Source organism: Bradyrhizobium sp. 23AC (genome assembly GCF_054863025.1).
In genome coordinates this window covers 1-56681 of record NZ_JAVAYN010000005.1, presented here as the reverse complement: position 1 = coordinate 56681, position 56681 = coordinate 1, and the positions used below count along the sequence as shown (strand labels likewise).

51 protein-coding genes, 1 tRNA gene and 1 pseudogene are annotated in these 56681 nt (G+C 64.4%); 33 read left to right on the top strand and 20 right to left on the bottom strand.

Features of this window, described 5'->3' with window-relative positions; translation table 11 throughout:
• Nucleotides 1–26 precede the first annotated feature (26 nt).
• Nucleotides 27–926, bottom strand: a complete 900-nt coding sequence (locus tag RAD10_RS13885) for an AraC family transcriptional regulator (protein WP_246785848.1) — start codon at nt 924–926, stop codon at nt 27–29.
• A gap of 197 nt (nt 927–1123) precedes the next feature.
• Between RAD10_RS13885 and RAD10_RS13880 the strand changes: the two are divergent.
• From RAD10_RS13880 to RAD10_RS13870, 3 genes and pseudogenes are all read left to right on the top strand, one after another.
• A pseudogene (locus RAD10_RS13880) lies at nt 1124–3249 on the top strand (molybdopterin-containing oxidoreductase family protein).
• Between the two features lie 2 nt (nt 3250–3251).
• Nucleotides 3252–3557 carry a ferredoxin family protein gene (locus RAD10_RS13875; protein WP_026202677.1) on the top strand — a complete coding sequence of 102 codons (306 nt, stop codon included), beginning with the start codon at nt 3252–3254 and terminating at the stop codon, nt 3555–3557.
• Nucleotides 3554–4858 (top strand): FAD-dependent oxidoreductase, encoded by a 1305-nt coding sequence (locus RAD10_RS13870; protein ID WP_461617933.1) that lies wholly within the window; start codon nt 3554–3556, stop codon nt 4856–4858. The genes RAD10_RS13875 and RAD10_RS13870 overlap by 4 nt, the downstream gene beginning before the upstream one ends.
• Nucleotides 4859–4994: 136 nt before the next feature.
• Here the strand turns inward: RAD10_RS13870 and RAD10_RS13865 are convergent, their stop codons facing one another.
• Nucleotides 4995–5213: a DUF3126 family protein gene (locus RAD10_RS13865; protein ID WP_007602550.1), complete on the bottom strand. Its 219-nt coding sequence runs from the start codon at nt 5211–5213 to the stop codon at nt 4995–4997.
• Between the two features lie 145 nt (nt 5214–5358).
• Nucleotides 5359–6183: a serine O-acetyltransferase gene (gene cysE, locus RAD10_RS13860; protein ID WP_018322099.1), complete on the bottom strand. Its 825-nt coding sequence runs from the start codon at nt 6181–6183 to the stop codon at nt 5359–5361.
• A gap of 292 nt (nt 6184–6475) precedes the next feature.
• Between cysE and RAD10_RS13855 the strand changes: the two genes are divergently transcribed.
• The 3 genes from RAD10_RS13855 to RAD10_RS13845 all read left to right on the top strand — a co-directional run bounded on the left by RAD10_RS13855 (nt 6476) and on the right by RAD10_RS13845 (nt 8735).
• Nucleotides 6476–7834, top strand: coding sequence for a hypothetical protein (locus tag RAD10_RS13855; protein ID WP_461617932.1), 1359 nt, complete (start codon nt 6476–6478; stop codon nt 7832–7834).
• A gap of 133 nt (nt 7835–7967) precedes the next feature.
• Nucleotides 7968–8282: a YrhB domain-containing protein gene (locus RAD10_RS13850; protein WP_461617931.1), complete on the top strand. Its 315-nt coding sequence runs from the start codon at nt 7968–7970 to the stop codon at nt 8280–8282.
• 225 nt (nt 8283–8507) lie between these two features.
• Nucleotides 8508–8735 carry a hypothetical protein gene (locus RAD10_RS13845; protein WP_271593524.1) on the top strand — a complete coding sequence of 76 codons (228 nt, stop codon included), beginning with the start codon at nt 8508–8510 and terminating at the stop codon, nt 8733–8735.
• 301 nt (nt 8736–9036) lie between these two features.
• On the opposite strand, the gene RAD10_RS13840 is transcribed toward RAD10_RS13845, so the two are convergent.
• The 3 genes from RAD10_RS13840 to RAD10_RS13830 form a co-directional block, all read right to left on the bottom strand.
• Nucleotides 9037–9363 carry a nuclear transport factor 2 family protein gene (locus RAD10_RS13840; protein WP_461617930.1) on the bottom strand — a complete coding sequence of 109 codons (327 nt, stop codon included), beginning with the start codon at nt 9361–9363 and terminating at the stop codon, nt 9037–9039.
• A 547-nt stretch (nt 9364–9910) separates the two neighbouring features.
• On the bottom strand, nt 9911–10666 hold the full coding sequence (locus tag RAD10_RS13835) for an alpha/beta fold hydrolase (protein WP_091966279.1): 756 nt from the start codon (nt 10664–10666) through the stop codon (nt 9911–9913).
• Nucleotides 10667–10781: 115 nt separating this feature from the next.
• Complete coding sequence (locus tag RAD10_RS13830) at nt 10782–11918, bottom strand: hypothetical protein (protein WP_461617929.1); 1137 nt, start codon at nt 11916–11918, stop codon at nt 10782–10784.
• Between the two features lie 321 nt (nt 11919–12239).
• Between RAD10_RS13830 and RAD10_RS13825 the strand changes: the two genes are divergently transcribed.
• Nucleotides 12240–12485 (top strand): zinc-finger domain-containing protein, encoded by a 246-nt coding sequence (locus RAD10_RS13825; RefSeq protein ID WP_007602543.1) that lies wholly within the window; start codon nt 12240–12242, stop codon nt 12483–12485.
• 19 nt (nt 12486–12504) lie between these two features.
• The gene (locus tag RAD10_RS13820; protein ID WP_461617928.1) at nt 12505–13707 is read left to right on the top strand and encodes an FAD-dependent monooxygenase; all 1203 of its coding nucleotides are present in this window, start codon (nt 12505–12507) and stop codon (nt 13705–13707) included.
• Between the two features lie 25 nt (nt 13708–13732).
• Here RAD10_RS13820 and RAD10_RS13815 read toward each other — a convergent pair whose 3' ends face one another.
• Nucleotides 13733–14161 (bottom strand): twin-arginine translocation pathway signal, encoded by a 429-nt coding sequence (locus RAD10_RS13815; RefSeq protein ID WP_461617927.1) that lies wholly within the window; start codon nt 14159–14161, stop codon nt 13733–13735.
• 174 nt (nt 14162–14335) lie between these two features.
• Between RAD10_RS13815 and RAD10_RS13810 the strand changes: the two genes are divergently transcribed.
• The 5 genes from RAD10_RS13810 to RAD10_RS13790 all read left to right on the top strand — a co-directional run bounded on the left by RAD10_RS13810 (nt 14336) and on the right by RAD10_RS13790 (nt 19124).
• Nucleotides 14336–14424, top strand: a tRNA-Leu gene (locus RAD10_RS13810).
• A 342-nt stretch (nt 14425–14766) separates the two neighbouring features.
• Nucleotides 14767–15513 (top strand): class I SAM-dependent methyltransferase, encoded by a 747-nt coding sequence (locus RAD10_RS13805; RefSeq protein ID WP_461617926.1) that lies wholly within the window; start codon nt 14767–14769, stop codon nt 15511–15513.
• Nucleotides 15510–16376: a glycosyltransferase family 2 protein gene (locus RAD10_RS13800; protein WP_461617925.1), complete on the top strand. Its 867-nt coding sequence runs from the start codon at nt 15510–15512 to the stop codon at nt 16374–16376. The genes RAD10_RS13805 and RAD10_RS13800 overlap by 4 nt, the downstream gene beginning before the upstream one ends.
• Nucleotides 16377–16398: 22 nt before the next feature.
• Complete coding sequence (asnB, locus tag RAD10_RS13795) at nt 16399–18309, top strand: asparagine synthase (glutamine-hydrolyzing) (RefSeq protein ID WP_461617924.1); 1911 nt, start codon at nt 16399–16401, stop codon at nt 18307–18309.
• A gap of 11 nt (nt 18310–18320) precedes the next feature.
• Complete coding sequence (locus RAD10_RS13790; protein ID WP_461617923.1) at nt 18321–19124, top strand: class I SAM-dependent methyltransferase; 804 nt, start codon at nt 18321–18323, stop codon at nt 19122–19124.
• On the opposite strand, the gene RAD10_RS13785 is transcribed toward RAD10_RS13790, so the two are convergent.
• Complete coding sequence (locus tag RAD10_RS13785) at nt 19088–20365, bottom strand: hypothetical protein (protein ID WP_461617922.1); 1278 nt, start codon at nt 20363–20365, stop codon at nt 19088–19090. The two genes, RAD10_RS13790 and RAD10_RS13785, sit on opposite strands and share 37 nt — an antisense overlap.
• Before the next feature lie 361 nt (nt 20366–20726).
• On the opposite strand from RAD10_RS13785, the gene RAD10_RS13780 reads away from it, so the two are divergent.
• A complete protein-coding gene (locus RAD10_RS13780) occupies nt 20727–21977 on the top strand; it encodes a multidrug effflux MFS transporter (protein ID WP_461617921.1) in 1251 nt (416 codons plus the stop codon).
• 205 nt (nt 21978–22182) lie between these two features.
• On the opposite strand, the gene RAD10_RS13775 is transcribed toward RAD10_RS13780, so the two are convergent.
• Together RAD10_RS13775 and RAD10_RS13770 are read right to left on the bottom strand one after the other, a co-directional pair.
• A complete protein-coding gene (locus RAD10_RS13775; protein ID WP_461618234.1) occupies nt 22183–23778 on the bottom strand; it encodes a glycosyltransferase family 39 protein in 1596 nt (531 codons plus the stop codon).
• A 231-nt stretch (nt 23779–24009) separates the two neighbouring features.
• Nucleotides 24010–25620: an ABC transporter substrate-binding protein gene (locus RAD10_RS13770; RefSeq protein WP_038972421.1), complete on the bottom strand. Its 1611-nt coding sequence runs from the start codon at nt 25618–25620 to the stop codon at nt 24010–24012.
• Nucleotides 25621–25889: 269 nt separating this feature from the next.
• Between RAD10_RS13770 and RAD10_RS13765 the strand changes: the two genes are divergently transcribed.
• The 8 genes from RAD10_RS13765 (at nt 25890) to RAD10_RS13730 (ending at nt 36251) form a co-directional block, all read left to right on the top strand.
• Nucleotides 25890–27020 carry a M20/M25/M40 family metallo-hydrolase gene (locus RAD10_RS13765; protein WP_152102740.1) on the top strand — a complete coding sequence of 377 codons (1131 nt, stop codon included), beginning with the start codon at nt 25890–25892 and terminating at the stop codon, nt 27018–27020.
• A gap of 207 nt (nt 27021–27227) precedes the next feature.
• Nucleotides 27228–28169, top strand: coding sequence for an ABC transporter permease (locus RAD10_RS13760; RefSeq protein ID WP_461617920.1), 942 nt, complete (start codon nt 27228–27230; stop codon nt 28167–28169).
• 17 nt (nt 28170–28186) lie between these two features.
• Nucleotides 28187–29074, top strand: a complete 888-nt coding sequence (locus tag RAD10_RS13755; protein WP_028141177.1) for an ABC transporter permease — start codon at nt 28187–28189, stop codon at nt 29072–29074.
• Nucleotides 29075–29088: 14 nt separating this feature from the next.
• On the top strand, nt 29089–30738 hold the full coding sequence (locus RAD10_RS13750) for an ABC transporter ATP-binding protein (protein ID WP_461618233.1): 1650 nt from the start codon (nt 29089–29091) through the stop codon (nt 30736–30738).
• A 212-nt stretch (nt 30739–30950) separates the two neighbouring features.
• The gene (locus tag RAD10_RS13745) at nt 30951–32456 is read left to right on the top strand and encodes a M81 family metallopeptidase (RefSeq protein WP_461617919.1); all 1506 of its coding nucleotides are present in this window, start codon (nt 30951–30953) and stop codon (nt 32454–32456) included.
• A 13-nt stretch (nt 32457–32469) separates the two neighbouring features.
• Nucleotides 32470–33633 (top strand): M20 aminoacylase family protein, encoded by a 1164-nt coding sequence (locus tag RAD10_RS13740; protein WP_038949932.1) that lies wholly within the window; start codon nt 32470–32472, stop codon nt 33631–33633.
• A 2-nt stretch (nt 33634–33635) separates the two neighbouring features.
• On the top strand, nt 33636–35057 hold the full coding sequence (locus tag RAD10_RS13735; protein ID WP_461617918.1) for an amidase: 1422 nt from the start codon (nt 33636–33638) through the stop codon (nt 35055–35057).
• Nucleotides 35058–35360: 303 nt separating this feature from the next.
• Nucleotides 35361–36251 (top strand): crotonase/enoyl-CoA hydratase family protein, encoded by an 891-nt coding sequence (locus RAD10_RS13730; RefSeq protein WP_461617917.1) that lies wholly within the window; start codon nt 35361–35363, stop codon nt 36249–36251.
• Between the two features lie 145 nt (nt 36252–36396).
• Here RAD10_RS13730 and RAD10_RS13725 read toward each other — a convergent pair whose 3' ends face one another.
• The 3 genes from RAD10_RS13725 to RAD10_RS13715 all read right to left on the bottom strand — a co-directional run bounded on the left by RAD10_RS13725 (nt 36397) and on the right by RAD10_RS13715 (nt 38816).
• The gene (locus RAD10_RS13725) at nt 36397–37374 is read right to left on the bottom strand and encodes an NADPH:quinone oxidoreductase family protein (RefSeq protein WP_461617916.1); all 978 of its coding nucleotides are present in this window, start codon (nt 37372–37374) and stop codon (nt 36397–36399) included.
• Nucleotides 37374–37982 carry a DsbA family protein gene (locus RAD10_RS13720; protein ID WP_461617915.1) on the bottom strand — a complete coding sequence of 203 codons (609 nt, stop codon included), beginning with the start codon at nt 37980–37982 and terminating at the stop codon, nt 37374–37376. The genes RAD10_RS13725 and RAD10_RS13720 overlap by 1 nt, the downstream gene beginning before the upstream one ends.
• Nucleotides 37983–38114: 132 nt before the next feature.
• The gene (locus RAD10_RS13715) at nt 38115–38816 is read right to left on the bottom strand and encodes a glutathione S-transferase N-terminal domain-containing protein (RefSeq protein WP_461617914.1); all 702 of its coding nucleotides are present in this window, start codon (nt 38814–38816) and stop codon (nt 38115–38117) included.
• A gap of 131 nt (nt 38817–38947) precedes the next feature.
• On the opposite strand from RAD10_RS13715, the gene RAD10_RS13710 reads away from it, so the two are divergent.
• Nucleotides 38948–39970: a methionine synthase gene (locus tag RAD10_RS13710; RefSeq protein WP_461617913.1), complete on the top strand. Its 1023-nt coding sequence runs from the start codon at nt 38948–38950 to the stop codon at nt 39968–39970.
• Between the two features lie 25 nt (nt 39971–39995).
• Here the strand turns inward: RAD10_RS13710 and RAD10_RS13705 are convergent, their stop codons facing one another.
• Genes RAD10_RS13705 through RAD10_RS13695 form a run of 3 tightly spaced genes read right to left on the bottom strand, consistent with a single transcriptional unit; the run spans nt 39996 to nt 41970 of the window.
• Nucleotides 39996–40658: a hypothetical protein gene (locus RAD10_RS13705; protein ID WP_461617912.1), complete on the bottom strand. Its 663-nt coding sequence runs from the start codon at nt 40656–40658 to the stop codon at nt 39996–39998.
• A 10-nt stretch (nt 40659–40668) separates the two neighbouring features.
• Nucleotides 40669–41196 carry a xanthine phosphoribosyltransferase gene (gpt, locus tag RAD10_RS13700; RefSeq protein ID WP_028141188.1) on the bottom strand — a complete coding sequence of 176 codons (528 nt, stop codon included), beginning with the start codon at nt 41194–41196 and terminating at the stop codon, nt 40669–40671.
• Between the two features lie 36 nt (nt 41197–41232).
• Nucleotides 41233–41970 (bottom strand): competence/damage-inducible protein A, encoded by a 738-nt coding sequence (locus RAD10_RS13695; protein ID WP_461617911.1) that lies wholly within the window; start codon nt 41968–41970, stop codon nt 41233–41235.
• A gap of 276 nt (nt 41971–42246) precedes the next feature.
• Here RAD10_RS13695 and RAD10_RS13690 point away from each other — a divergent pair, with 276 nt between their 5' ends.
• The 6 genes from RAD10_RS13690 (at nt 42247) to RAD10_RS13665 (ending at nt 47706) form a co-directional block, all read left to right on the top strand.
• Nucleotides 42247–43665: a circularly permuted type 2 ATP-grasp protein gene (locus RAD10_RS13690; protein ID WP_038949939.1), complete on the top strand. Its 1419-nt coding sequence runs from the start codon at nt 42247–42249 to the stop codon at nt 43663–43665.
• Between the two features lie 4 nt (nt 43666–43669).
• Nucleotides 43670–44614, top strand: a complete 945-nt coding sequence (locus RAD10_RS13685; protein WP_018322069.1) for an alpha-E domain-containing protein — start codon at nt 43670–43672, stop codon at nt 44612–44614.
• Nucleotides 44615–44724: 110 nt separating this feature from the next.
• Complete coding sequence (locus tag RAD10_RS13680; RefSeq protein ID WP_461617910.1) at nt 44725–45573, top strand: transglutaminase family protein; 849 nt, start codon at nt 44725–44727, stop codon at nt 45571–45573.
• Between the two features lie 70 nt (nt 45574–45643).
• Nucleotides 45644–46051 carry a carboxymuconolactone decarboxylase family protein gene (locus tag RAD10_RS13675; RefSeq protein ID WP_028141193.1) on the top strand — a complete coding sequence of 136 codons (408 nt, stop codon included), beginning with the start codon at nt 45644–45646 and terminating at the stop codon, nt 46049–46051.
• A 113-nt stretch (nt 46052–46164) separates the two neighbouring features.
• Nucleotides 46165–46923, top strand: coding sequence for a peptidase (locus tag RAD10_RS13670; protein WP_461617909.1), 759 nt, complete (start codon nt 46165–46167; stop codon nt 46921–46923).
• A 24-nt stretch (nt 46924–46947) separates the two neighbouring features.
• Complete coding sequence (locus tag RAD10_RS13665) at nt 46948–47706, top strand: SDR family oxidoreductase (protein WP_028141195.1); 759 nt, start codon at nt 46948–46950, stop codon at nt 47704–47706.
• A gap of 155 nt (nt 47707–47861) precedes the next feature.
• Here the strand turns inward: RAD10_RS13665 and RAD10_RS13660 are convergent, their stop codons facing one another.
• Entirely contained in the window at nt 47862–49100 is a 1239-nt protein-coding gene (locus RAD10_RS13660; RefSeq protein ID WP_461617908.1) for an MFS transporter, read from the bottom strand.
• A 160-nt stretch (nt 49101–49260) separates the two neighbouring features.
• Here RAD10_RS13660 and RAD10_RS13655 point away from each other — a divergent pair, with 160 nt between their 5' ends.
• Nucleotides 49261–50511, top strand: coding sequence for a NupC/NupG family nucleoside CNT transporter (locus RAD10_RS13655; RefSeq protein WP_461617907.1), 1251 nt, complete (start codon nt 49261–49263; stop codon nt 50509–50511).
• A gap of 13 nt (nt 50512–50524) precedes the next feature.
• On the opposite strand, the gene RAD10_RS13650 is transcribed toward RAD10_RS13655, so the two are convergent.
• On the bottom strand, nt 50525–51742 hold the full coding sequence (locus RAD10_RS13650) for a rhomboid family intramembrane serine protease (RefSeq protein WP_461617906.1): 1218 nt from the start codon (nt 51740–51742) through the stop codon (nt 50525–50527).
• Between the two features lie 326 nt (nt 51743–52068).
• Entirely contained in the window at nt 52069–52596 is a 528-nt protein-coding gene (locus tag RAD10_RS13645; RefSeq protein WP_018322061.1) for a cupin domain-containing protein, read from the bottom strand.
• Between the two features lie 219 nt (nt 52597–52815).
• Between RAD10_RS13645 and RAD10_RS13640 the strand changes: the two genes are divergently transcribed.
• Entirely contained in the window at nt 52816–54945 is a 2130-nt protein-coding gene (locus RAD10_RS13640; protein ID WP_461617905.1) for an O-linked N-acetylglucosamine transferase, SPINDLY family protein, read from the top strand.
• A gap of 139 nt (nt 54946–55084) precedes the next feature.
• On the opposite strand, the gene RAD10_RS13635 is transcribed toward RAD10_RS13640, so the two are convergent.
• Entirely contained in the window at nt 55085–55372 is a 288-nt protein-coding gene (locus RAD10_RS13635) for an usg protein (protein WP_028141201.1), read from the bottom strand.
• A gap of 378 nt (nt 55373–55750) precedes the next feature.
• On the opposite strand from RAD10_RS13635, the gene RAD10_RS13630 reads away from it, so the two are divergent.
• Together RAD10_RS13630 and RAD10_RS13625 are read left to right on the top strand one after the other, a co-directional pair.
• Nucleotides 55751–56065: a co-chaperone GroES gene (locus RAD10_RS13630; protein ID WP_018322058.1), complete on the top strand. Its 315-nt coding sequence runs from the start codon at nt 55751–55753 to the stop codon at nt 56063–56065.
• A 47-nt stretch (nt 56066–56112) separates the two neighbouring features.
• Nucleotides 56113–56681 (top strand): TCP-1/cpn60 chaperonin family protein (locus RAD10_RS13625; protein WP_461617904.1); only part of this gene is annotated, 569 nt, incomplete at its 3' end.

The window sequence follows — 56681 nt, the reverse complement described above, 5'->3', positions numbered from 1 at the left end:
ATCATCCACACTTGATGCGGGCAGGCTCAATCCTGCCCCTTCCGCGCCCGATAAAGGCTCGGCGTCGTGCCGACCGCCTTGCGGAAGGCGCGGTTGAAATTGGCTTGCGAGGAAAATCCCGCGGCAAAGGCGATATCGACCAGCGGGCGATCGCTGGTCGATAGGAGCCGCTTGGCGAGATCGAGGCGCTGACGGCTGACATATTCGTGCGGTGCAGTTCCGGTCGCCGCCTTGAAGCTGCGGGAGAAATGCGCCGGGCTCATGCAGGCCACCGATGCGAGATCCTTCACGGTGAACTCGCGCTCGACGGATGCGTCGATGAATTCCGTGACACGCGACAGGCGCCTCGCATCGAGCGGTTTCTGCACGGCATAGGATTGCTTCAGCCGGACTGAACTGGCGGCGTAGCTGTGCACCAGATGGGCGGACAAGGCCCGCCCCAGGCTTTCGATCAAAAGGCGGCCTGTGGAGGTCTCCTGCGCGAGCTCCGCGAGAATGCGGTCCGCGACGTGCTCGATGAACATGTCCCGATCGATCGTCTCGTAACGGATGGACATGCCCGAGGGATCGATGTCGAGATCCCTGAGCATGGTGTCGTCGAACGGCTTGCCCGGAAGAAAGAGATGCAGGCATTCCTGCATCTGGTTCTCGACGCGGATGAAGTCTTCGCGGATGCCGGCCGGGCAGAGCCAGACGGTGCCTCTCCTGCCGAAGGTGCGCTGCCGCATGCCGGCGCCTTCGCGGTCGACGACCGAACTGCCGCGCAGCAATATCGCGATCTCGGTGTCGCGCGGCAATTGCGGAGGGAGATCGCCCGGCTCATGACTCCATCGCTCGGCCAGGAGATGCCCCCACCGCCGGTCGTTGGACGTCTGGAGCATTCTGCCGGTAACATATTTATCGACAGAGTTGCCAAGCATACCCATCGGAAATCTCCGCCAGATCACGCGATGTATGGGTAGAGAGGTATTGCCGGTTCCAGCAATTAGCATGCCAGACAACCGGCAGGGCGTCCACCGGCCGAGAGCAGTCCGGGACAACAACACCGCACGTTTTGAAAAGCCAAGGCGGGTCCGGCCGCCGCATCCTTCCGACCGTCTTGAATCAGGAAGCGGAGAGATCCATGGCGAGGTCCACGGTCATAGGCGCATGCCCCCACGACTGCCCCGACACCTGCTCCATCCTGACCACGGTCGAGGACGGCAAGGCGATTGCCGTCCGCGGCAATCCCGATCACCCGTTCACGCGCGGACGGCTCTGCGTCAAGGTCAACAATTACGAGGAGCGCGTCTACAGCGACAAGCGCATCCTCCATCCGCTGAAACGGGTCGGCCCGAAGGGCTCCCGGCAATTCCAGCGGATCTCCTGGGACGAAGCCATCGACACCATCGCATCGCGCTGGACCTCCGTGATCGCCGAGCACGGCGCGCAGGCGATCCTGCCCTACAGCTATCTGGGCACGCAGGGCATCATCAACGGGTTGAATGTCGGAGATCCCCTCTTCAACAAGCTGGGTGCGACAGTGCTGGAGCGCACGTTCTGCGACTCCGCCTCGTGCACAGCGTACATGATGACGATCGGGCACACGCCCGGCGTCGACCCCGAAAGCTTCGTGCACTCGAAATACATCATCCTGTGGGCCTGCAACACGCTGAGCACGAACTCGCATCACTGGCCGTTCATCGAGCAGGCAAAGAAGGCCGGCGCCAAGCTCGTCGTGATCGATCCCGTCCGCACCCGCACCGCGCGCCTCGCCGACTGGCACATTCCGATCCGGCCCGGCACTGACGCCGCGCTCGCGCTGGCGATGATCCACGTCATCATCAAGGAGAACCTTGTCGATCGCGACTACGTCAACAAATACACCGTTGGCTATGAGGAGCTGGCCGAGCGGGCCGCGACCTACACCCCCGAATTTGCCTCGCAGGAAACTGGCATTCCCGTCGACGACATCCTCAAGCTGGCCAGAGAATTTGCGACCACGCCGCCCGCCGTCGTACGCATCGGCGTCGCGGTCGAGCGGCATGCCGGCGGCGGCCAGACCGTGCGTGCGATCGCCTGCCTTCCGGGGCCGATCGGCGCCTGGAAGCATGTCGGTGGCGGCCTGCTCCAGCTGCCAATCTGGGCCTTCCCGGTCAGATGGGACGTGCTGATGCGGCCCGATCTGCAGCCAGAGACAATGCGCGTGCTCAATTCCTGGCGGCTTGGAGCTGCGCTGACCGGCGAGCTCGGCTTCGACCCACCGGTCAAGGCGCTGTTCGTCTACAACGCCAACCCGATGGCGATGGTGAGCGAACAGGCCAAGCTCGAAAAAGGGCTCGAACGCGAGGATCTCTTCACCGTCGTCAGCGAGCACTTCCTGACCGACACCGCCAGATATGCCGACATCGTTTTGCCCGCAACCACGCAGCTCGAGCAGAAGGACATCATGTTCTCCTGGGGGCACCTTTACCTCTCCTACAACAACCAGGCGATCGCGCCGCTCGGCGAAGCCGTCTCCAACACCGAGCTGTTCCGCCGCCTGGCGCGCGCAATGGGCATCACCGACCCCACCTTCTTCCGGACCGACGACGAAATCATCGAAGCTTCGCTCGACTGGAGCAGCCCGGTTCTCGAAGGCATCACGCTCGACGGCGTCAAGACCAAGGGCTATGCGCGCCTCAACATGCCGGCGCCCGCCGACTGGGCGCCGCATCGCGAGGGTAATTTCCCGACCGCCTCCGGCAAGTGCGAGTTCAAATCGACGATCGCGGGCGGCGGCAACTTCGTGGTGCCGCTGTTCCGCCAGGGCTACAACGGCGACCAGGATGCCACGCCCGTCGATCCCCTGCCCCACTACATCCCGCCGAACGAGAACCCGCGCACGGCGCCAGTGCTCGCGACGCGCTACCCGCTCAGCCTGATCTCGCCGAAGAGCCACGCCTTCCTGAACTCGAATTACGGCAATCTTCCCGCGCAAACCGCCCAGGCCGGCGAAGAACAGGCGGTGCTTCTCAATCCCGATGATGCCGCACAGCGCGGGATCGTCGCCGGCGCGCCCATTCGCGTGTTCAACGATCGGGGCTCATTCGAAGCCTTTGCGACCGTTTCGTCCGACATCATGCCTGGACTCGTGGTGGCGCCGTCCGGTTACTGGCAGCGGTCCAATCGCAAGGGCGCGACGGTCCACTTCTGACGCCGCCGGCGTTCGCCGACCTCGGCCGGGCCCCGACATTCTCCGACATCCTCGTCCAAGTCAGCGGGGCGTGACGATGACTTATGTGGTCACCGACAATTGCCGGGGGTGCCGATACACCGAATGCGTCACGGTGTGTCCCGTCGAGTGTTTTCACCTCGATGAGTCCATGACCTATATCGATCCGGAAAACTGCATCGACTGCGGCGGCTGCGCGCCGGCCTGCCCGGTCGGTGCGATCGAGCCCGACTATCGCCTCGCAGCCGACAAGAAATTCTGGATCGACGTCAACCGCAAGCGCGCCGCCGAAACTCCCGTCATCAGCGCGCGCCTGGTGCCTCTGCCGGGCGCCGACGAACGCCGCCTGGCGCTCGGCCGATGACGGGCGGGACGCGCGTCGCCGTCGTCGGCAGCGGACCGAGCGGCTTCTACACGGCCGAGGCCCTCTTGCGTTCCGGTACATCTGTGACGGTTGACATGTTCGAACGGCTCCCGGTGCCGTACGGGCTGGTGCGGTTCGGCGTGGCGCCCGACCACCCGAAGCTCAAGCAGGTGACGGCAGCGTTCGACCGCATCGCCGCCATGCCCGGCTTTCGCTTCATCGGCGGTGTCACGGTCGGAGACGATGTCACGGTCGACGAGCTGCGTGAGGCCTATGACGCCGTCGTGTTGGCAACGGGCGCCGAACTGAGCCGGCCGCTGGGCATTCCGGGCGAGGCTCTGCCCGGGAGCCACAGCGCCGGCGATTTCGTCGCGTGGTACAACGGACACCCCGATTTCGCCGATCTCAGCTTCAATCTCGACCATGAGGCGGCAATCATCATCGGTCACGGCAATGTCGCACTCGACGTCGCACGCATTCTCGCCAAGACCGCCGACGAGCTGCGACAGACCGATATCGCGCGCCACGCGCTCGAGGTGCTGGCGGCGAGCCGGATTCGCGAGATCTCCATCGTCGGCCGCGGCGGACCGGTGCAGGCCAAATTCAGCGCCAAGGAATTGCGCGATTTCCTCGAATTGAGGTCATGCGACACGCTCGTCAACGGCCGCGATGTCACGCCGAAGGACTTCGAACCGCAGCATCCCGCAGATCCGGAGCTGGTCGAGAAGCTGTCGCTGCTGCGCGGATTTTCGCAGCAGACCGCGACCAGGCCGCGCCGCTGTGTCTTTCGATTTGGCTTCTCGCCCTTCGCGATCCACGGACGAGACCGGGTGGAGACCCTCTCGGTGACGCACCGGTCCGGCGCCGTCGAGGACATCGCCGGCGGCCTCGTGTTCGGCAGCGTCGGCCGCAGGACGGCGCCCGTCACCGGCGTGCCCTACGACACACATCGCGGCGTTCATGCCAACGCCGATGGACGTGTCACGAACGGGCATTGCGTGATCGAGGGCCTCTATGCCTGCGGATGGAGCAAGCGCGGTCCGAACGGCACGATCGGCACCAATCGCGGCTGCGGCATCGCCACGGCAGAGGCCGTGCTGGCGGATCTTGCGCATCGGCGAGCGCGCCCGGACACGCCGGATGCGCTGCTGGCACGCGTCGTCGGCCGCGTCACCCGCGTCGTGAGCTATCCGGACTGGATGGTGATCGATACTGCCGAGAAATCCAGGGGAGCCCTGCTCGGCAAGCCGCGGGAAAAATTCGTCACAATCCCCGACATGCTCGCAGCGGTGGGCGCGTAACCCCGGAACCGATCGCGGCACCGGACCGCGCCAAAGCGCGATGCGATCAGGATGAATCGTCATCGCGCTTTAGGTTGTTGTTTAAGCATGATCTTTTCGGAAAACCGCTGCGCACTTTTCCGGACCACGCTCGCATCTATTCCTGATCGACGAGATCGTCCTCGAGGATCGCCATCTGGAACTGGAACGAGCGATCGTCGTCCTCGTCGTCGACGAAGAGCACGCCGATGAATTCCTCGCCGATATAGACTTCGGCGGAATCGTCCTTCTTCGGCCGCGGCACGACGCGGATCTTGGGATTGCCGAATACGCGCTTCAAATACGCATCTAACTTTCTGACTTCTTTGACGTCCACGGCAAGTCTCCGATCGAAAATGGTCGGCGGGTTTTAGGACGAGACGCGACGAACCGCCAGCATGAATTGCCAAAGAATTTGGGGATCGAAAGGGCCGAAAATCGGGCCCTTTTCGCCTTCAAAGCCAGGTCTTAAGCCCCAAGTCTCAAAGCCCCATCGCGTTGATCATCTGATCCATGGTGCGCGACGGTTCGGCGCACCCGGCCTCGCCGACGACCTTGGCAGGCACGCCCGCGACGGTGACGTTGTGCGGCACGGGCTTGACCACGACCGAGCCGGCGGCGATGCGCGCGCAATGGCCGATCTCGATGTTGCCGAGGATCTTTGCGCCGGCGCCGATCAGCACGCCATGGCGGATCTTCGGATGACGGTCCTCGTTCTCCTTGCCGGTGCCACCGAGCGTGACGCCGTGCAGGATCGAGACGTCGTCCTCGATCACCGCCGTCTCACCGCAGACGAAGCCGGTGGCGTGGTCGAGGAAGATGCCGCGGCCGATGCGCGCGGCGGGATTGATGTCGGTCTGGAACACCGCGGAGGCGCGGCTCTGCAGGTAATACGCAAAATCCTTGCGGCCCTTCAGCCAGAGCCAGTGCGCCAGGCGATGGGTCTGGATGGCGTGAAAGCCCTTGAAGTAGAGCAAGGGATCGATGAAGCGCGAGGTCGCGGGATCGCGATCGTAGACGGCCACGAGATCGGCGCGGAAGGCGTTGCCGAGATCAGGATCGTCGCGTAGCGCCTCGCCATAGGTCTGGCGCACGAGGTCGCCCGACAGTGCGGAGTGATCGAGCCGGTCGGCGACGCGGTGGATCACCGAATCTTCCAGGCGGCTGTGATGCAGCACCGTCGAATAGATGAAAGTCGCAAGCTCGGGCTCGCGACGGACGATGTCCTCCGCTTCGCCCCGGATCCGGTCCCAGATCGGATCGAGCGATGCGAGCTTTCCTCCCGGATTGACCTGATGCACTGCCATGGATTTGCTCTTTGGGATTTGCTCTTTCGAGTGGGCTCGTTTTGCCGGCTTTATAGCATAGTCTAAACGACGAAGTCCTGACCGGCTTGCCTGAGAGTGAACAGCGCCGTGCCCCGCGAAGGCACGCCAAGACGTTGAAACACAACAGTTTCTTCGAAGCCCCCAAGCGGCAAGGTCGGCTCAAAGTGGTCAGAGTTTTGCCAAATTCAAGTCGGGCGGCGTCAAACTATTGGTGAATTCTCTCCCGACCGTTATTTCGAGCATGGTTCGGGGGCGAGGACGGGGAACAAATTTGAGCATCACCACCGATCAATTGCGCGCGCGCGCCGCGGGCTCGCTTTGGCTGCGTCTGGCGGCGGTGGCCCTGCCCCTCCTGATGATCGCGCCGGCATTCTGGAACGGCTACCCGCTGTTGCAATGGGATACCGGCGGCTATCTGGCGCGCTGGTACGAGGGCTATCTCGTCCCTAGCCGCTCCACGGTGTTCGGCCTCTACCTGCACTATGGCGAAAGTTTTGGTTTCTGGATCAACCTCGCGGTCCAGTCGCTGGCGACGCTGTGGCTGCTGCAGCTCACCCTGCGCGTGCTCTCGATGATGCAGACCTTCCGCTTCGTCGCGATCAGCCTTGGCCTGATCCTGTCGACCGCGCTGCCCTGGCTTGCGAGCATGCTGCTCACCGACATCTTTGCAGGACTCGCGATCCTGTCGCTGTTCCTGCTGGTCGTCGGCGCAAGCCGAACCTCGGCGCTCGAGAAAATCTCGCTGTTCGTCTTCACCGCCTTTGCCGCCGCCACCCACAGCGCCACGCTCGGCGTGCTGCTCGGCCTTTGCGTCGCGGGCTGGATGGCACGGCCGTTTCTGAGGGAGCGCCTACCGCTTGCGGGATTGGCGCAGGCCAGCCTCACCATTGTTGCGGGCGGCCTGATGCTGATCTCGGCGAATTATGCGCTGTCCGGCAAGCTGGCCTGGACGCCCGGCGGTTACGGCGTCGCCTTCGGCCGCATGATGCAGGACGGCATCGTCGCGCGTTACCTCAACGACCATTGCCCCCGCGAGCGCTACAAGCTCTGTCCATATCGCAATGAACTGCCAGCGACCGCCGACGAGTTTCTTTGGGGCAAGAGCATGTTCAACACGCTCGGCCGCTTCGAAGGCATGAACGAGGAGATGGGTTACATCGTCGTGCAGTCGCTCAAAGATTATCCGGCCTGGCAGGCCGGCGCGGCGCTGCGGGCGATGGGCCAGCAATTGCTGCATGTCGCGACCGGCGAAGGCACCAATGGCTGGATCCCGCACACCCGTGGCATCATCGAACGCTACATCCCCGCGCAGGCCGCGCCGATGCGCGCCGCGCGACAGCAGAATTGGCAGCTCGACTTCACCGCCATCAACTGGCTGCACGTGCCGGTGGCGCTGGCCTCGATGCTGGCGCTGGTCGCGCTGCTCGGCAATGCGCTCGCGAGCCGCCGGCTCGACGACCTGACATTGCTGGCGGCGACCGTGACGCTAGCGCTGCTCGGCAACGCCTTCATCTGCGCCGTCATCTCAGGCCCGCACGACCGCTACGGCGCGCGGATGGTATGGGTCGCCACCTTCGTGGTTTTGACGGCGCTGGCGCGACGGTTTGGGGAGGACAGCAAAGCGCGATGAGATGGGATGAAGCATCCCCCGTTGCAAACGCAGGCGGCTTGCGGTCTCACGAATATTTGGCCAATCATGCTTGCCGCTTAGTCCAAGCCGTGAGCTTGGCGGCACTTCACAGAGCCCAGTGGAATAGTGACACATGGACTTCGAAAAGGCGGCAGCACTTGCAGGAGCCTGGGTGGACATTCTTTGCGAGGGACAGGCACGCATTACGCGTGAAGCCACCATTGCGAAACCCTACGGGTGGATATTTTTTTATCAGTCCAACCAGTACCTAGATGCCGACGACTGTTCAGCAGTGCTTGTTGGTAACGCGCCGCTCATCGTGGACAGAAATACGGGTGAGTTACGTGTAACAGGCACAGCAAGGCCGCTGGAGCACTATTTGGCGGAGTACGAGAAAACACTCCCTCCTTCATCGCTTCAACGCACACCACAGCCTCCCACTTGGTAGCCGGCGCCAACGGCTAGAGCATGGGGGCGGAATGCCGCCTGTTGGGCCCTTTGCTGACCCCGGCCCGGCTCGAGCTGAGGTCCGATAACCACCCTTAGCGGACTCCAGGATGCCGAAAGGTCAGCAGCCGGCGCCGGAATTCCCCCTGTTCGTAGGAACAAAATTTAATTTATTTAATTTATTTAATATGATTTAATCGCCTTTTACCCCTCCGGAGAAACTGCAATGCCAGACCAGGACGACGACCGACGGGAATTCTTGAAGACCTGCGGAAAGTTCGCCGCCGTGACGCCGCCGACCATCACCCTTTTGCTATCGACCTCCCTCACGTCCAACGCGATTGCACAGTCTGGCGGGAGGGCGGTCCACCACCATCAGCACCATGGCAACAATGGCTGGGGCAACGGCGGCCGCGATGGCAGCCCCAACGGGAAGGACGATGGAGGCCGCTGAGCCGACGCGCGACCTCCGGAAGGAGACACAATGCAGCCCAGGCGCCGCGACGTAGATTGGCACTTCGCCTCCACGATCGTCTCGTTGATATGGCTAGCGATCTTGGCTGCCGCGCTTATAGCGGTGCTCCTCCGAGCCCAATCCTGAGCGCACAGGCCGAAGGGCCCTGCGAGAGCGAGGATCGCGGGTGCCGGAACCATAAATGGGTTATTTTCCCGATTGCGCGGAAGGACCGAGAGCCTGGGGAGAGGCACCAGCTCGCATCCCATTGCCCGCGACCTGGTGCGTTTCCTATCGCACGTCAGTTTGCAGGTCCGCAGGTATGCACCGCTACCTGGCCGGCGGCGTTGAACTTCAAGACCGCGCTGACCAGGCCTTCACGCACGACGTAAGAGATCAGCGCTCCCTCCTCGGCCTGCTGTAAGTTGTCGAGCTTCGACGCAGGATATTGGATCATCCGATCGACCCAATACGCGCGATGACCTTCGGTCCCTGTAATGGTCTTCGTGCAGCCGCAGCCGCAGACGATGACCGCATCTTCAGCGTACATCCCCAAGATCGCGTCGACATCGCCGGCGCGGTAGGCGTCTAACCAATCGACCGCCGCGGCCATCGCGTCAAAGGACATACCAGCACCTCCATGCCAAAATCGAGATTTGGCCGGCGTACCAGCGGCGTACCAGCTAAGTCTCTCTTTCGTGAATTTTGGTGTTCTCGCCAGATTCGGACCATATGCCGAAAGTCATAGCCCCAACGGCAAGTGGAACGGTTGCGCGGATATCCTGTTTTCCCGCCGCCCATCCCCTAGGGCAACGCAGTCGGCCCGAGCCTCATCACGCCCCGAAGCTGGCGCCTCCCGTGGGTCCCCAAGAGCGGCTTTTGGACGGGAGGCGTTGATGAAGGAGTCTTGCGCGATCCTGTTGGCCCAACGGCTGAACGACCTCTGTTCCCGACTGTCAGAACTGGAAAATCTCCGCCTTCGAGTCGAAGAGGCGGAGCGACGCGCCGAGGCTGTGCATCGATTACAGTCGCCTCCGAAGACTTAGCCACCTCACGCGGGGCAACATCTCGCGGGGCAACATCTTACGTGCAGGCGTCCCTGGTTCGCGCTGACCTTGGGATGGAACATTTCAGGATAGTTGGGCAACAACCTCATCGCCTCAGACAACATGGCCTCAGCCGCGGCGTGACAGAAAATCGAGCACGCCGTTCTTGTAGACCTTGTCGCCGACCGCACGCATGTGGTCGCGGTTCGGAATGTCGAGCACTTCGGAGCCGGGGATGATGGCACCCAGCGCGCTGGCACTACCTGCGACGTCGTCGGTCGAGCCGACCGCGATCAGCACCGGCAAGTCGATGCGCGCGGCTTCGTCGCGGGTCATGAGGTCGCGCGTGCCGCGCAGGCAGGCGGCGAGCGCACGGTGATCGGAGCGAGTCTGGTCGGCGAACGCACGGAAGGTGCGGCCGACGGGATCAGTGACGTCATCCAGCGAGGGCGCCTCCAGTGCCTTGGCGACGTTCTCGCCGGGGCCGGTGCCTTCGATCAGCCCGCCGATGCCGATGCCGCCGAGGATCGCCGAGCGCAGGCGTTGCGGCTCGTTGAGGGAGAGCCAGGCCGCCATCCGTCCGCCCATCGAATAACCCATGATGTCGGCCTGCGGGATGGCGAGATGATCCATCAGCGCAAGCACGTCGCCGGCCATGGTCGGGATCGAATACTGCGCGGGCTCGTAGAGCTTTGCGCTTTCGCCATGGCCGCGATTGTCGAGCGCAATCACGCGGCGGCCGTTCTTGCGCAGCTCCGAGACCCAGGTCGGATAGACCCAGTTCACGTTCTTGCTCGAGGCAAAGCCGTGCACCAGGATGATCGGATCACCCTCGCCTTCATCGAGATAGGCAATTTCAACGGCGCCGTTGTGAAAGCTCGGCATCAGCAGTTCCGCGGGTCTGGAGGGGAATGGTTGATCTTAGAGCACGATCCGGAAAAGTGTGCAGCGGTTTTCCGGCAACATCATGCTCAAACAATAGCCTGAAGCGCTGCGCGCCTCAGGCCGTGACGGCCGCGTTGGCCAGAGCAGCTTCTGCGGCGATCTGGGCACGGCGAAGCCGCCGCGCCCGTTTGCGATCGCACCAGGCCTGGGTCAGGCGCTCGGTGGTCGCCTTGATGGAGGAGAGAAGGCCGAACAGCGTCAGCGCCGCACTGAGCAGCCAGAGCGCCAGATTGAACGCGCCGCCGATCAGCAGCAGCGCGCCCCGGCCGAGCAGCTTCATGATCGCGCGCGTCTTGCTGCCTTGCGCTTCGGCAAGCCGCGCCGCGCGCGCGACGTCCTTGGGACCTTCGGCGATGCGTAGCGTGTCCATCGCCCCGCGCGTGCCGGTCTTCTCGGCGACGCGGGTGACGTCCTTGCCGAGCCGGACCAGCGCACCGGCCTTCTCGGCCCGGAACGCGGCCTTGATCGCGCTGACGGTCTCGCCCGGCCGCAGCACCGAGCCTGATACCACCGCATTCCGCAGCGCCGGCGTGTCGACGACCTCGCGCGCGGAACGGCCGGCCCAGACCGCGAGCCCCTCGCCGAGCCGCCCGACTTTGCGCGCATCCTTCACCAGCGTCAGTCCGGCGCGCACCGGCGCCGCGCCACCGACGGACACGTAGGTCGCCGCCGTCACCGCAAGTCCGGCCGCCGCAAGCCCGAGCACGAGCCGGTCGGTGTCCTCGCCCATGGCAAGATGCTTGCCCTCGCGCACCACGTCCCTGATGTCGCCGATCACGAAGAGATCGCCCGCCACCGTCCCCGAGAGGCTCGCGACATCGTCGGCATTGCCGGTGACGAGGCCGGTGGCGAAACGTTTGACGAAATGCGAGGTGGAACCTTGGGCTTTGACCGCGTCACTGACGCGGCTCAGGAGGTCGTCAGGCAGCGCGATGTTGCGGTCACGCGCCAGCGCGACGAAACTGTCGGCGAGATCGGCATCATCAGCGGCGAGCGCGGCCTCGATATTGTCCTGAACCAGGCGATCGTTCTGCCGCAGCACTCGATCGAGCTTGAGCTCGGAGAGCGCGGCCGGATCATCCTGGGCGGCGAGGATCGCGCCGGCCTCACGGGCGTGCGGCGCTACCTGCGCGAGCATGAAGCCGCACGCGGCGATACCGATCAACGCTGTGGTGATTCGCAGCCACTTCATGTGGAAAGCCTGGGCGGTCCTTCGGGCGGTCCGTGGGATCGTCTACGCCGGTCGATTCGTCTTTCGGCGCAAATTTGCTCGTCCACAGACATAGTATGCCAAAATTGCGACACAACGTCCCCGACGAAAGAAGGGCTTCTCTCAGGCCTTAAGATTGTGTCGAATTTGCATTGAGCAAATGAGCATGGGGCAATTGCGAACCTTTCGGTTCCGCTGGACTAGCAATCATCCACACCCGCCAGTATGGTCCGCGGCGCCTTAAAGATGCCGCGTCAGTTCGTGATTGTGTCTGCCGCCATTGCCACTCCAGGATGAGTTACGATGTCCGACCATGTCGTCCCGCACTTCCATAACGATGCCGGCGTCCCCGTCATCGAGATCGGCTCGCAAGAGTTCATGTGCGTTGGCGCCAACCCTCCGTTCGACCATCCGCACGTCTTCCTCGACCTCGGCAACGACAACGAGATCATCTGCCCGTACTGCTCGACGCTGTACCGCTTCGCGGCCGACCTGAAGGCGGGCGAAGCCCGCCCGCCGGAATGCGTCCTGAAGGACAAGGTGGCCTGACCGCTTCCATCGGTCAGGGGTGGCGCTCTCCCGCACGATTGTCATCGCCGGTGCCGGCATCGGTGGACTGACGGCCGCGCTGGCGCTGGCAGCCCGCGGCTTCCGCATCGTCGTGCTGGAAAAGGCCGAGCGGCTCGAGGAAGTCGGCGCCGGCCTGCAACTCTCCCCCAATGCCAGCCGCGTGCTGGTCGAGCTCGGCCTCACGGAACGCCTCAAGCTGCGCGCCGTCACTCCGGAAGCGGTCTCGATCATGAGCGCGCGGGCCGGCGGCGAGCTGCTGCGCATGCCGCTCGGTGAAGCAGCGTCCGCGCGGGCCGGCGCCCCCTATTGGGTGGTGCACCGCGCCGACCTGCAATCGGCGCTGGCCGGCGCTGTCGCCGATCATCCCGACATCGACCTCAAGCTGGGCGCGACCTTCGAAGACGTCGCGCCTCATGCCAAGGGGCTGACGGTGGTCCATCGCAGCGGCACGATCCGCCGCAGCGATCTCGCCAGCGCGCTGATCGGCGCCGACGGCATCTGGTCGACGGTCCGCCAGCATCTGTTTCCCGAGGTGCAGCCGCGCTTCTCCGGGCTGATCGCCTGGCGCGGCACGCTGGATGCCACGCAACTGCCAAAGGACTACACCGCGCGCCGGGTGCAGCTGTGGATGGGGCCGAATGCCCATCTCGTCGCCTATCCGATCGCGGGCGGCCGCCAGATCAACGTGGTCGCTGTGTTGCCGGGCACCTGGAACAGGCCGGGCTGGAGCACGCCCGGCGATCCGCGGGAAGTGATGGACGCCTTCGCCGCGCCGCGCTGGCCGGCCTCGGCGCGGATGATGCTGGCCACGGTCGACAGCTGGCGGAAATGGGCGCTGTTCGGCGTGCCCGACGGCTGCCCCTGGAGCAAAGGTCCGGTGGCGCTGCTCGGCGATGCCGTGCATGCGATGCTGCCTTTTGCAGCCCAGGGCGCCGGCATGGCGATCGAGGATGCCGCGGTGCTCGCCCGGCATCTGAGCTTTGAAGCCGCCGAGAGCACGGCAGGCATCAGTGCTGCGCTGACGCAATACGGCCGTGCCCGCCAAGCGCGGGTGCGGCGGGTGCAGCGGACCGCGCGGCAGCAGGGCCGCATCTATCATCTCGGCGGGCCGCTTGCGGCCGCACGCGATCTTGCGATCCGCGCGCTCGGCCCGGACCGCATGCTGGCGCGGCAGGACTGGATCTACGGCTGGCGGCCCTGATGCGAAGCGCCGCCGGCGCGGCGCCTCAGCGCGACGTTTTCCCGGATTTCGAAGCGGGCTTGGCAATCGCCGCAGGCGACAATTGCGTGGCAGGCGGGGTCGCCTCCGGCGGGGTTTCCCGGCACTTGTTGCGGCGCCAGGCGTCATCGGCCATTTGCGCCGACCCGCGCACGGCAACATAGTCGTTGCGATAGGCGAGCTCGGACACCACGGCGCCACCGGTCCCGGTCTCCGCCTTCTCCATCAACCCCCGCAAATCGTCAGTGCGCTTGGCGAGCGACTTGCGCTCGGCCTCCAGCTGCTTGCAGTCGTACAATTCGTATTTGGCGGGATCGGCAAAGGCCGGCGCGACCGTCTCGCTCATGCCGGCGCAGCCGGACAGCGCGGCGCCGGCCGCAAGCAGCGCGAGGAGCGCGCCGAAGCCGCGCGGCGATGTGGAAAACGAAGCAGCCATGCCGGATGAATAGTCCCCGTGGATTGAGAATGCCTAAAGCAACAACAGATGTCCGGATTGAGGCTTTGCCTTGTGCGCCCGGCTCGCTTAAGGAAGAACCGTCCCTCCGGGTCCGCAACGCGCCAATTCCAGACGGCCAAGGATGGACTTAAGTGTTTGATCTCGTTGGATCAAGCGGGCATGGCGGAATTGGTAGACGCAAGGGACTTAAAATCCCTCGGTGCGCAAGCGCTGTGCCGGTTCGACCCCGGCTGCCCGCACCACGAGATTTGACGGCACCCGCGTGGGCCATTGATGAAGGCGGTCTGCCCTCCGCTTCAGCTGAGCGATCATCTGGTGAACTCTCGATCTGCCCAACAGCTCTGTTGCGCGGCTTCGGCATCTGAAGATCGCCCTCTTCCGAGTCCGAGCAGCAGCCGCTTCGCCGAAAGCGGGCGACGACATCCGATCGATGATCGAGGCGAAATCTCAGCGCATCGAGCGCGCGTCGGAGCACATCATGTTCCTGTCGCAAGAGCCGTCAACTTTAAGGCGATTGTGCTGCACATGTCCTTGAGAAATGCGGCGCTCGCTGCTAACCCGGGCGAGAACAAGGCACAGGCTCCATGGCTCAAACCTCCTTTCCCGCCCAGTCCACGACGGAAGGCCTGAAAGTCGGGGCCGATACGTATTCGAGCGCGATCGCCGACGCGCAGAATTACATGAACTGGGTTATCGACCAGTTCCGTCCCTACCTGAAGGGTGCGATCCTCGAGGTCGGGTTCGGCCATGGGCTCTACAGCAGAGTGCTCGGAGAGCTTGGCAATTATTGCGGCGTGGACCACGACCGCGAAAGCGTCGAACGCGCCGCCAAGGCGATGCCCGATCGCAAGTTCGCCGTCTGCGACATTCTGGTCCGCGATCAGCTGAGTTCCCTGTTTCCCCAAGGCGTCGATGCGGTCTTCACCATCAACGTCCTCGAGCACATCGAGGATGACGCCACGGCGGTTGCCAATTTGGTCCAGGTGCTCAAGCCCGGAGGACACCTGCTGATCAGCGTTCCCGCCCTGATGCTGCTCTACAACGATCTCGATCGTCTGGCGGGACACTGCCGCCGCTACACCACCGCGCGCCTTGCCAAGCTGCTCGCCGATCAGCCGGTCGAGCTGGTCCGGCTGAATTACTTCAATCCGATCGGCGGGCTGGGGTGGCTTGCCAATCGCCTGAAGCGGCATCAGTCGCTGAACGATGCCGCCGTCAACGGGCAGATCGCCCTGTTCGACAAATATGCCGTGCCGCTGTCGCGGGCGCTCGATCCGCTCTCGCGAAGCTTCTTTGGGCAATCCGTCACCTGCATTGCACGCCGCTTATGATTTCAGTCGTCATTCCTGCGCTCAACGAGCGCAACGGCATTGTTGAAACCATTGATCGAGCCAAGGCGGCTCTCGACGGCGCTCAGCTCACTCCCTACGAGATCATCATCGTCGACGATGGGTCGGCCGACGGCACCGGCGAGCTCGCCGAACAGGCCGGTGCAAAGGTGCTCAGGCATCCCCACAACATCGGCTATGGCCGCTCGCTGAAGGATGGAATTCGCGCTGCGTCCTACGACACGATCGTCATCAGCGACGCCGATGGCTCCTACCCGATGGAGGCGATCCCGGCCCTCGTCGCGCGCTTCAAGCAGGGTTTCGACATGGTGGTCGGCGCCAGGACCGGGCCCAACTACCGCGAGTCGAGGCTGAAGTCGCCGTTGCGCGCAATCCTCAAGGCGATCGTCGAATTCACCGCCAACCGCGATATCCCCGACATCAATTCCGGCCTGCGCGTGTTCGGCCGGCAGGTCGCGATCTCCTATTTCGAGCATGTCAGCGACCTCTTCAGCTTCACGACGTCGCTGACGCTCGCCTACATGATGAACGCGAAGTTCGTCGACTACATCGACATCGACTACAAGGAGCGCATCGGCCGCTCCAAGGTGAACCTGTTCCGCGACTCCATTCGGACGCTGCAATACGTCCTGGAGGCCTGCACCTACTACAATCCGCTGAAGATCTTCGTGCTGCTGGCGATGATGTGCATGGCGCTCGCGCTGGTCTCGCTGATCGGCGGGATCATCCTGCAGGTCGTCAGCGCCTTCGTGCTGGGCGTCGGCGCGATCCTGCTCAGCATTCTCGTCGTCGCCATGGGACTGCTCGCGGTGCTGCTGAAGCAGATCATGAATCAGCGACCATGACCTCCCGCGGCAAGGGAACGCGATGTGCGGCATAGCGGGCATCTTTCATCGTGACGGTCGGCCAGCCGACGGCCGTGCGGTTGCGGCGATGTCGGCAGCACTCGTCCATCGCGGGCCGGACGGCGAGAGCTCCTGGCTGGACGGCCCCGTCGGCCTCGCCCACCGCCGGCTCGCCATCCGCGATCTCTCCGATGCCGGACGCCAGCCGATGCTCGATGCCTCGGAGCGCATCGTCGTCACCTACAACGGAGAGATCTACAACGATCACGAGCTGCGCAGCGAGCTCGAGCAATCGTTCGGCGTCCGCTTTCGCAGCACCTGCGATACCGAGATCCTCCCTTACGCCTATCTCGCCTGGGGTGAGGCGATGTTCGAACGCCTGGAGGGCTTTTTCGCGATCGGCCTGTGGGATCGGCAGGAGCGCCGCCTGATCCTGGCGCGCGACGGCATCGGGATCAAGCCGCTGTATTATTCCGAAAACAGCAGCCGCGTCCTGTTCGCAAGCGAGATCAAGGGACTTACGGCGAGCGGAGATGTCGCCGCGCGGGTCGATCCCGTGGCCCTGCATACCTATCTCGCCGCAGGCCATCCGGGGACGCGACAGAGCCTGTACCAGGACATCAAGCAGCTCCCGCCCGGCACGATGATCGGATTCACCGAGCGCGAGCGAACCGAGCGACGGTTCTGGCGGCCGGTGCGCGCGGCTGCGATCCGCGACCTCGACGAAGCCGTTGTCCGGCTGCAATCGACGATCGAGACCGTGGTCAAGAGCCAGATGGTGAGCGACGTGCCGCTCGCCGTGCTGCAGAGCGGCGGCATCGACAGTTCGCTGATCAGCCTGACGCTCGGCCGGCTCGGCTTGAAGCCGCCGCTGTTCACGGCAGGCTTCACCGAGAAAAGCCATGATGAAACCGCGGTGGCGCAGCAGATCGCCACCGCCGCCGGCCTGTCGCTCAACGTCATCGACGGGGAAGCGGGCGAGGATGCCGAGGCGGCGCTGCGGGCGGTGGTCTATCATTTCGACGGCCAATGCGCCGACACGGGCGCGCTCGGCTTCTATCATCTGGCTGGCGCGGTCCGCCGGCATTCCACGGTGGTTCTGTCCGGCGACGGCGGCGACGAGTTCTTCGCCGGATATGAAACCTATGCCGCGACCATGATGGCGGAGCGCGCGCGCCACGTCGTTCCGCGCGGCCTTGCCAGCCTGACCGGACGCCTCGCCTATGCATCGGTGCGCGGCAACGAGAAGCGGCTTCCGGCGGCGGCGCAGCTCGCCCGCTTCGCACTCGGGTTGGGCGAAGCCGGCAACAGCCCGCATCTGCAATGGCGGCGGCTCGTTCCCCGCTTCCTAGCCGAGAGGATCTATGACCGCGGGATGGCCGATCTTGCATCGGCCGATCCGTTCGCGGAATACGCCGAATATTATTCGGAGCCGCATGACAACGTGCTGGATCGGGCGCTGATCGCCGACCAGCGCTTCCATCTGCAAAGCGTCCTCACCAAGGTCGATGCGATGAGCATGGCGCATGGTCTCGAAGTGCGCGTGCCGATCCTCGATCGACGGGTCATGGACCTCGCCGGCAGCCTCGATGTCTCGCTGCTCAATCCCTGGCCCAAGGGCGCGCCGAAATATGTGTTGCGCAAACTCGCCGAGCGCCTGGGCATGCCGGGAGAGGCCGCATGGTCGCGCAAGCGCGGCTTCAACGTGCCGATCGCACAGCTGATGCGGCGCGGTGGGCTGCGGCCGATCTGCGACCGGGTGCTCGACAGGGAGGCCGACGTTTTTGCGCCCTTCCTGAAACCGGAGGCGATCCGGCCGCTGTGGACTGCGCATCGCGAGGCCAGGAGCGACAATGCGTTCGCGCTGTGGCCGATCCTGACGCTGGGCATCTGGTTGACGGGCCTTGCGACCCCTTCGCCGCGCCGAGCGTAGGGAGCGGGCACATGCCGGACCTGAAGGACCAGACGATCAACGATTTCGGCGAGCAATGGACCGCGTTCCGCGAAAACCCCGCCTATTACGGCTCGGCGGACCTGCTTGCCGATCTGTTCGGTCCGTTGCTTTCCCTCGACGAGGTCAAGGGCAAGCGGATTGCCGATATCGGGAGCGGCACGGGACGCATCGTCAATATGCTGCTCGATGCCGGGGCGGATCGTGTCGTCGCGGTCGAACCCTCCGATGCCATGCTGGTCCTGAAGGACAACACGGCGGACCGCGCGGAGCGCATCGACTATTTGCAGGCGCCCGGCGACCGCTTGCCGCCCGATCTGGGGCTCGACTATGTGGTTTCGATGGGGGTGCTGCATCACATCCCCGAACCGGCGCCGGTGGTTCGCGCGGCCTACGATGCGTTGCGCCCCGGCGGACGCTGCATCGTCTGGCTCTACGGCTACGAAGGCAACGAGACCTATCTGTCGCTCGCGATCCCGTTGCGCAAGCTCACCGTGCTGCTGCCGCACCGGCTGCTGGTGGTGCTGTCGCATGGTCTGGAATGGGCGCTGACGGCCTATATCGGGCTGTGCCGGATATTGCCGTTACCGATGCGGTCCTACATGCGTTCGGTGCTGGCGAAGTTTCCGCGCAGCGTTCGCCGCTTGACCATCTACGACCAGCTCAATCCCGCCTACGCGAAATACTACACGCGCGCCGAGGCGGAGGCGCTGCTGTCGGATGGCGGTTTCGGGGATGTCAGGCTCTACCACCGCCACGGCTATAGCTGGACCGTGTCCGGCACACGGCCCGGATGACGGGCGTCGAGCAGCAGGACCCAGAAGAACATCAGCGCGCTGAAGAGCTGGATGAAGTTGCCCTCGAGGGAAATGCCCGTCACGAAGATCAATGAGGGCATCAGGAGACCGACGGTGAGCGCGGCGGCGAGTGCCGTGGCCGGAAGATCGACCAGAAGGATCGCGGCATAGAGCGCGGGCTCGAAGTAGGCATATTCCTTGAGGCGCGGCGAGCTGAGATAGAGCGCAAAGATGGCCAGCACCGTGATGCGCATCGCGGCACGGGGGTGATCCATCAGCCAGCGATCCAGTCGCACAAGAAGCGAATCTCCCTCGTGCGCCGGCCGGCTCCCGATCAAGCGCAGGACGGACAGGGCGAACGGCACGAGCACCAGTGCGGTCACGGCGAAGGCATAGGTTGCGAAGATCGCCGGTTTGCTATCGATCAGGCCCACATGGCCCATCAGATCCCGCGCCAGCAGCAGCAGGGACGGATTGCTCTCGAACAGCTCGACGAGGTGCTGGTCCGGAATCTTTCCGGCCACCGCAAGCTGCCAGCTCGCGAACAGATCGGGGTATGCCAGCCGCGATATCAGGATCGGCAAGGCGAAGCTGAACACAGCCATCGCGATCAGTATCAGCTTGCGGCCGCGCGGCAGCGGCAGGAAATAGAGCGCGGCCAGCAGCGGAAAGAACACCAGCTTGAACGACATCACGAGGCCGAGCAGCGCGGCACCGGCGAGGCGCGACGGAAAGCTGCGGTCCTCCGACGGCCCGGCTGCGGGCAGAGAAAGCAGGAGCCTCAACGCGATCGCGGTCAGCACGCCGCTCAGGATCGCGAAATTGCCCGACGCCTGCACCCATTCGAAACCGACGAATGCGCCGAGCGCGCAGAGCACCCTGAGCCCGACGTCGCGAGCGCTCGGGCGCGTTCGGGCGAGACCGGGCAGGAGAAGGCCGCAGAGCACGGCGAGAACGGGAAAAATAGCCTTGTGGTGAGCGACCAGAATGCCGCCCGCGCAGAAAGGACGGAAGGCTTCCAGCGTCACCGGCAGATAGGGGTAAGAGAGCTTGGTGCCTGTCAGGTTCTTGACGAAGTAGGGATCGAGACCGCCCGCATAGGCATCGACCGCCGCGCAATTGACGCGGGTGTCCCAGCCATATCTCAAACCGAGCGCGGCGTCGCTGGCGAGATTGCCGAACGCCAAAAGCGCGGTCAGCGCGATCAGGCAGGCAAGCCAGATGTTTCGCCTCGAAGCCATGTCGGCCGAGGGCTCCAACCATCGTGCTGTACCGGTGACATCAGACACAATCGGATACCTTGTCAGGCTAGGTTCTCTCGGCGCCAGCGCGGCGCCTCATCGATCGGCCGCCACAGTGGACAGGAGGCGTTTCCGTTTCATCCCGCCGGACCCGACCTGCCCCGCTCGGCGCCGATCTTTAGGGAGGGATGGTGAATCACTGGTTTCCGGCCATGGCAGGACCCCCGCGGTCGGCTCGCGCGGGGGTTCCCCTCACCAATTCTTGTCCGCCCCTCCTCCGCCTGCCAGCCATCCCGAAACATGGGTTGTGCAACGCAGCATGGGCGATGGATAAAGTCGCTCAATTTCAGAGGTGAGCTTCTTGTCTGACGTCAATGCCGACGATTGGGTGTCCGCGGGACACCGCCCGATGGGATTTCCAGAATTCGTCATCGTGATCGCCTCCATCATGGCGCTGAATCCGCTTGCGATGGACATGATGCTGCCAGCACTGCCCAATATCGGGACAGCCTTCAACATTCCCGTCGCCAACCATCTGCAACTGGTGCTGTCGACCTTCCTGATCGGTTTCGGCGCCGGCCAGTTCGTCATGGGCCCCCTGTCGGACCGCTTCGGCCGCCGGCCGGTGCTGCTCGGCGGCATGGCGGTCTATGCGGTGGCGAGCGTGCTGGCGGTCGCGGCGCCCTCGTTCGAGACGCTGCTGCTGGCGCGCGCGCTGCAGGGGCTCGGCACCTCGGCCACACGCGTGATCGCGACCTCGATCGTGCGCGACTGCTATGTCGGCCGCCGCATGGCGAGCGTGATGTCGCTTGCCATGATGGTGTTCATCGCGGTGCCCGTGATCGCTCCCTCGTTCGGACAGGCGGTGCTGCTGGTGACGGCGTGGCGCGGCATCTTCGTCGTACTGATGTTGTACGGCCTGCTCGCGCTCGCCTGGTGCGTGCTGCGGCTGCCAGAAACCCTGCCCGAGTCCGAGCGCAGGTCGCTGGCGCCCGCTGATGTGCTTTCAGCATTCCGGCAGACCGTGACCAATCGCCAGACCATCGGCTATGCCACGGCCGCCGGCAGCGTCATCGGCGCGCTCTTTGCCTTTGTCTTCTGCGCCCAGCAGGTCTTCACCGGCATCTATCACCTCGGCCATTACTTCCCAGTCGCCTTCGCCGCGATTGCGGCCGGCACGGCCGTCGCCGGCTTCCTCAATGCGAGGCTGGTCGGGCGGCTCGGCATGCGCGTGATCTCGCATGGCGCGCTGACGCTCTACACAATCGTCGCCGCCGTGATGCTGCTGACGGAAATTCTCGGCATCCTGCCGCTTGCCCTGTTCATGGTGCTCTCGGCTCTGATGATGTTCTCGTTCGGCATGATGGTTGCCAACTTCACTGCGCTCGCGATGGAGCCGCAGGGCCACATCGCCGGCACCGCCTCCTCGCTCTACGGCTCGATCACGACGCTGATCGGAATCGTGGTCGGCATGGCAATCGGACAGAGCTTCGACGGCACGCTATTGCCGTTCTCGGTCGGCTTCTTCCTGTCGACGCTCGCTGCGCTCGCGATCGTGCTGGTGGTGGAAAAGGGCCGGCTGTTCAAGCCGCATCATCGTCCCATCGCTTAAGGAACTTCCCGATCCGCTCGATGTTGTCCTGCAGCAATTCGAGAGGTCACATTCAATGGAATCGGAACACCGGGAAGATCGCCGCGACGTCGAACGGCGGAAGACGGAACGTTCGGAGCCGAGCGCAGAGCAGGCCACGTTGACGACGCCGTTGGCGAGCGAGGGTCTCGAGCAGGTCCGCGACAGTCATTGCTGAGCGCGGAGCCTATTCCGAACCGCGCCTGCTGGCGCTGAAATCATCCGCAGCGCTCTTGGGTATCATCCGCATTCCCCGGGGCCGCACTATCAGAGCGACCGCCTCCCGCGAAAGACCGGGCCGCCCCCACAGGGTGGCCCGCACGGTGAACTCGCGCCTGACGAAGTGCCCGGTCTGCGAGGACGCCCACGCCATCCACCGGGTGCAAGATTCCTGGTCGCGGAAACACAGCGCGGCCCAGCCGCGGTCAAGCGACATCTTGCGTGGCAAGCCCAACGTCTGTTCGTACTCGAAGGGCGCCGCATGACGTGGATGGTCCGGGCTGTAGAACGCGGTGGCGAAGGCCAGCGAACCATCACCACTCACCGCGCTCAGCGGCACGCCGGTCTGCTCGCGCCACTCGCGCGTCAGTTCACTGGCCGCCTGGGCGTAAAGATTCCGGCCCTCCTCATACCCGTGATCATTGCGATAGACGGCATGGATCGGCGCGGCGATCAGGACGGCCGCGAGCGCGACGCCGGCCACGATCACGGTGAGGTTGACCGTGTAGAAGCGCTCGATCGGGTAGCTCGTCCCGCAGACCACGAGAACGGTGAAGAGGAACAGTCCCTGCAGCGCCCATAGCGACGGCAGATCGGTGCCCATCACGAGCGACGTCACCACCGGCAGCACGATCGTGCCCATCGTGACGTAGAACAAAAGCCGCAGGCCCGGGCCCATTGCGGCGAAGTCCGCCGGAAACCGCTTCAAGCGCGTTCCTGCGACGAGCACCCAGAACACGGCCGACATGCTCATCGCCGCCGCTAGCCCCAGCAGAAAGTTTCTCGCCTCGCCGAGTGAGGTCGCAGCGTTGCCATTGGCGTGCGCCAGCGCGTAGGTGAAGGTCGACGCGCCCGTTGTCGCGAGCCAATAGATGTGAGGTGACAGCGCCGCGAGCCCGACGACGACCGAGATCCAGGGCGAAGCGGAGGTGAAATAAGCGCGCCGCGCCGGGTGCGCCAGCGCGGCAAACGCGAAGCTCATGACGAGAAAGATCGAATAATATTTGCCGACCATCGCCAGCGCCGTCGTACATCCCACCGCGACCGCCCACAGCGGGGCGCGCGTCTCGAATGCGCGCAGGAAGCACCAGGTCGCCAGCGGCCAGACCGCCAGCAGCACCGAATTGGCATTGAAGCGCTGGGCATGGAATTGATAGACCGGCGTCAGCATCAGGAGCAAAAGCACCAGGATGCGCTTGTGCCCGGTCACGAATTGCCGCGCGATCCGGTCGACGAAGATCAGCGCAAGCCCGGCATTGGCCATCGCCATCAATTGCAATGACCAGTCGCTGAGCGGGAAGACGGAGGTCCAGCTGGCTGCGATCCAGCCGGTCAAGGGCGGATGCTTGTGATAGCCCCAGGCGAAATGCTGCCCCAGCATCCAGGCCTCGAGCGTATCAGGATGCAGGCCGCCGCCGGCATAGGCGATCGCCAGATAGAGCGTCCAGATCGCGACGAAACAGCCGACGAGGAGTGGAACGGCCCAGCCGGCCTCGACGCCATCGAGCCAATGCAGGAAAGGCCGCCGCCAACGTGCCGGCGCGCGATCGGACCGTTCGGCCATCGCCTGGAATGCAAAATCGATCGGCACGGGAATCAGGTTGAGGAGGGAAAATGATGCGTAAGACGACGCATCTATTTCAGGATTGAAACAAATAGCAATGACCGGAAACTGGAAAGGTTAAAAGCCGCAACGCCTTTTCCGCCGGTGCAACCCAACAAAAGACAACGGCGCCGCTGATGACAGCGGCGCCGCGTGGTGAAGACGACGAAGGCTACGTGAATTCGCCTCCCCTTACTCCGACTTGTCGACGTTCCAGAACAGCGGCGTCGCCGGGCCGTCGAGCACGCCGGTCAGCGATTTACGCCAGCCGCTCGGCAGCAGGTACTGCCCCAGCGGGATGTAGATCACCTGCTCATAGGCTTCCTTCTGGATGTCGGCGGCGATCTTCTTCTGCTCGTCGATCGACGGCGCGCGGACGAACGCGTCCTTGAGCTGCTCGATCTTGGCGTCTTCCGCCCAGCCGAACCAGCCGCCCTTCTTGCCCTGGCCGCCGATCGAGAGATTGGCGATCGGGTTGGAGACGTCGGCCGCGACCCAGTTGGTGAAGAACATGTTCCAGCCACCCTCCTTCGGCGGCTTCTGACTGGCACGGCGGCTCACCACCGTCTGCCAATCGGTCGCTTGCAGGTCGACCTTGAAGCCGGCTTCGCGCAGCAGCTGGGCCGCGACGATGGGCTGGGCCTTGAGCGTGGTGACGTCGCCGGGCGCCATCACCACGACCGGGGTGCCGTCATAGCCTGACTCGGCGAGCGCCTTCTTGGCTTCCGCCATGCCATTGCCCTTCACCAGGGTCTCGGCGCCGACCTCGGTCGCGAACGGCGTATCGCAAACGAAGAACGCGCCGCAGATCTTCTGGTACTTGGCATTGCCGACCAGCGCGTCGAGAACGTCCTTCTGGTTCATCGCCAGAAGAGCGGCACGTCGCACCTTCACGTTGTCGAACGGCGGATAGAGGAAGTTCATCCGGCCGAGCGTCTGAAAGCCGAACTTGTTCGAGACCTCGATCGTGATCTCCTTGTTCGCCTCCAGCACCGGCAGCATGTCGTAGGGCAGGTTTTCCATGAAGTCGATGTCGCCCGACTGCAGCGCGTTCACGGCGGTCTGCGAGTCCGGCATGGTGATCCATTCGACGCGGTCGACCTTCGCCACCTTGCCGCCGGAGGTCCAGCTCGCCGGCTCCTTGCGCGGCACGTAGTCGGTGTTCTTGACGTAGACCGCCTTTACGCCGGGTTGGAATTCCGATGCCACGAACTTGAAGGGGCCCGAGCCGATCTGCTCGGGGATCTGCTTGTCCGGCGGCGTCTCGGCGAGGCGCTTCGGCATCATGAAGGCGACGCGCGAGGACGGCTTGCCGATGGAATCGAGCACCAGCCCGTAGGGCTCCTTCAGCTTCAGCGTGATGGTCTTGGCGTCGGTCGCCTCGATGCTCGCGGTGAAGTCCAGGAGCTTCTGGCCCATGCCGTCGACCGCGGCCCAGCGCTTCAGCGAGGCGACGCAATCTTCCGCCGTCACCGGCGCACCGTCATGCCACTTCAGGCCGTCGCGCAGCGTGAAGGTGTAGGTGAGCTTGTCGTCGGAGATCTTCCAGTCCGCCATCTGCGGCTGGATCTTGAAGCTCGAATCGGGAGCCACCAGCGTGTCGTAGACCATGTAGCCATGGTCACGCGTGATGTAGGCCGTGGTGAAGATCGGATCGATGATGCGCAGATCCGAATGCATCACCGCCGTAATGGTCTTGCCGGCTGCAAGCACTGGCGAGGCAAGCGCCGTCGAAAGCGCAACGACAGACAGCGCAAGTTTGGAGGCAAACGCGCGAGGCCCCCGGCGCATGAAGTGGAACATAAAAAGTTTCTCCTGACGTGAAACTGTTCAAAGGCAGGTTATTGGTTAAGCATGCGGCTCGTTCCTTGGGCGAACTAACCTCATGCAATGCCTTTATCTTTCGAGACTTGCAGACAGTGCCGAGCGCGTCAATCCGGTTTCGCTGCAAGCCCTGGCGGCGCGGGCACGGGCTCCACAAGGATCGGTTTGGCTCTACAACACTCTTCACTCGTCCTGCCCCGCACCAATGCAATGCGCATTCCATCTTTCGAAGCTTGAGAGACATTGAGATGAATCCAGCCAATCTTCCTTTCGATTCCGAGGCGATGCTCCAGGGTTTGCGCGGCTGGGTCGAATGCGAAAGCCCGACCTGGGACGCTGGTGCGGTGAATCGCATGCTCGATATCGCAGCGCGGGATATGGCGATCATGGGTGCGACGATCGAGCGCATCGCCGGCCGGCAAGGTTTCGGCGGCGTGATCCGCGCGCGGTTTCCGCATCCGAAACAGGGCGAACCGGGCATCCTGATCGCCGGCCATATGGATACCGTCCACCCCGTCGGTACCATCGAGAAGCTGAAATGGCGGCGCGAGGGCAACCGGTGCTACGGCCCCGGCATCTACGACATGAAGGGCGGCAACTACCTCTCGCTGGAAGCGATCCGGCAACTGGCGCGTGCATCGTTCACCACGCCGCTGCCGATCACCGTGCTGTTCACGCCGGACGAGGAAGTCGGCACGCCCTCGACGCGCGACATCATCGAGGCGGAAGCCGCGCGCAACAAATACGTGCTGGTGCCGGAGCCCGGCCGCGCCGACAACGGCGTCACCACCGGACGTTACGCCATCGCGCGCTTCAATCTCGAGGCGACGGGCCGGCCGAGCCACGCCGGCGCGACGCTGTCGGCGGGACGCTCGGCGATCCGCGAGATGGCGCGGCAGATTCTCGCCATCGACGCGATGACGACGGAGGACTGCACCTTCTCGGTCGGCGTCGTGCATGGCGGGCAATGGGTCAATTGCGTTGCCACGACCGCCACCGGCGAAGCGCTCTCCATGGCCAAGCGGCAGGCCGATCTCGATCGCGGCGTCGAGCGGATGCTGGCGCTGTCGGGCACGGCCAACGATGTCGCCTTCAAGGTGACGCGCGGGGTGACGCGTCCGGTGTGGGAGCCGGATGCCGGCACGATGGCGTTGTATGAGAAGGCGCGCGGCATCGCCAAGTCGCTTGGCGCCGAACTGCCGCATGCGAGCTCCGGCGGCGGCTCCGATGGCAACTTCACCGGTGCGATGGGAATCCCGACGCTCGACGGCCTGGGCGTGCGCGGAGCCAACGGCCACACGTTAGAGGAGTATATCGAAGTCGAGAGTCTCGTTGAGCGCGGCCGGCTGATGGCCGGGCTGCTTGCGACGCTGGAGTGACCGGATTGGATGGGCGCGCCTGGCGCGCCGCGATATTTCGCCTGGCGGGCACGCTCCGCTGGCCCCCTTGAAGAGGGGTCGCCAAAACAGCTGACCGCACTGCAAAAACTGTGGCCCTGATGGCACGGGAATTGCTGAAATGTTAGGCTGGTGGCAGAACAGGCTATGACCGCTGCCGCCGATTTACTCTAATCTGACGGATCCAACTTGCTCGGATATCTCCTTCGCCGAATCTTCGCCGCCGTGCCCGTGATGGGCGTCGTCGCGCTGTTCGTCTTCCTCCTGCTCCGCCTCACCCCCGGCGATCCCGCCGCGATCCTCGCCGGCGACAATGCAACGCCGGAGCGGCTGGAGCGCATCCGCACCTCGCTCGGCCTCAACGAGCCCTTGATCGTGCAGTTCATCACCTGGGTGAACAAGCTGCTGCACGGCGATCTCGGAACCTCGCTGATCTCCAATCTGCCTGTGATGAAGATGATCGGCCAGCGCGTCGAGCCGTCGATCTCGATCGCGCTGTGCACCATCATCCTCGCCGTGCTCGTGGCGGTTCCCCTCGGCGTGATCGCCGCGTGGAAGCACGGCACCTGGATCGACCGTTTCGTGATGGGGCTTTCCGTGCTCGGCTTCTCGGTGCCGGTGTTCGTGGTCGGCTATATTCTGATCCAGGGCTTCGCGATCGAACTGCGGTGGGTGCCGGTGCAGGGCTTCCGCAGCATCTTTAACGGCTTCGGACCGTTCTTCGAGCGCATGATCCTGCCGACCTGCGCGCTCTCCTTCATCTACATCGCGCTGATCGCGCGCATGACGCGCGCGGCGATGCTCGACGTGCTCGGCGAGGACTATGTGCGCACCGCGCGCGCCAAGGGCATCAACGAGGTCGCCGTGATGATGCGCCATGCGCTGCGCAACGCCGCCGTGCCCGTGATCACCGTGATCGGCACCGGCTTTGCGCTGCTGATCTCCGGCGTCGTCGTCACCGAGAGCGTGTTCAACATTCCCGGCATCGGCCGCCTCACCGTGGATGCGGTGCTGGCGCGCGACTATCCGGTGATCCAGGCGATGATCCTGCTGACGTCGCTGATCTATGTCGTCGTCAACCTTCTCATCGACGTCGCCTACACCCTGCTCGATCCCCGGATCCGGTACTGAGGCAAGGACAAGAATTAATGTCGGTCGATACCCTTCCCCAGTCGTCCATTCCGATCACGTCGCCGCTGCGGCCGCGCTTCGGCTTCCTCACCTCGACGCCGATCATCGCCACCGCAACGGTCCTGCTCGCGCTGATCATCCTGATCTCGATCCTCGCGCCGCTGATCGCGCCGCATGATCCGATCCAGCTCGCGCCATCGCAACGGCTCAAGCCGTCGTCCGCGCAATTCCTGCTCGGCACCGATGCCTATGGTCGTGACCTGTTGTCGCGCGTCGTCTATGGCGGCCGCATCTCGCTGCTGATCGGCATCGGCTCGGCGATCCTGTCGATCGTCATCGGCCTTGCGATCGGCCTCGTCTCCGGCTTCTTCAAGCTGGTCGATGCCGTGCTGATGCGGGTCATGGACGGCCTGATGGCGATGCCGAGCATCCTGCTCGCGATCGCCGTGGTGTCGCTGTCCGGTGCCAGCCTCTGGACCGTGCTGATTGCGATCACCATCCCCGAGATTCCGCGCGTGGCGCGCCTGGTACGCTCCGTCGTGCTGTCGGCGCGCGAGGAGCCTTATGTCGAGGCGGCAATCTCGGTCGGCTCGTCCTTGCCGAAGATCATGTGGCGGCATCTGATGCCGAACACGGTGGCGCCGCTGATCGTCCAGGGCACCTATATCTGCGCGAGCGCCATCCTCACCGAGGCGATCCTCTCCTTCCTCGGCGCCGGCATCTCGCCGGAGACGCCGACCTGGGGCAACATCATGGCCGAGGGCCGCCAGTACTTCCAGATCAAGCCGTCGCTGATCTTCTGGCCGGGCCTGCTGCTGTCGATCGCCATCCTCAGCATCAATCTGATCGGCGACGCCGCCCGCGACGCACTCGATCCGCGCATGAAGCAGCGGGAAGGCAAGTGATGACCGATCAAGTGATGACCAACACCGTCCTCGACATCAACAACCTCGTCGTCTCCGTCGGCAAGAAGCCGGGCGGGCCAAAGATCATCGACGGCATCTCGATCCAGGTCCGCGAGCGCGAGACGCTGTGCCTCGTCGGCGAAAGCGGCTCGGGCAAGTCGGTGACCTCGCTCACCACGATGGGCCTGCTGCCGAAGGGCACGCTGGTTCCGACCAGCGGCAGCATCAAGCTGGTCGGCGAAGAGCTGCTCACCGCGACCGACCGCCGCTTGCGCCAGCTGCGCGCCACGCAGATGGCGATGATCTTCCAGGAGCCGATGACCGCGCTCAATCCGGTGGTGCCGGTCGGCCGCCAGATCGACGAGGTGCTGCGCGCGCACACCAAGCTCGACGCCAAGGCGCGCAAGAAGCGCATCCTCGACATGATGGAGCAGGTCCACCTGCCCCAGGTCGAGCGCATCTTCGCCTCCTACCCGCATCGTCTCTCCGGCGGGCAGCGCCAGCGCATCATGATCGCGATGGCGCTGGTGCTGGAGCCGAAGCTCTTGATCGCGGACGAACCGACGACCGCGCTCGACGTCACCACGCAGAAGCAGATCCTGTCCCTGATCCGCGAGCTGCAGCGCGATCACGGCACGGCCGTGCTGTTCATCACCCACGACATGGGCGTGGTCGCCGAGATCGCCGACCGCGTCGCGGTGATGCGGCAGGGCCGGCTGGTCGAGACCGGCCCGCTCGAGACCGTGCTGCGCAATCCGACCATGGAATACACCCGCAATCTGCTCGCCTCGGTGCCGAGCCTGGTGCCGCGGCCGCCGCGCGAGGAGAGCCGCGAGCCGGTGGTGCTGGAGGCCAACGACCTCAGCAAGGTCTACAAGGAGCGCGCCTTCTTCGGCAAAGGCCGCGAGGTCGTCGCCGCCGACAAGGTGACGCTGACGCTGCGCAAGGGCCGCACGCTCGGCATCGTCGGCGAAAGCGGCTCGGGCAAGTCGACCGTGGCGCGCTGCATCGTGCGCCTGATCGATCCGACGTCCGGCGGCGTGCGCCTCGCCGGCCGCGAGATCGCCGGCATCTCGCGTCGCCTGCTGCAGCCGCACCGGCAGAAGATCCAGATCGTGTTCCAGGATCCCTATCGCTCGCTCAACCCGCGCGTCACGGTCGGCGAGAGCATTGCGGAGGGCCCGATCAATTACGGCGTCGCGCATCCCGATGCGATGAAACGCGCCCGCGAGCTGCTCGAACTCGTCGGCCTGCCCGCTGACGCGGTATCGCGCTATCCGCACCAGTTCTCCGGCGGCCAGCGCCAGCGCATCGCCATTGCGCGCGCGCTAGCGCTCGATCCGGACGTGCTGGTCGCGGATGAGGCGGTCTCCGCGCTCGACGTCTCGGTGCAGGCGCAGGTGCTGGAACTCTTCGACGAGATCCAGAAGCGTCTCGGCATCGCCATCCTGTTCATCACCCACGATTTGCGCGTCGCAGCGCAGATCTGCGACGAGGTCGTGGTGATGCAGCACGGCCGCGTCGTCGAGCAGGGCCCCGCCGCCGAGGTGCTGACGCATCCGAAGGAGGCCTACACCAGGGCGCTGCTGGACGCCGCTCCGGGGCGCGACTGGGACTTTGCGAACTTCCGGCCGGTGGCAGAGGGCGTGGGGGCCACGGCGTAGGTTCATCCTCGTCATTGCGAGCGTAGCGAAGCAATCCAGAATCCCTCCGCGGAAAGACTCTGGATTGCTTCGCTACGCCCGCAACGACGGTGTGCGCGGCACACATTCCCAAAACAGCTTGACCCTATGCGCGGCGCGAGTGCGTCCCACCTTGCTCTCGCCGCAGGGCCAAGGCTAACGTCGCGCCCTCTTGATTGATTGGACTGAACTGAATGACACGCATCGCCGTCGGCGGCTTCCTGCACGAGACCAACACCTTCGCTCCCACCAGGGCGACCTTCGCCGACTTCCAGCATGGCGGCGGCTGGCCTGCGATGACAGAAGGCGCCGACGTGCTGAAGGTGATGCGGCGCATCAATGTCGGCCTCGCCGGCTTCGTCGACAGCGCCGAGGCCAACGGTTGGGAACTCGTTCCGACGATCGCCTGCGGTGCCAGCCCGTCGGCGCATGTCACCAAGGACGCCTTCGAGCGGATCGTGAAGGTGATGGTCGACGGCATCAAAGCTGCCGGCCCGCTCGATGCGGTCTATCTCGATCTGCACGGCGCCATGGTGACCGAGCATCTCGACGACGGCGAAGGTGAGATTCTGGCGCGCGTGCGCCGCGTCATCGGCAAGGATGTTCCGCTGGTCACCAGCCTCGACCTCCATGCCAACGTCACGCCCGAGATGATGGAACATGCTGACGCGCTGATCGCCTACCGCACCTATCCGCATGTCGACATGGCCGAGACCGGCCGCGCCTCCGCGCGGCATCTGGCGCTGCTGCTGAAGACGAAGCAGCGGTTCGCCAGGGCGTTCCGGCAATTGCCGTTCCTGATCCCGATCAGCTGGCAATGCACCAACGACCAGCCGACCAAAGGCATCTACGAAAAGCTCGCTGCGCTGGAGAGCGACGCGATTCCGACGCTGTCTTTCGCACCGGGCTTTCCCGCCGCCGATTTCCGCGATTGCGGGCCGAGCGTGTTCGCCTATGGCAGGACGCAAGCCGATGCCGACCGCGCCGCCGATGCGATCGTCAAGCTGATCGAAAGCCACGAGGATGATTTCGACGGCAAGATCTGGTCGCCCGACGACGGCGTGCGCCACGCCATGGAGCTTTCGAAGAGCGCGAGCAAGCCGATCATCATCGCAGACACCCAGGACAATCCCGGTGCCGGCGGCGATTCCGACACGACCGGCATGCTGCGCGCGCTGGTGCGCAACAGAGCGAGCGCCGCGACCGGTGCGATCTACGATCCGGTCTCGGCCAAGGCCGCGCATGACGCCGGCGTCGGTGCCACCGTGACGCTGTCGCTCGGCGGCAAGTCAGGCATTCCCGGCGACGAGCCCTATCGCGAGACCTTCGTGGTCGAAAAGCTCTCCGACGGCCGCTTCATCGCGCCCGGCCCTTACTACGGCGGCCGCGAGATGGAGATGGGTCCCTCAGCTTGCTTACGCATCGGCGATGTCCGCGTCGTCGTCTCCTCGCACAAGGCGCAGCTCGCCGACCAGGCGATGTACCGGTATGTCGGCATCGAGCCGACTGAGGAGAAGATTCTGGTCAACAAGAGCTCGGTGCACTTCCGCGCCGATTTCGAGCCGATCGCGGAAAAGCTGATGATCTGCGCCGCGCCCGGCGCGATGCCGGCCGACACCGCCACCCTGCCCTGGACGCGCCTGCGGCCGGGCATTCGCATCAAGCCGAACGGCCCCGTTTTCTCGCCCCCCTCACGCTAACTGGACAGAACCCATGCCCACGATCGACCGCATCGACGGTTACGCCGACGAGCTCACCGCCATCCGCCGCGACCTGCACGCCCATCCCGAGATCGGATTCGAGGAAGTGCGCACCTCCGGCATCGTCGCCGACAAGCTGAAGAGCTGGGGCATCGAGGTGCATCGCGGTCTCGGCGGCACCGGCGTGATCGGCGTGATCAAGGGCAAGGGTTCGGGCAACAAGCGCATTGGCCTCCGCGCCGACATGGACGCGCTGCCGATGGAAGAGAACACCAATCTGAAGTGGAGCTCGAAAATCCCCGGCCGCTTCCACGGCTGCGGCCATGACGGCCACACCACCATGCTGCTCGGCACCGCGCGCTATCTCGCCGAGACCAAGAACTTCGACGGCACCGTGCACCTGATCTTCCAGCCGGCCGAGGAAGGCCTCGGCGGCGCCCGCGCGATGATCAAGGACGGCCTGTTCGAAAAATTCCCCTGCGACGAGCTGTACGGCCTGCACAACGCGCCCGACCTCAACCACGGCGAGATCGCGATCCTGCCGGGCCCGGCGATGGCCAGCGCCGACTTCTTCGACCTGCGCATCACCGGCTATGGCGCGCATGGCGCGATGCCCGAGCGCTCCAAGGACGCGGTGATCATCGCGACCACGCTGGCGCAGGCGATCCAGACCATTGTCAGCCGCAATGTCGAACCGCTGCAGGCCGCGGTGGTGTCGATCACCCAGATCCACGCGGGCTCCGCCTACAACGTCATTCCAGGCGACGCGCATCTTTGCGGCACCATCCGCACCTTCTCGAAAGAAGTTCGCACCCTGGTCAGCGAACGCATCCGCACGATCTGCGCCGGCATCGCAAGCGCCTACCAGTGCGTGATCGACGTCGATATCCGCGACACCTTCGGCGTGCTGGTCAACCAGGTCGAGCAGTCCAAGGTGGTCGAAGACGTCGCGCGCACCATCGTCGACCCCGCCAACGTGATCACCCGCGCCCAGCCCAAGATGGGCAGCGAGGATTTCGCCGACATGCTGGAGACCATTCCCGGCGCCTATTTCTGGGTCGGCCATGACGGCAACGTGCCCGTGCACAATCCCGGCTTCGTGCTCGACGACAAGATCCTGCCGATCGGCGCCAGCATGTTCGCCCGGATCATCGAGACCCGTATGCCGGTAGGTTAGCAATGCATAAGAAGAGCCCTGAGGAAGCGGTCACTTCGCTGCACGATCTGTCCGCGGTCGATCTGATCGCGGGCTATCGCGCCAAGCAGTTCTCGCCGAGCGAGGTGCTGGAGGATTTGCTCACGCATGTCGCTGCGTGGGAGCCGCATCTGAAGGCGCTCTATGCGTTCGATCCCGACGGCGCGCGCGAGACCGCAAAGGCCTCGACCGCGCGCTGGACCGGCGGCGAGCCGTCCGGTGCGCTCGACGGCGTGCCTGTTACGGTGAAGGACAACATCGCGACCAAGGGCGTGCCGGTGCCGCTGGGCGCTGCCAGCGTCAAGCTCGTGCCGGCCGAGAAGGATGCCCCGCCCGCCGCGCGCCTGCGCGAGGCCGGCGCGGTCATCTTCGCCAAGACCACCATGCCCGATTACGGCATGCTGTCGTCCGGACTCTCCAGTTTCCACGCACTCGCGCGTAACCCCTGGGACCTCTCCAAGAATCCCGGCGGCTCCAGCGCGGGCGCAGGCGCGGCTGCCGCGGCCGGTTATGGTCCGCTGCATCTTGGCACCGATATCGGCGGCTCGGTTCGCCTGCCCGCGGGCTGGTGCGGCCTCGTCGGGCTGAAGCCGAGCTTCGGCCGCGTGCCGATCGACCCCACCTATTTCGGGCGCGTCGCCGGCCCCATGACCCGCACGGTCGACGATTGCGCGCTGATGATGAGCGTGATCGCAAAACCCGACCGGCGCGACGGCATGAGCCTGCCCGCCGAGCCGCTGAACTGGAAGGGAGCAGAGAAGTCTCCGCGCAAACTCCGCATCGGGTTGATGCTCGATCCCGGCTGCGGCCTGGCGCTGGAGAAACCGGTGCGCGAGGTCGCAGTGAAGGCGGCGAAAGCGTTCGAATCCGCAGGCAGCGTCGTGACCGAAATCGACGGCATCCTCACCCGCGAGATGCTCGATGGTCTCGACAACTTTTGGCGCGCGCGAATGTGGGATGATCTGGCCAAGCTGACCCCGACCGAACAGGCCAAGGTGCTGCCTTATATCTTCAAATGGGGCGAGTCCGGCGCCGAGCTCTCGGGCGTCGATGTCATCCGCGGCTTCAACCAGACCATGGCGATCCGGGCCGCGGCTTCAAAGCTGTTCTGCGAGCTTGATTACGTGATCTCGCCGACTGCACCGAACGTGAACTACCCGGCGGACTGGGCCTCGCCGACCAACGACCCCATGAAACCGTTCGAGCACATCGCCTATACCGTGCCGTGGAATATGTCGGAGAACCCTGCCATCTCGATCAACGGCGGCTTCGACGCCAAGGGTTTTCCCATCGGCGTGCAGATCGTCGGCCGCCGCTTCGACGATATCGGCGTGCTCGGCATGGCCAAGGCCTTTGAGGGCCTGCGGGGGGCGCAGAAGCCCTGGCCGAAGCCGCCGGCGAAGTAAGACGTTCTCGTCATTCCGGGAAGCGCGCCCTTTAAGCGCAAGCCCGGAAGACTTTGGACAGGCAGCATGCGGAGCCTCTTGCTTACCCTCCCCTGGAGGGGGAGGGTCGGCCCACGTTGAGCGCAGCGAAATGTGGGACGGGGTGGGGTGACGGTCTCTCCGCGTCCAGCAGTGCCCGAGAGGAGAGATCACCCCACCCCGCTCGCGCTACGCGCGATCGACCCTCCCCCTCCAGGGGAGGGTAAAGAAAACTCAAGCCCTGTGCCATCTGCGCAGCGAAGGAACAAAGGAAGGAAACCACTCATGGCGTATGAGACGATCAAATACGAGGTCGCCGAGCAGATCCTCACCATCACCCTGAACCGGCCCGACAAGCTCAACGCCTTCAACGCGCAGATGCAGGCAGAGCTGATCGACGCGTTCGACGCCGCCGACAAGGACGACAATGTCCGCGCCATCATCGTGACAGGCGCCGGCCGTGGTTTTTGCGCGGGCGCCGATCTGTCGTCCGGCGCCGACACGTTCGACCGCGATGCGCGACGCGGGCCGGTGAAGCGCTTCGCCGACGGCAAGGTCGACTACAGCGATTCCCAGGTGCGCGACGGCGGCGGCCAGGTGACCTTGCGCATCTTCAAGTGCCTGAAGCCCGTCATCGCCGCAGTGAACGGCCCCGCGGTCGGCATCGGCGTCACCATGCAGCTCGCGATGGACATCCGCATTGCCTCGGACGCCGCGCGCTTCGGCTTCGTGTTCTCCCAGCGCGGCATCGTGCCGGAGGCGGCCTCGAGCTGGTTCCTGCCGCGCATCGTTGGCATCTCGCAGGCACTGGAATGGTGCTATTCGGGCCGCGTCTTCCCGGCGCAGGAGGCCCTCGCCGGCCGCCTCGTCAGCAAGGTCGTCGCCCCTGATGATCTCCTGCCGACCGCCCGCGCGCTCGCGAAGGAATTCGCGGCGAAGACCGCACCGGTATCGGTCGCGCTGATCCGCCAGATGATGTGGCGCATGATGGGCGCCGACGATCCGATGGAGGCCCACAAGGTCGACAGCCGCGGCATCTACGCCCGCGGCCGCTCCGACGACGTGAAGGAAGGCGTGGTGTCGTTCCTGGAAAAGCGCCCCGCGCAGTTCAAGAACAAGGTGTCCAGCGACATGCCGGACTATTTCCCGTGGTGGACGGAACGGGAGTATAAGTGACCCTCTCGTAGGGTGGGCAAAGCGACTTGTCCGCCATAGCTCGAAGAGCGACGGCGGAAGCGTGCCCACGCACTTTTTGCAATCGAGAGAGATGGTGGGCACGGCGCAAGAGCGCCTTTGCCCACCCTACGGCCCTACGGCACCGTCACTCCATCATCAGCGCCACGCGCCCGATTGCCTTGCGGTCGATCAAGAGCCGCATGGCCTTCGCATAATCTTCCAGCGGCAGGCGGTGTGAGACGTTGGGGCGCAGCTTGCCCTCTTCCGCCCATTGCAGCAGAGCCTTCAGGCGCACCTGGCCGAGCACCGGATTTTTCCGCACGGCCTCCCCCGCGCGCACACCGAGCACGCTGGCGCCCTTGATCAGCAGCAGGTTGGTCTTGGCCGAGCCTATGCCGCCGGTGAAGCCGATCACGAGGAGCCGCGCGCCCCAGGCGATGCAGCGCATCGAGTCTTCGAAAACCTGGCCACCGACGGGATCGAACACGACGTCCGCGCCACGACCATCGGTGATGCGCTTGACGGCATCGCGAAACGGCTCGCGGTCGTAGCGGACGAGATGATCGGCGCCGCGCGATTTCGCAATGGCAAGCTTCTCGTCGCTGGACGCCGTCGCAATCACGGTCGCGCCCAGCATCTTGCCGATCTCGACGGCGGCCAATCCCGTGCCACCACCGGCGCCATGCACCAGCAGCACCTCTCCCGGCTCGATCCGGCCGCGATCGATCAGCGCATGATAGGCCGTGCCGTGGCCGGCGAGATAGGTCGCAGCCTCGGCGTAATCGAACGTCGACGGCATCGGGGTGAGCTGTGACGGCGTCACGACGGCTTCGTCGGTGAATGCGCCGTGCCGCATCTTTACGATGACCTTGTTGCCAACGGCAACGCCTCTCGCCTCAGCACCCACTTCGGTCACATCACCGGCCGCTTCCATGCCGGGCGTGAACGGCAGTTCCGGCTTGAGCTGATATTGACCGGCGGCCATGAGCACATCAGGAAAATTCAGCCCGGCCGCGCGGATCGCGACCCGCACCTCGCCTGGCTTCAGAGCGCGCGACGGAAACTCTTCCAACCGCAAGGTTTCGGGCTCGCCGAGCGAGTGGCAGACGACGGCGCGCACCATCAGGCCGCGCTCGCCTTGCTGCGCAACAGCGCCTCGCGGATCAGCGGCAGGCGGTCATTGCCGAAATACATGTCGGTCTTGTTGACGAAAATCGTCGGCGAGCCGAAGCCGCCGCGCGCGACGACCTCTTCAGTATTCGCCTTGAGCTGATCCTTGATCGCTTGCTCGGCGATGCCGGCGAAGAATTTCGGCTCGTCGATGCCGATCCGCTTGCAAATCTCCGCGAGCACCGCGTCCTGCGAGATGTCCTTGTCGCCACCCCAATAGGCCTCGAACAATGCGGTCGCGAACGGCACCATGTCCTTGCCAAGCCAGATGCAGCCGCGCATGGCCTTGACGCTGTTCACCGGAAACACCGCCGGGGGCATCTTGATCGCAAGGCCCGCCGACCGCGACCAGTCCTGAAGATCCTTCTTCATGTAGCGCGCCTTCAGCGGCACCGGCGTCTCGCGCTGCGCATAGACGCTCGGATTGACCGTGTTGAAGATGCCCCCGACCAGGATCGGCCGCCAGACGATCTCGGCGCCGAATTCCCTGGCGAGCGGCTGGATGTTGTGGAAGGCGAGATAGGTCCAGGGGCTGGAACAGTCGAAGAAGAATTCGATCATGACGTTTCCTTTTTGACGGACCTCATCCTGAGGAGGCCGCGTAGCGGCCGTCTCGAAGGATGGCCACGGGTGACAGTCGGGCCTTCATGGTTCGAGACGCGCCTACGGCGCTCCTCACCATGAGGGACAGGCCTACTTCCTTCCCAACACTTCCTTCGCACGCTGGCCGAACATGATCTTGCGTGATTCCTCGTCGAACGGCTCTTTCACGAATTTTCCGATCGCAAGCCCCGCCTGCACCTGCGGCCTGGCGCGGACCTCGGCATACCAGCGTTTGACGTTCGGATAGTGGTCGAGCGTAAAGCCCTGCGCCTTGTGGGTCATGGTCCAGGGGAAGCAGGCGATGTCGGCAATGGAATAGTCGCCGGCGACATAGGCGCCGGTCTTCTCCAGCTGCCGATCGAGCACGCCGTAGAGCCGGGCCGCCTCGTCGCGGTAGCGCTCGATCGCATAGGGGATCTTCTCCGCCGCATAGAGCGCAAAATGGCCGTGCTGGCCGAGCATCGGCCCGAGGCCGGCCATCTGCCACATCACCCATTGAATTGTGGCGGAACGCCCGCGCAAGTCGGCGGCCAGGAAGCGGCCGGTCTTTTCCGCGAGATAAACCAGAATTGCGCCGGTCTCGAACACCGAGAACGGCCCGCCGCCGTCGGCGGGTGCGTGATCGACGATCACGGGGATGCGGTTGTTCGGGGAGATCGCCAGAAACTCGGGACTGAACTGCTCCCCGGCGCGGATGTTGACGGGCTTCACCGTATAGGGAAGTCCGAGCTCTTCCAGCATGATCGAGATTTTCCAGCCGTTCGGCGTCGGCGCGTAATGGAGATCGATCATGACCTTTCCCTCGGCATCCTTTGGCCTTCCCTGTCGATGCCGCCAGCTAAAATAACGACTTTTGTTGTTCTGTACGTCGACGTTAGGACATGGCAGGAAGGGGCGCAACATAACCTGCCGGGAGGGCCGCCATGCTGTTTCCAACCACGATCGCCGGCTCCTTGCCGAAGCCGGAATGGCTTGCCGAACCCAATATGCTCTGGGCGCCCTGGAAGTCGCAGGGCGACGAGTTGCTCCGCGCCAAGCGCGACGCGACATTGATCTGGCTGAAGATCCAGGAGGACGCCGGAATAGACATCCTCACCGAGGGCGAGCAGGCCCGCCAGCATTTCGTGCACGGTTTTCTGGAGAAGATCGACGGCATCGATTTCGCGCACAAGGTCGAGATGGGCATCCGCAAGGACCGCTACAAGGCGATGGTGCCGCAAGTGGTCGCCCCGCTGCGGCTCAAGGGCCGCGTCCATGCCTTCGAGGCGCGCGCGGCGCGCACGCACACGAAGAGGAAGCTGAAGTTCACCCTCCCCGGCCCGATGACCATCATCGACACCATTGCCGATCGCTACTATGGCGACCGCGTCAAGATGGCGTTTGCCTTCGCCGAGCTGCTCAACGAGGAGGCCCGGGCGCTGCAGGCCGACGGCGTCGATCTCGTGCAGTTCGACGAGCCCGCCTTCAACGTCTACATGGACGAGGTCAACGACTGGGGCATCAAGGCGCTGGAGCGCGCTGCGCAGGGCCTCACCTGCGCCACCGCCGTGCACATCTGCTACGGCTATGGCATCAAGGCCAACACCGACTGGAAGGAAACGTTAGGCAGCCAATGGCGGCAATATGAGCAGATCTTTCCGGCGATCGATGCCAGTCCGATCCAGCAGGTCGCGATCGAATGCCGCAACTCGAAAGTGCCGCTCGATTTGCTCGGGCTTCTGAAGAACAAGATCGTGCAGGCCGGCGTGATCGACGTTGCCAGCGACACCGTGGAGACCGCAGAGGATGTCGTGAAGGTGATCGACGCGGTGTCGAAATTCGTGCCGAAGAGCAACATCATCGCCACCACCAATTGCGGCATGGCGCCGATGCGGCGCGAGATCGCCGAAGCCAAGCTGATGGCGCTCGGCGCCGGCGCGGCGCTGGCGCGCGAGAAGCTCGGGTGACGGCGGTGATCCCCCGGCCGCTCTGCTAATCCAGAGCCGTCGGATGCAGCGCCGGTTGATATCCGGCGCTCAGCGCACGCAGCGTGGACGGGGGCGTCAGCAGCATCGGGCTCCCCAGCTCGTGCTCGGCGCGGGCATAGCCCGCTGGCGACCAAAGCAGCGCTCTTCCCTGCGCTACCAGAAAGCTGTCCTCGCCCCGTTGAACCATCGCGCCGTCGGGCAATTCTGCCAGCGGCACCGGCAGCGCGTGCAGGCGCTTGCGACCATGATCCAGACGCTCGAGGTGCAGCTGGGCATCCATCGCCTTCGCACTCACCTTGCTCACGCCATTCCCCTTCTCCCATGCCGCGCGAAAGCTGTTGGCATCGCCGCGGCGGCAGAAGAAGCAGGGACGATGGCCGGCGGCAAAGGCGGTGGCCTCGTCGAGAAAGAACAGTTCGGTCCAGCTCCGCCGTGCCATCACCGGTCGTCGCCAGCCGCGGAATTCACACAGGCATGTAATCCACGCCGGCGACGACCAGCGCTTGTTCAGCAGCGTCTTCGTTGCGGGATCATGGATGATGCCGCGATTGCCGGTGAATGTGCCGCGGTGTGGGGTAGCGATGATGTCGCCGGTGGGCAGGACGCGGTTTTGGAGAGGGCGAGTGGCGAATGGCGAATGGCGAGTGGAGGGGCTGCTAGTCGCCATTCGCCTTTGATCACGCCGCGCCGTCGCGCAGCGGCGGGTGATAGGACAGCGCGGTGTCCCAGGGGAAGAAGATCCAGGTATCCTGCGAGACTTCCGTGATGAAGGTGTCGACAAGCGGGCGCCCCTTCGGCTTGGCATAGACGGTGGCGAAATGCGCGTCGGGCAGCATCTCGCGCACCAGCTTGCCGGTCTTGCCGGTGTCGACGAGATCGTCGACGATCAACAGCCCCTTGCCAGTGCCACCCCCAAGCTTCATGGCCTGTTCCGAAATGCCCTTAAGGACCTGGAGGTCCCCCTGCTTGTCGTGGTCGTAGCTGGCAACGCAGACCGTATCGATGATGCGCACGCCAAGCTCGCGCGCCACGATCGCGGCCGGCACCAGGCCGCCGCGCGTGATCGCGATGACGGCGTGGAACGGGCCAACTTCGTTGAGCCGCCAGGTCAGCGCCCGGCAGTCGCGGTGGAACTGGTCCCATGAGACCGGGAAGGCCCTGCCCGCCCGCTCCTGCGCACTCAGTTCCGGTGCTTCACCAGCCATTGTCGTCTCCTGCTTCGCCTGCCGGCAAATTCCCTGCTAACGAGCGATGTTCAATCCTGCCAGCATTTCCTTCACCGCGCCCATGGCTGCCGCGAGCTTGTCGGCATCGCGCGAGCGCACCACGAGGTTCGTGTTCGGCTTCTGCTCCTCGTCCATGAAGGGGTAGCTGCCGATGATGGTGTCGGGATGGGCGGCGGCAATCGCGCGCAACGGGCTGCCGATGTCGCCTTCCCGCGCATTGGCGCGGACCGATTCGGAGAGCATGCGCACGCCCGATTTCAGCTTGGGCGAGACGATGTCCATCATCGCCTGCATGATCGAGGGCACGCCGGCCATCACGATGACATTGCCGATCTTGAAGCCGGGGGCGAGGATGGTTGCGCTCTGGATCAGCTCGGCCCCCTCGGGGATCCGGGCCATGCGCAGACGAGCCTCGTTGAGGTCCTGCTCGCTCCAGCGCTCCTTGAAACGGGCGACCACCTCCGGATGGTGGTCGATGCCGACGCCGAACGCCTTGGCGACGCTGTCGGCGGTGATGTCGTCATGGGTCGGCCCGATGCCGCCGGTGGTGAAGACGTAGGTGTAGCGATGCCGCAGTGCATCCAAGGCAGCGATGATGTCGGGCTCATCATCGGAGACGACCCGGACCTCCTTCAGGTCGATGCCGATATTGGTCAGGTATTCGGCGATGAAGCCGATATTCTTGTCCTTGGTCCGGCCGGACAGGATTTCGTCCCCAATGACCAGAATGCCCGCCGTGACGATCTCGCTCATAACTTAAGTCCCTCACCTGTGGCGCCGACTTTGCCGAGGTAACGCGTTGAAGTCACGCGGTTTTGCTCTCGAAATAAGCAGTCCTCAGCCATTTTTTCAGGCAAGCCGCCGGCCATCCCCGACAAATGCTGCCAGTCCATGCTTATCGCGCTGGCCCGGCCCTTGCTACCACATGAAAGTCATGCACTCTTGCCGCATGGTCAGGACGTTGCGGCTTCACCAGGGCCTGGCGACCTGTCCATTGGCGCAACGCCTTGCGGAGAACAATCGGCATCTATGGCAGTCGCGTTTGATGAAATGAATATTCCCGGCGGGGACCTTCGCCCCGCCTATCAGGAGCTGGCGCGCTGGCTCAAGGAGACGCCTCCCGAGGCGCTTGAATATCGCCGCCAGGAGGCCGAGCTGCTGTTCCGCCGCATCGGCATCACCTTCGCGGTCTATGGCGAGGCCGAGTCCACCGAGCGCCTGATCCCCTTCGACGTGATCCCCCGGATCATGTCGGGCAAGGAATGGGCACTGCTGGAGAAGGGCCTGAAGCAGCGCGTGCGCGCGCTCAACATGTTTCTGCGCGACATCTATCACGGCCGCGACATCCTGCGCGCCGAGATCGTGCCCGACGATCTGATCTTCCAGAACCCGGTGTTCCGGCCCGAGATGAACGGCCAGCAGGTGCCGCACGACGTCTACGTGCACATCGCCGGCATCGACATCGTCCGGGTCGATGCCAACGACTTCATCGTGCTCGAGGACAATGCGCGCACGCCGTCCGGCGTGTCCTACATGCTGGAAAACCGCGAGATCATGATGCGGTTGTTTCCGGATCTGTTCGCCCGCCACAAGGTGGCGCCGGTCGAGCGCTATCCGGACGAGCTGCTCTCGGCGCTCCGCTCCGTCGCGCCGCTGAGCGCCTCGGGCGAGCCGACCGTCGCCCTGCTCACCCCCGGCGTCTATAACTCGGCCTATTACGAGCACTCCTTCCTCGCCGACAAGCTCGGCATCGAGCTGGTCGAGGGGCGCGATCTCATCGTCAAGAACAACGAAGTGTTCATGCGGACGACCGAGGGCGTGAAACGGGTCGACGTGATCTATCGCCGCGTCGACGACGACTTCCTCGATCCCCTCACCTTCCGTCCCGATTCCGCGCTCGGCGTGCCCGGACTGATGTCGGCCTATGCGGCCGGCAACATCACGCTAGCCAACGCCGTCGGCACAGGGATTGCCGACGACAAGGCGATCTACTCGTACATGCCGGACATCGTGAAATTCTATCTCGGCGAGGAGCCGATCCTGAAGAACGTGCCGACCTGGCGCTGCCGCGAGCCGAAGGACCTCGCCTATGTGCTGGATCATTTGAGCGAGCTCGTCGTCAAGGAGGTGCACGGCTCCGGCGGCTACGGCATGCTGATCGGGCCCGCCGCGACGAAGGCAACGATCGAAGCGTTCCGCGAGAAGCTCAAGCGCGAGCCCGAAGGTTTTATCGCGCAGCCGACGCTGGCGCTCTCGACCTGCCCGACCTGCACGGCGTCAGGCCTCGCCCCGCGCCACGTCGATTTGCGCCCCTTCGTGCTCACCGGCAGCAAGAGCACCACCATCGTGCCGGGCGGCCTGACACGCGTCGCGCTGAAGGAAGGCTCCCTGGTGGTGAATTCGAGCCAGGGCGGCGGCACCAAAGACACCTGGATCCTGGACGAGTAGTCAGATGCTGTCGCGTACCGCCGAAAACCTCTACTGGCTCGCCCGCTACGTCGAACGGGCCGAGTATCTCGCGCGCACCATCGATGCGACGCTGCGCGTCACCGCGCTTCCCGCCGCCTATGTCGGCAAGACCAATGAATGGGACTCGGCGCTGCTCACCGCCGGCGTCGCCGCCAGCTTCTATCAGACCTACGAGGAAGCCAACGAGCACAACGTCGTCGACTACCTCTCGTTCTCCGTGGACAACCCATCCTCGATCAGGAACTGCATCGAGGCGGCGCGGCTGAACTCGCGCTCGGTCCGCACCGCGCTGACCAGCGAGATGTGGGACACGATCAACTCGGCCTGGATCGAGCTTCAGGCGGTCTGGAGCAAGGGCACCTCGACGCGCGAGGACCTCGCAAAATTCCTGCGCTTCGTGCAGGAGACCTCGCTGCGCTTCGACGGTTCGGCGTACCGGACCATGCTGCGCAACGACGCCTACTGGTTTTCGCGGATGGGCGTGCATCTGGAGCGCGCCGACAACACCGCGCGCATTCTCGACGTGAAGTATCACGTGCTGCTGCCCGAGGAGGAGCATGTCGGCGGCCCGCTCGATTTCTATCAGTGGAGCTCGATCCTGCGCTCGGTCTCGGCGCTGACGGCCTATCACTGGGTCTATCGCGAGACGCTGAAGCCGTGGCTGATCGCGGATCTGCTCATCCTCAACGACACGCTGCCGCGCTCGCTGGCCAGCTGCTACGGCAATCTCGTGCGCAACCTCGACCAGATCGGCGTCGCCTATGGCCGCCAGGGCCCGGCCCAGCGCCACGCCCGCGGCATCCGCAACCGGCTCGAACACAGCAATATGAACGACATCTTCCAGCATGGCGTGCATGAATTCATTCAGGAATTCATCACGGATAATTCCAGGCTGGGCGAAATCATCACGAAGCAGTATTTGATCTGATGAACGCCGTCATTCCGGGATGGTCCGAAGGACCAGACCCGGAATCTCGAGATTCCGGGCTCGATGCTGGCGCATCGCCCCGGAATGACGACGCAAAACAACGGTAAGTCATGCGCCTGCGAATCCTGCACACTACGACCTATCGCTACGAGCCGGCGGCCACCAGCGTGATCCAGATCCTGCGCATGACGCCCGGCAGCCATGACGGGCAGTATGTGGCGGAATGGCAGATCGACGTCTCCACCGACACCAAGCTCGACACCCACGAGGACGCCTTCGGCAATGTCACCCATGTGCTGTCCTGCGGGCCCGTCGGCGACATCAAGATCACCGCGGAAGGCCTGATCGAGACCCACGACACCGGCGGCGTGCTGCGCGGCGCCGACGAGCGCTTTCCGGCCGGCATGTTCTTGCGCGCCACCGACCTCACCTCCGTCAATCCGGCGATGGCGGCGGTTGCGCGCCAGTTGCGCAGCGAGGCCGAGAGCGACACGCTCGGCTTCCTGCATACGCTGATGACCGAGATCGGCGATCACATGACGTTCGACGAGGACCCGACCAACAGCGGAACCTCGGCGGCGGAGGCGTTCACGCTCAAGCGCGGGGTCTGCCAGGACTACGCGCACATCTTCATCGCCTGCGCCCGCTCCGGCGGCGTGCCGGCGCGCTTCGTCTCCGGCCACTTCCTGCGCGCGGACGGCACGGTGCATCAGGACGCCGGCCATGCCTGGGCGGAAGCCTACGTTCCCGATCTCGGCTGGGTCGGATTCGATCCCGCAAACAGCATCTGCGCCACCGACGCCCATGTCCGCGTCGCGATCGGGCTCGACTATCTCGGCGCAGCCCCGGTGCGCGGCACCCGCTACGGCGGCGGCGCCGAGACGCTGGCCGTAGCCGTGAAGGTCGAGCAGGCCGGCCGCGGCGGGCCGTCGCAATCGCAATCCCAACGGCAGAGCTAGGCGCAGCCGTCCGAACGCATGGGTCGTGCTACACTCGCGGGGATCGAAGCTGCCCCCCCGCGAGGTACCAATGGCCACTGTAAAACTGCTTTCGGACGATGAACTCTCCACCGAAGCGCGCGCCGTCTTCGACGATATCCGCAAGGTGCGGAAGTCGGACTTCGTCAACAATTTCTGGCGCGCCCTGGCGCATGATCCGAAGACGCTGCGCAGGACGTGGGAGAGCATCAAGGAGGTGATGGCTCCCGGCGCGCTCGATCCCAAGGTCAAGGAAATGCTCTATGTCGCAGTTTCGATCGCGCATGGCTGCAGCTACTGCATCCATTCCCACACCGCCGCCGCGCGGGCCAAGGGCATGACCGAGGCCGAATATGCCGAGATGCTCGCCATCGTCGGCATGGCCGCGGAGACCAACCGGCTGGTCACGGCGCTCGGCGTACCCGTCGACGAGGCGTTTCTCGTCGATGCGGCGGATTGAGCGACAGCTAGCTGCCGCTCCCCGGAATGACGACCTTCCCATGGGAATCGGGGGTTGGACCGGCCGGCGAAATTGGCTAGTAATTCCGCGCAAACGGCGTTCGGGGACTGGAAATGACCTATTGTTGCGGAATCCTGGTTCGGGACGGTCTGGTGATGATCGCCGACACCCGCACCAATGCCGGCCTCGACAACGTCTCGACCTTCCGCAAGCTGCACATCTTCTCAAAGCCCGGCGAGCGCATCATGGCGATCGCCAGCGCCGGCAACCTCGCCATCAGCCAGTCGGTGCTGTCCACGCTGACCGAAGGCCTGGAGGACCCCAACACGGGCGAGGTCGAGACGCTGATGAACGCGCCGACCATGTTCCAGGCTGCCCAGCGGATCGGCCGGGCCATCCGCGCCGTCCACGCCACCGAAGGTCCGGCGCTGAGATCCGAGGACGTCTCGTTCGACGTCTCGTTCCTGTTCGGCGGCCAGATAAAGGGGGCGCGCATGCGCCTGTTCATGGTCTACACCGCCGGCAATTTCATCGAGTGCACCACCGATACGCCGTACTTGCAGATCGGCGAGCACAAATACGGCAAGCCGGTGCTCGACCGCGCCATGCATTACGACGTCGAGCTCTACGAGGCGCTGAAGACCGGCCTGATCTCGATGGATTCGACCATGCGTTCGAACCTCGGCGTCGGCCTGCCGATCGACGTGCTGGTGGTGCGCGCCGATGCCTGCGATGCCGATCTCAATCATCGCATCGAGGCGGGCGAGCCCTATTTCCACGATCTGCGTTCGCGCTGGTCGGCGGCGCTGCGCGCGGCGCACCAGAACATTCCGCGGCCGCCCTACAAGAACGAAAAAGAGCCCAAAACCTGACAGCATGAGAAAAGGCAGGAAACAATGAGCGAAGCAAAGAAGATCGCAGTGGTGACCGGCGCCGGCACCGGTGTCGGGCGCGCCGCGTCGCTGGCATTGATGAACACCGGCTTCACCGTGGTGCTGGTCGGGCGCCGACTCGACATGCTCGAGGAGACCGCAAAGCTCGGTCCCGCCGGCAAAAGCCTGTGCGTCACCGCCGACATGACCAAGCCGGATTCCATCGCCGCACTGTTCGACAAGGTGAAGGCGACCTATGGTCGGCTCGACGTGCTCTTCAATAATGCCGGCATGGGCGCTCCTGCGGTGAACTTCGAGGACCTCGGCCTCGAGCAGTGGCAGGCGGTGGTGAACACCAACCTCACCGGCCCGTTCCTGTGCACCCAGCACGCCTTCCGCATCATGAAGGACCAGACCCCGCGCGGCGGCCGCATCATCAACAACGGCTCGATCTCGGCGCATGCGCCGCGCCCGTTCTCTGCGGCCTACACCTCGACCAAGCACGCCATCACCGGCCTGACCAAGGCCAGCAATCTCGATGGCCGCATGTACGACATCGCCGTCGGCCAGGTCGACATCGGCAACGCCGCGACCCCGATGACCGACCGCATGGTCAACGGCCCCGGCGTGCTGCAGCCGGACGGCACCACCAAGCACGAGCCGCGCATGGATGCGAAAGCGGTCGGCGATGCCGTGGCCTACATGGCCGGCCTGCCGCTCGATGCCAACGTGCTGACCATGACGGTGATGGCGACCAAGATGCCGTTCGTCGGACGGGGCTAGTCGCCGCTCTCGTGCCCCGGACACAGCGCGGCATGCAATGACGCGCTGCTGAGCCGGGGCCCATGCCTCCGCGATCTCGTTCTTGGCCTTCTGGGTCCCGGCTCTGCGCCGCAACGCTCACGCGTTACAGCTTGTCCGGGACACGAGACATTCCCCTACTCCAAACTCTCCACCTGACGCAGGCTCGGAAACAGCTTCATCCAGAGCAGCGCCACCGCAACCGTGGCGACGCCGCCGAGCACGGCGGCGGGCATGGCGCCGAGAAGCGCGGCGGCCACACCGCTTTCGAACTGGCCGAGCTGGTTCGAGGCGTTGATGAACAGGAAGTTGACCGCGCCGACCCGGCCGCGCATCTCGTCGGGCGTGGACAGCTGCACCAGCGAGAAGCGGATCACGACGCTGATCGTGTCGGCGGCACCGAGCACGGCGAGCGCGAGCACCGACAGCCACATCCAGGACGACAGCGCGAACACGATGGTGGCGAGGCCGAACACGATCACGGCCTGGAACATGCGCAGGCCCACGTGCCTCGAGATGGCGTGACGTGCCAGCACCATGGTCATCAGGAGCGCGCCGACCGCCGGCGCGGCACGGAGCACGCCGAGCCCGACCGGCCCGGTCTGCAGGATGTCGCGGGCATAGATCGGCAGCAGTGCGGTGACGCCACCGAACAGCACCGCGAACAGGTCGAGCGAGATGGTGCCGAGGATGGCCGGATTGCTGCGAATGAAGCGAACGCCGGCGAAGATGTTGTCCGAATCCATCCCCTCCTTCGCGATCGCCTGCGGACGCGGCCGGATGAAGCCGGTCAGGATCATGCCGAAGATCCAGAACAGCACCATCATGGCATAGGCGAGATGCGGGGCGACCGCATAGGCGAAGCCGCCGAGCGCCGGGCCGGTGATGGTCGCGACCTGTGCCGCGCCGCTGGAGACTGCGGTGGCGCGCTGAAGCGAGCCCTGCGGCGCGATCAGCGGCAGCAGCGCCGCCGTGGTCGGGCTCTCGAACGCGCCGGCAATGCCGAGCACGAAGGTCGCGATGAAGATCTGGACCTCGCCGACCGCGCCGAGATAGGTGATGATTGCGAGATAGAGTGCGGTCGCAGCTTCAACGAGCTGGCAGAGCTGGACCACGCGCTTACGCTCATAACGATCGGCGGCGTGGCCGGCAACGAACACCAGAAGCGCCGTGGGCAGGAACTGCACGAGGCCGACCATGCCGAGGTCGAAGGCCGAGCCGGTGAGATCGTAGATTTGCCAGCCGATCGCGACCGCCGCGATCTGGCTGGAAAATCGCGACAGGCTGCGCGAGAGCAGGAAGAACAGGAACGCGCGATGGGCGAGAAGCGCGCGGGCGCTGACCGGCGGATGTCCGGAATTTGGCTGCTCTGGCATCGCCTTTTGGGTCACCCTCGGACCGCTCTCCCCCTCACTGTCGAAGGCCCCCGCGTGGCCGAGGTGGCCCCGCTTGTCAACAGTGGGGCGCTTCTGGCGGCTCCCGGCATTGCCTTTGCAGCGCCGGCACGGCCATAATCATTGAGGGTTTGGGGACATCATGCTGCGCTTGCAATCGGCACTCGGCATTTTCGCATTGCTGTTGATCGCCTTCGCATTGGCGGAGAATCGGCGCGCCGTGTCGCTGCGGCAGGCGGCGATCGGCCTCGTCGCCACCTTCGTCACCGCGATCGTGCTCCTGAAGCTGCCGGTCGTCGCGCACGCCTTCGGCGCCATTAATGAAGTGGTCGGTGCGATCTCGGCTGCCTCGCGCGCCGGCTCCGCCTTCGTGTTCGGCTATGTCGGCGGCGGCACCCTGCCCTTCGACGTCAAGGTGCCTGGCGCCGATTTCATCCTGGCGTTCCAGGCGCTGCCGATCGTGCTGGTGATGAGCGTACTGACGACGCTGCTATTCTACTGGCGCGTGCTGCCGCCGATCGTGCGCGGCATGGCCTGGCTGCTGGAGCGGACGCTGGGCGTCGGCGGCGCGGTGGGCCTCTCGACCGCCGCCAATATCTTTCTCGGCATGGTCGAGGCGCCGCTGTTCGTGCGGCCGTATCTGAAGCAGATGACCCGCAGCGAATTGTTCCTGGTGATGACCGGCGGTATGGCGGGCATCGCCGGCACGGTGCTGGTGCTCTATGCGACGCTCCTTGCTCCTCTCATTCCCGACGCGGCCGCGCACTTCGTCATCGCCTCCGTGCTGGGCGCGCCGGCCGCGATCCTCGTCAGCCTGATCATGGTGCCTGAAACCTCCGACACGCGTACCGGCGGCACGCTCGAAGATCCGGAGATGGAAGTCTCCAGCACGATGGATGCGATCGTGAAAGGCACCAGCGCGGGGATCGAGCTGCTGATCAACATCGTCGCCATGCTGCTTGTGCTGGTGGCGCTGGTCTATCTCGTCAACGCCATGCTCGGCCTGCTGCCGAATGTTGGCGGCGCCGCGATCTCGTTACAGCGCTTGCTCGGTCTCGTGATGGCGCCGGTGTGCTGGCTGATGGGATTGCCATGGGACCAGGCGATCACCGCCGGCAGCCTGATGGGCACCAAGACCGTGCTCAACGAATTGATCGCCTATGTCGACTTCTCGAAGCTGCCGGGCGATGCGCTCGACCCGCGCTCGCGACTGATCATGCTGTACGCAATGTGCGGCTTCGCCAACTTCGCCAGCCTCGGCATCATGATCGGCGGCTTGGGCGTAATGGCGCCGGAGCGGCGCGAGGAGATCAACGCGCTCGGGCTGAAGTCGATCGTATCGGGGACGCTGACGACGTGCTTGATGGGCGCGGTCGTGGGGGTGTTGGCTTAATGCCGTAGCCCGGTCAACTGCACAATTTCGATTTCTGCAAAATGCGGCGCACCTCGGCCAGCTTGGCACGGCAGGGCTCGACCGCCATGGCCTTCGCCTCGCTGGTTCGTCCCTGCGCCCACAGTAACACCGCCATCAAGCCCTGCGCGCCGGAGCGCACCGGCCCACCCGCCACATCTGAAGCGGCGAGCGACAGGGCGGTTCGCGCCTCCGTCTCGGCGGCACTGAGGTTCGCTTGTTCCAGGAAGAAGACCGCACGGAACACGTGGGCCCGCGCATCTTTTGGGTAACGGGTGACGAGATCGAACGACCGGCTGACCATCTCGTCAGCCTTCGCCGGCACTTCCGACGCGCGGATATAATGCACGGCATCGGCCATGTAGGACGAATAATGGACGGCGGCGAAGCCGGCGCAGATCAGAGATCCGAGAGATGCTGCAAGCAACGTCATGCCGGCGCTCCGCGGCAAGCTGTCATAGGACCAGAAGGCGAGCCACGGCGTGATCGCAAGCGCGGCGCCGGCCACCGCACCACCTGCGTGGGCATAATAGTTGACATTGCCCGAGGCTCCGAAGGCCAGCGGCAGCAGTGCGGGCACGCCGAAGAAGAGCGACGTCTTCAGTCTCGATATTGTCTGATCGGCGTCCGCTTCGGGATCGAAGCTCGCGACGAACAGTGCGGCGATGAGCCCGGTAATGGCGCCGGACGCGCCGACGCCCACCGTACCGGGGCCATTGCCCAGCAGAGAGCCGACCTCACCCGCCACTGCACTGGCGACGAAGATCAGCGCAAACCAGCCACGGCCGATCAGAGACTCCAGCCTGACGCCGACGATGAACAACCCAACGCAGTTGCTGATCAGGTGCCACCCGCTGCCGTGCAGCAGCGGGGCAAGGCCAATCCTCCACCATTCTCCTCGTCCGACAACGAGATCGTAACCGGAGGCGCCCTGAGCGATCAGCGAGCGGACATCGAGGTCACCGTCCCGCGCAACGTCGATGGCCAGACTGCGTTGCAGAGCGAAGATCAGGAGCAGACCGAAAATCAGGCCAATGGTGAGGAAAGGGATATCGGCCAGAAGCTTGTTGTCGCTAAAAAGCGTCCCCTCACTGGGCAAGGGCCGAGCGGGGTCACGCACGATCTCCCGAATAGTCGGCGCGGCGACGGGTTGAAACGACGCTCTTGAGGGCGGCGCCGCAACGCCGCGTCGGCCAAAAGTGTTGGTCGCCATGAAAGCACTCCCGCGTTTTCACAGCTTTGAGTTGACGGTAAAGGTATTTTCGACTGGTTAGCGCCCGCCCTGCGGGCGGCTGAAACCCATCCGACTGGTAAGTGCCCGGTTTCGCAGATCGGGTACTTTTTAGCGATCGTGACGGAAACGCTGACGAGGTATTTGTTGGGCGGCGGTGGTGGCTGGAGTAGCGACGGTCCTGTAGCCCGGATGGCGCGCAGCGCAATCCGGGAAGGTCTGCGTCGTCGCAGGCAACGGCCCCGGATTAGGCTTCGCTCCATCCGGGCTACGAACCGTCATAGCAATGACGAAGGAGAGAGATCGACCTACGCCTTCAACTCCACCGTCTTGAATTCCGCCGGCAGGATCACCTCCAGCAGTTCGACGTCGTCCGAATAATCCAGGATCATGTGCTTGATCTTCGGCGGCTGGGTCCAGGCGCTGCCTTCCTTCATCAAGGTCTCGCCTTGCCCGTCCATATAGGTCTTCACCCAGCCCTTGAGCACGTAGACCATCTGGAAGTCAACGTCGTGAAAATGCAGTTTCGACACCTCAGCCGGATCGCAAGGACCTTGCAGCCGGATCACGTGCGCTTGCGCGAGGCCGTGGCTTGCGTCGGCGATGCCGAGGTCGCGGTATTTCGCGTAGGCGCGCAGGCCATCGGCCTTGAAGTCTTCCTCGCGGTGATGGCTGATCGCGATGCGCTGCCTGGGCCGCGCGGGCTTCTTCGGCGCGGCGGTGCGGGCCTTCGCCTTCACCGCCTTGCGTGCCGAGGATCGCGCCGCCGCTTTGGCGCCGCTCCGCTTCTTCACTGCGGTCTTCGTTGCGGGTCTTGATGCCTTTTGCTTGGCCATTGTCTGCCTCCCTGATCTGAGCCGCGCCCGCCGGACGGGTACAACCCGAGCACAGATTATCCAGTCCTGGATCAGGCGGCAATTGCCGAGCGCGAGGCTGGCAGCACGATGACCCGATCGGTCCTAGCTTGTCCCAAGCTGTCGTGGCGAGCGGCCGTCGTCTCGTATTCGTTCTCCCGCTGAATTAATCTCGAAGAGAGATTCTGGGGGATTGAAGCCATGGGCAACAGCGTAGGTCAGCGTGCATTTCAAAATGCCCGGCTTCAGAAACGGCAAAAAGCCGAAGTGCTGCCGTTGCTCGGGCATGCGCTCCAGCTACACAAGATGGGGCTTCTCGCCGAGGCCCAGGCTGCCTATCGGCAAATCCTGCAGCTCGCGCCCAACCAGTTCATGGCGCTGCACATGCTCGGCGCTTTGGAGTCTGATGCCAAAAACTTTCAGCAAGCCGAAATCCTGCTGAGCCGAGCGGTCGCCGTGGATCCGCAATCTGCCGATGCTCATATGAGGCTGGGCGTCGCGCTCAACGGGCTGCGGCGTCACGACGAGGCCTGCGCGAGCTATCGAAAGGCCCTCGCCTTGCGGCCCAACCACGCCGCAACCCTCTCCAATCTCGGCAACGCGAGCGTGGCCCTCGATCTTCACGAGGAGGCGCTTCACAGCTACGACAAGGCGATCGCACTCAACGCAAGCCTTGCTGAAGCCCACAACGGCCGGGGTTGGGCGCTGTGCCGTCAACGCAATTATGACGAGGCCATCGCAAGCTTGAACCGCGCGCTGTCGATCAAGCCCGACTATGCCGCGGCGCTGGCGAACCGTGCCACGGCTTTACGGGAACTTCAGCGATTTGACGAAGCGCTGGCAGACGGCAATCAGGCAATTGCGCTGGCACCCGATGACGCGAATGGGTGGCTCGCGCGGGCCAGTGTCCTGCTCCAGATCCAGCAGATTGCCCAGGCATCGCACGACTGCGAGCAGGCGCTCGCGATCGATCCCGATTCCATTCAAGCTCACCTGGTGCTGGGCCTTTGCCTCGCCGGACTTGGCCGGGTCGACGAAGCCCTCGCCAGTTTCGACAGAGCCCTCGACATCCAGCCTGACCTGCAGAGCGCGATCTCCAACAAGATATTCACGCTCGATTTTGCGGGGGACGCCACCGTCGAACGGCATCAGCAGGCGCGCCAGGTGTGGTGGGAGCGTGTCGGCGCGAAAATCGCTTCAGGAGCGGCGGGACCGCATGACAACAACCGCGATCCGGACCGCCGTCTGGTGCTCGGCTATGTCTCGTCGGATTTCAACGCGCATTCGGCCGCGTTGATTTTCAAGCCGGTGCTCCAACACCATGACCGGGCACAGTTCGAGGTCGTGTGCTACGCCTGCTCGTCGAAAGTGGATGCGACGACCGGCGAATTTCAGGGGATCGCCGATCGCTGGCGCGACGCCTCGCAATGGACCGAAGATCGCCTCGCCGCCGAGATCCGCGCCGACGGCATCGACATCCTGATCGATCTGTCCGGCCATACCAGAGGAAACCGCCTCGGCGTGTTTGCGCGCAAGCCGGCACCCGTCCAGGTGCATGGCTGGGGCCACGGCACGGGCACCGGGCTGCCGACGATCGATTATCTGTTCTCGGACCCGGTCGCGATTCCCTTCGAGGTTCGGCATCTCTTTGCCGAGACCGTTGTCGACCTGCCATGCTTCGTGACGCTGGCGTCGCTGCCGACCGAGATTCCGCGGGCACCAACGCCGGCGATCTCGAACGGGTTCGTCACGTTCGGCGTCTTCAACCGCGTCAGCAAGATTTCGGACGAGGCTGCGCAAGTCTGGTCCAGGATTCTCGAGCGGGTGCCGGGTTCGCGACTGCTGGTCAAGGATGTTGCTCTGGACGACCAGCTGGTCCGCGAGAACTTGCTGGCGCGGTTCGCGGCTTGCGGATTGCCGGCCGAACGCGTCGACTTGCTCGGCGCCACCTCGCGAAGCGAACATCTGGCATCGTTCAATCGGGTCGATATCTGCCTCGACCCGTTCCCGCAAAATGGCGGCGTCAGCACTTGGGAAGCCTTGCAGATGGGCGTGCCGGTGGTGGCGAAGCTCGGCAACAGCCTGCCCAGCCGTGCTGCCGGCTCCATCCTCACCGCACTTGGCTTGCCGGACTGGGTCACGGACAGCCATGAGGCGTATATCGAAATCGCAACGAGCCGAGGTTCTGAGATCAGCGAGCTCGACAGGTTGCGCCGCGAGCTGCCCGACAAGATCCGGGCCGCAGCCGCCAGCAACCCCGTCTCATACGGGCGAGCGGTCGACGAGGCCTATCGCGCGATGTGGAGACGCTATTGCAGCGACGGCGCCTGATCGCCCCTCAGGCGATCCCGGGAATACTGCGTTCGTCCGAGGAGCTGCAACGGAGATATCACCTTCCGCGCGCGATCATGGAAAGATGGTGGGCACGGCGCTTAAGCGCCTTTGCCCACCCTACGAGACCGATGTTCCCTCAATGCAGCCGGAACACGCCATCCACGGCGCGCAGCTCGGCCGGCTTGATCAGCTTGGAGTGCGCGACGGTGACCGAATGGAGGGGACCGTCGAGCTTTTCCTGCCAGAACGCCAGGAAATCCTTCAGCGCCGGGAATTTCGGAAACATGTCGTAGTTCTGCCAGACGTAGGTCTGGAGCAGCGAGGGATGATCCGGCATCCGGTAGAGGATTTGTGCCGTCGTCAGCCCGTAACCTAAAAGCTGTTTCCGAAAGTCCTCGGAAACGCCCCCACTCCGCACGCCCATGCCAACCTCCTTTGCAGGAGCGCATTCAAGGGGCGGCCTGATCGGTGTGCGCCTTACGAGCCACCCGGTACTGATGCGCTCACATGAGAGAAATGTGACGCAAACTGACAACCCATCTCAAGCCCAAAAGTTTAACAAGCTGTTGAAATTCAATGCGTTAGCAGCAGAGGCGGCACCGTGCTAATACGGCCCGGCCTCGGTTAACGATGGAAAAGAGATTCTGGCAGTCCGCGCTTCCGGGTGCTGATTTTTCTGCTAGAAGCCCTTGCTCCCGCAAAATTCCTGTCCTATTTCAGCTTCGCTCGTGCTAGCACTCGCGGGCATCGACTGCTAACATCCCTTGAAACATCAATCTGAGCAAATGCTTAGGAGGACTGCATGAAATTCCGTCCGCTTCACGACCGCGTCGTGGTCAAGCGCATCGACGCAGAAGAGAAGACCGCTGGCGGCATCATCATTCCCGACACGGCCAAGGAAAAGCCCTCGCAGGGCGAAGTCGTCGCCGTCGGCCCCGGTGGCCGCGACGAAGCCGGCAAGCTGATCCCGATCGACCTGAAGGTTGGCGACCGCGTGCTGTTCGGCAAGTGGTCCGGCACTGAAGTCAAGATCGACAGCCAAGACCTGCTGATCATGAAGGAAAGCGACATCATGGGCGTTCTCGACGTCCCCGCTTCCAAGAAGAAGGCGGCCTAAGAGCCTCTCTTTCCCTCCAGTCAAACATTATCCAAGGAAAATTCCAGATGGCAGCCAAAGAAGTCAAATTCTCGGTTGAAGCGCGCGACAAGATGCTGCGCGGCGTCGACGTTCTCGCCAACGCGGTGAAGGTCACGCTTGGCCCGAAGGGCCGCAACGTCGTGCTCGACAAGTCGTTCGGCGCTCCCCGCATCACCAAGGACGGCGTCACCGTCGCCAAGGAGATCGAGCTCGAGGACAAGTTCGAGAACATGGGCGCGCAGATGGTGCGCGAAGTCGCCTCCAAGTCCGCTGACGCGGCCGGCGACGGCACCACCACCGCCACCGTGCTGGCCCAGGCGATCGTGAAGGAAGGCGCCAAGTCGGTCGCCGCCGGCATGAACCCGATGGACCTGAAGCGCGGTATCGACCTCGCGGTCGAAGCCGTGGTTGCGGACCTCCAGAAGAACTCCAAGAAGGTCACCTCGAACGACGAGATCGCCCAGGTCGGCACCATCTCGGCGAACGGCGACCAGGAGATCGGCAAGTTCCTCTCCGACGCCATGAAGAAGGTCGGCAACGAGGGTGTCATCACCGTCGAGGAAGCCAAGTCGCTCGAGACCGAGCTCGACGTCGT

Excerpts from the sequence above, each read along its gene's own strand:
- RAD10_RS13725 (WP_461617916.1), bottom strand. The coding sequence starts at position 37,374 with ATGGTGCGCGCCGTCGTCTGCCACTCGCTCGGCGAGCCCGAAACCTTG.
- RAD10_RS13735 (WP_461617918.1), top strand. The coding sequence starts at position 33,636 with ATGCATAAGAAGAGCCCTGAGGAAGCGGTCACTTCGCTGCACGATCTG.
- RAD10_RS13680 (WP_461617910.1), top strand. The coding sequence starts at position 44,725 with ATGCGCCTGCGAATCCTGCACACTACGACCTATCGCTACGAGCCGGCG.
- RAD10_RS13675 (WP_028141193.1), top strand. The coding sequence starts at position 45,644 with ATGGCCACTGTAAAACTGCTTTCGGACGATGAACTCTCCACCGAAGCG.
- RAD10_RS13705 (WP_461617912.1), bottom strand. The coding sequence starts at position 40,658 with ATGGCGACTAGCAGCCCCTCCACTCGCCATTCGCCATTCGCCACTCGC.
- RAD10_RS13715 (WP_461617914.1), bottom strand. The coding sequence starts at position 38,816 with ATGATCGATCTCCATTACGCGCCGACGCCGAACGGCTGGAAAATCTCG.
- gpt (WP_028141188.1), bottom strand. The coding sequence starts at position 41,196 with ATGGCTGGTGAAGCACCGGAACTGAGTGCGCAGGAGCGGGCGGGCAGG.
- RAD10_RS13800 (WP_461617925.1), top strand. The coding sequence starts at position 15,510 with ATGATTTCAGTCGTCATTCCTGCGCTCAACGAGCGCAACGGCATTGTT.
- RAD10_RS13650 (WP_461617906.1), bottom strand. The coding sequence starts at position 51,742 with ATGGCGACCAACACTTTTGGCCGACGCGGCGTTGCGGCGCCGCCCTCA.
- RAD10_RS13750 (WP_461618233.1), top strand. The coding sequence starts at position 29,089 with ATGACCAACACCGTCCTCGACATCAACAACCTCGTCGTCTCCGTCGGC.
- RAD10_RS13670 (WP_461617909.1), top strand. The coding sequence starts at position 46,165 with ATGACCTATTGTTGCGGAATCCTGGTTCGGGACGGTCTGGTGATGATC.
- RAD10_RS13825 (WP_007602543.1), top strand. The coding sequence starts at position 12,240 with ATGTCCGACCATGTCGTCCCGCACTTCCATAACGATGCCGGCGTCCCC.
- RAD10_RS13765 (WP_152102740.1), top strand. The coding sequence starts at position 25,890 with ATGAATCCAGCCAATCTTCCTTTCGATTCCGAGGCGATGCTCCAGGGT.
- RAD10_RS13815 (WP_461617927.1), bottom strand. The coding sequence starts at position 14,161 with ATGGCTGCTTCGTTTTCCACATCGCCGCGCGGCTTCGGCGCGCTCCTC.
- RAD10_RS13885 (WP_246785848.1), bottom strand. The coding sequence starts at position 926 with ATGGGTATGCTTGGCAACTCTGTCGATAAATATGTTACCGGCAGAATG.
- RAD10_RS13790 (WP_461617923.1), top strand. The coding sequence starts at position 18,321 with ATGCCGGACCTGAAGGACCAGACGATCAACGATTTCGGCGAGCAATGG.
- asnB (WP_461617924.1), top strand. The coding sequence starts at position 16,399 with ATGTGCGGCATAGCGGGCATCTTTCATCGTGACGGTCGGCCAGCCGAC.
- RAD10_RS13630 (WP_018322058.1), top strand. The coding sequence starts at position 55,751 with ATGAAATTCCGTCCGCTTCACGACCGCGTCGTGGTCAAGCGCATCGAC.
- cysE (WP_018322099.1), bottom strand. The coding sequence starts at position 6,183 with ATGGCAGTGCATCAGGTCAATCCGGGAGGAAAGCTCGCATCGCTCGAT.
- RAD10_RS13840 (WP_461617930.1), bottom strand. The coding sequence starts at position 9,363 with ATGTCCTTTGACGCGATGGCCGCGGCGGTCGATTGGTTAGACGCCTAC.
- RAD10_RS13665 (WP_028141195.1), top strand. The coding sequence starts at position 46,948 with ATGAGCGAAGCAAAGAAGATCGCAGTGGTGACCGGCGCCGGCACCGGT.
- RAD10_RS13640 (WP_461617905.1), top strand. The coding sequence starts at position 52,816 with ATGGGCAACAGCGTAGGTCAGCGTGCATTTCAAAATGCCCGGCTTCAG.
- RAD10_RS13875 (WP_026202677.1), top strand. The coding sequence starts at position 3,252 with ATGACTTATGTGGTCACCGACAATTGCCGGGGGTGCCGATACACCGAA.
- RAD10_RS13770 (WP_038972421.1), bottom strand. The coding sequence starts at position 25,620 with ATGTTCCACTTCATGCGCCGGGGGCCTCGCGCGTTTGCCTCCAAACTT.
- RAD10_RS13740 (WP_038949932.1), top strand. The coding sequence starts at position 32,470 with ATGCCCACGATCGACCGCATCGACGGTTACGCCGACGAGCTCACCGCC.
- RAD10_RS13655 (WP_461617907.1), top strand. The coding sequence starts at position 49,261 with ATGCTGCGCTTGCAATCGGCACTCGGCATTTTCGCATTGCTGTTGATC.
- RAD10_RS13685 (WP_018322069.1), top strand. The coding sequence starts at position 43,670 with ATGCTGTCGCGTACCGCCGAAAACCTCTACTGGCTCGCCCGCTACGTC.
- RAD10_RS13775 (WP_461618234.1), bottom strand. The coding sequence starts at position 23,778 with ATGGCCGAACGGTCCGATCGCGCGCCGGCACGTTGGCGGCGGCCTTTC.
- RAD10_RS13635 (WP_028141201.1), bottom strand. The coding sequence starts at position 55,372 with ATGGGCGTGCGGAGTGGGGGCGTTTCCGAGGACTTTCGGAAACAGCTT.
- RAD10_RS13870 (WP_461617933.1), top strand. The coding sequence starts at position 3,554 with ATGACGGGCGGGACGCGCGTCGCCGTCGTCGGCAGCGGACCGAGCGGC.
- RAD10_RS13835 (WP_091966279.1), bottom strand. The coding sequence starts at position 10,666 with ATGCCGAGCTTTCACAACGGCGCCGTTGAAATTGCCTATCTCGATGAA.
- RAD10_RS13785 (WP_461617922.1), bottom strand. The coding sequence starts at position 20,365 with ATGGCTTCGAGGCGAAACATCTGGCTTGCCTGCCTGATCGCGCTGACC.
- RAD10_RS13695 (WP_461617911.1), bottom strand. The coding sequence starts at position 41,970 with ATGAGCGAGATCGTCACGGCGGGCATTCTGGTCATTGGGGACGAAATC.
- RAD10_RS13745 (WP_461617919.1), top strand. The coding sequence starts at position 30,951 with ATGACACGCATCGCCGTCGGCGGCTTCCTGCACGAGACCAACACCTTC.
- RAD10_RS13690 (WP_038949939.1), top strand. The coding sequence starts at position 42,247 with ATGGCAGTCGCGTTTGATGAAATGAATATTCCCGGCGGGGACCTTCGC.
- RAD10_RS13830 (WP_461617929.1), bottom strand. The coding sequence starts at position 11,918 with ATGAAGTGGCTGCGAATCACCACAGCGTTGATCGGTATCGCCGCGTGC.
- RAD10_RS13645 (WP_018322061.1), bottom strand. The coding sequence starts at position 52,596 with ATGGCCAAGCAAAAGGCATCAAGACCCGCAACGAAGACCGCAGTGAAG.
- RAD10_RS13755 (WP_028141177.1), top strand. The coding sequence starts at position 28,187 with ATGTCGGTCGATACCCTTCCCCAGTCGTCCATTCCGATCACGTCGCCG.
- RAD10_RS13710 (WP_461617913.1), top strand. The coding sequence starts at position 38,948 with ATGCTGTTTCCAACCACGATCGCCGGCTCCTTGCCGAAGCCGGAATGG.
- RAD10_RS13730 (WP_461617917.1), top strand. The coding sequence starts at position 35,361 with ATGGCGTATGAGACGATCAAATACGAGGTCGCCGAGCAGATCCTCACC.
- RAD10_RS13845 (WP_271593524.1), top strand. The coding sequence starts at position 8,508 with ATGCCAGACCAGGACGACGACCGACGGGAATTCTTGAAGACCTGCGGA.
- RAD10_RS13805 (WP_461617926.1), top strand. The coding sequence starts at position 14,767 with ATGGCTCAAACCTCCTTTCCCGCCCAGTCCACGACGGAAGGCCTGAAA.
- RAD10_RS13850 (WP_461617931.1), top strand. The coding sequence starts at position 7,968 with ATGGACTTCGAAAAGGCGGCAGCACTTGCAGGAGCCTGGGTGGACATT.
- RAD10_RS13720 (WP_461617915.1), bottom strand. The coding sequence starts at position 37,982 with ATGATCGAATTCTTCTTCGACTGTTCCAGCCCCTGGACCTATCTCGCC.
- RAD10_RS13660 (WP_461617908.1), bottom strand. The coding sequence starts at position 49,100 with ATGCCAGAGCAGCCAAATTCCGGACATCCGCCGGTCAGCGCCCGCGCG.